Source organism: Carboxylicivirga sp. M1479, assembly GCF_007097485.1.
In the GTDB taxonomy this organism is placed as follows: Bacteria; Bacteroidota; Bacteroidia; order Bacteroidales; family Marinilabiliaceae; genus Carboxylicivirga.
This window is the reverse complement of sequence record NZ_VKDE01000003.1, coordinates 57672-115342: the sequence shown is the minus strand read 5'-3', so window position 1 is coordinate 115342 and position 57671 is coordinate 57672. Positions and strand designations below refer to the sequence as shown.

Sequence of the window (57671 nt, the reverse complement as noted above, 5' to 3'; positions counted from 1 at the left end):
ATCGGATGGTTTGTAGTCATGACATGGTTAATGGCTAAAAACCAGTCCTCATCGTCTGTATCGAACACTTCACTGTATTTCCGATCAATTATCTGCTCACGGTTAAAACCAAAATAACCGAGGTACACATCGTTTACCTCTTTAAAAATATAATCTACAACTTTGAATTCGTCGTATATGGCCTCGTATAAACAAAAAGCCTCATTCATATTATCAAATAAAGACCTGTAACGCTCTTCGCTTTTGTTTAAAGCTTGTAAAGTTTTTTTCTCTTCTGATATATCGGTAAGAATACCACTCATACGAACAGGTTTGCCACTACCATCCCATTGAACCACTTTACCACGCGATTGCACCCAAACGTAATGACCACGTTTGTGTCGTTGCCTATACTCAACATGGAAATTATTTTGAGTATTACTTAAATGCTCTTGTATCGCTTCATTGGCTAGAGCTAAATCATCAGGGTGCAAAAGAACATCCCATGATTTTGCATCCATGGGTCCAAGCTCTTCCAGTGTATATCCAACAATTTCGGCCCATCGTTCATTTAATATTAAACGATCTTTATCGATTTCCCAATCCCAGGTTCCAGCATTGGTTCCCTTCAAAATAAACTCATAACGCTGGCTTATACCTTTTATCCGTCGTTGATTTTCAACATCGTCGGTTATGTCATTAAATACAAGGGCAAAATAATTCTTTTGGGGACTAAATATATTGGCTTCGTAATAACGATTATTGAATGTTGCTTGTCGAACCATACTGATGCCAATTCCGCTTGTTGCCACCTGGCCAACAACATCTAAATATTCCTGGTCAAATGGCTGTGGTGCCTGACAGTAGGACTCTCCTATTAATACATCCCTTGATCTTCCTGCATAACGTTCATAGGCACTATTAATTTCGATATTAACAAAGTCTACCACAACTCCTGCATCATTTGTAATAACTTTGTGTACACTAAAAGCCTCATTCATGTTCTCAAACAAAGCCCTGTAACGGTCTTCACTTTGCACGATCTGCTTATTTTTCAAAAACAGCTCTTCGGTATTAGCCCTCAATTCTTCTTCGGCCGCCAATAACTCATTATTCTTTTCGTGCAACTCCTCATTGGTAGTGCGGTACTCTTCATACAAGGATAGGTTTTCATCTACTTGCTGCTTCAAATCCTGTTCGGCCTTGTAACGTTCTGATAAATCATGGTGGGTACCTATAACTCTATACACCTTACCATCTTCATTACGCATTAAATACGCGCGAGCCAAAATATGAACGTAATGCCCCTTTTTATGAGCCATCCGAAACTCTACTTCGTACTTATCTGCGCTACCTTTAACAAATCGCCCAACCTCATCAAGCGTAGACTTCAAATCATTTTTATGTACCAGTGAGGTAAATGTTTCGAACGTGTTTTCCAACTCATTATCAACATAGCCCAAGATGGCTTTGTATCGTTTTGAAAAAAACACCTCATTATTCTCCAGGTTCCAATCCCAAATACCATCATTGCTACCTTCAATAGCTAAGCGAAAGAACTCTTCTCGCTCAGATAAGTTTTGATGCATTTGCTTTTGTTCTGAAATATCAATTTGTGTTCCCCACAAGCGGGTTAAATAACCATTATGGCGCTCACCAAACATATTATTTAAGAACCAAAGCGCTCTTCCATCTTTGGTTTGTTCAAGTGTTTCGTAGTTAGACCAGTTAAAGTCGCATCGAATAAGCTGTTTTAATAGTTGACTAGCGATGTCTTTACCACCCAATAACTCAGACAATGAATAGCCAATTATCTGTTCAGGAGACTCGTAACCGTATAGTTTTGAAAACGCAGAATTACATTCGGCTAAAAACAGATGTTTATGGAACCATTCTATCTGTTCATCCTCTGGAAGAGATAAAGATAAAGCACGGCGCAACTCCCAACGATGAATTCCCTCGTGGCTTAATTGAATAAAGTTTTGATACCGTTCCTCACTCTCTTCTAAGGCTTCATTCTTATCTGACAACTCCTCTAAGTTAGATCGCAGCTCTTCTTCAACCGAAGCCACTTGACTTTGCCATCTATGCAACTCCTCTTTTTGTCGATCAAGATCCTCATTTATTCGCTTTAGCTCATCTTTTTTGCTCTGTAACTCATCTTTTACTTTAAGCCTTTGTTCCTTCAGCTGTGCAAGAGAGGCATTACTCTTGTTCATCTCATTTTCCAAGCTCTGTTTACTGCTTAATAATGTTGGATAGTTGCCCAAAATGTCGCGTATGAGATATTCCGACTGCAAATCACACTTCTCGATACCCATCCATGGCAAAGGATCAATTTCACTCTTAGATGACCACCTTAGTTTAAGCACCCCATTTTTGGCCACTTGCCCCACATAGGCTTTGCGTGAAAAATGCTGATTCTTTTTTAGCGTTACTCCTCCTCCAGGCGTTTGATAAACCCTTTCAAAACTGTTCTTCTCTATTCGAGTAGAGAAGTCTTTCTGGGATTCACAAATCTGCCTCCAAATATGCACCTGAGCGTAGGCCATAACTATTGGCTCAGAAACCAAACTGTTAGAACCACATTCACCCTGATAGCTTTTTACAAACTGCTCATTCATCTCTCCTTTAAGCCCTTGAAAATATCCCCAACAAGCAAAATGCCCAACGGTCGATGCTCCAATCATCTTAAACTCAGGTTCGGCAATGGATGTTGACATAACAGGTGTGTCATCAGCTGATATACCTTGCTCAGAAAGCTGAGTAAAAAAGGCCTTATTGCTCTCTCCATTTAAGGTGTTAATGATAACATCAGGTTTTACACTTTTAATTTTATCAACAACATTAGAAAAATCGGAACAGTTTAGTGCTTCATAATATTCTCCTGAAACAATGCCTTTCTTTTGCTTTATATATGATTGTATTAATTTGTTGGCAGTGATCGGGTAAACATAGTCTGATCCTATCAAAAAGTAATTGCGCCATTTTTGTTGCCAACACCAATCTAAAGCAGGAATAATTTGTTGGTTTGGTGTACTTCCTGTATAAACTATATTTGGCGATTCTTCAAGTCCCTCGTATTGCATGGGGTACCATAACTGCGCATCATATTTTTCCACAACTTCTTTCAAAGCTTTGCGCGCTTGCGAAGTCCACCCTCCGAAAATAAGCTTTACGCCATGCTCAAGAATTAATTCCTCGGCCTTTTGCCTGTACACCAAGGCATTTGATTCGCCATCTTTAACAATGCATTCAACCTTATGCCCCAACACTCCACTAGCACTATTTATTTCTTTTACAGCCAAGATTGTAGCATCCAACAAAGCATTTTCGCTTTTTGCCAAAGAGCCCGTTAAGGAAAAAATTACTCCAACTTTATATGTGCACATACGTATTCTATTCGACTTAAAATAATAGGTATCGTTCCTATGACTTTGACAATGTTACAAGCGTGCGCGTGCCACTCTTATCTGCTTTGTTTTCGAACGATAAATCTCCTTTGTGTGTTTGTATAATTATTTTTGCCAGGTATAATTCCATGGCATTATTTCGCTCAAACTGGTAATTTTGATTGTTAATTGAATCAAAGAAATGAGACACCTTTTTACCATTAAAAAGGCTTCCATTATCTTCGATAATTAATTTCCAGTAATCCCCATCATCTTCCATTGAAATAATGATCTTTGGTTCTTTTGAATAAGCCAATGATGAGAACAGCAAGGCCTCTATGGCATTACACAGGTATTCAAAATCGACTGTAGAACCAGCTTCATCAGGAAATGGCTTTACAACTACATCAATCTCCTCATCTGGCTTGCTTTGTTTAACCTGCTTCACACACTCTCCAATAACAACCTGCCAGTCAACACGCTGCCACTCCAACTGAGAATCTCCTTTTAATTGTAAGTTAGCTATTTGAAGTGCTGCATATGAATACTTTTCTAAATTAGAAACCGATTGATCGAGTAAGCTAATTACATCGGTAAAAAAAGCATCTTGCGAAAAATTACGTAGTAAGTTTAATGAGCCACATATACCATTCAGTGGCGTTCTAATTTCGTGACTAATGGATTTTAGAAAATCGTTTTTAGATGCATCCAACTGCCTTAACTCTTCATTTGCCTGGCGAAGTTCAAGGGTCTTTTTTTCAACTTCTTGGTTGAGCCACTGATTAACATTGGCCAGTTTTTGTCGCGATTCTTTTAATTCAATATGTGTTGCTAACCTGGCTAATAATTCGTCATGGTTAAAAGGCTTAGTGAGGTAATCAACGCCTCCTACCTGAAAACCCATGGTGATACTTTCAATATCCTCTCTGGCTGTTAAAAAAATGACTGGTATCTCGCTCCATTCTTTGTTACGCTTTATCTGCCGACATGTTTCGTAACCATCCATCTCAGGCATCATTATATCCAACAAAACAGCATCAAACTCATGGTCATTTAACCACGATAAAGCTGCTTTGCCTGAATTAGCCACTTCGATATTGTAGTTGTTTTGCGACAGTAAAGTTGCCAATACTTGTAGATTCTTTGGGTTATCATCTACAATTAAAACGGTGTAATTCTTTTCATTCATGTATCTGATGTTAGTAGCAGTATTGTCTGGTTATTATAATTGCTGAGTTAACTTTTTAAACACAGGAAGAAGCATCGCAATTGCCTCAAAATCAAATGATTTTATAGCAAGGTCTAATTGTATTTGGTAATCGATTAACTTCTTAAGCGGATAATTATCTACAACTTGCTTTAATTTAGAATTAAATTCACTCAAATCTTTTGATGCCTGACGCTTTGACAGAAGATTCCATAGCGGCATTAAATTCTCATCTATGGTTTTTATTAATTCTTGACGATCATCGTCAGACAAGGAAATATCCTCTTCTTTCTCCAAATGAACATCCTGAATTAATGCGTTTGGCTGATCAATAATTTTACTTAACTGCGTATAAAGAGAATTGGCATCAATTGGCTTGGTTACCACTCCTGCAAAGCCTTTATTAATCATATTCTCTATTTCATGATCCAAGGATGCGGCCGTAACTGCTAATACCTTATTAAGATGACAATTATTGCTTTTACCAATTAATTCTAACACATCAAAGCCATTCATATCAGGCATATTAATATCCAAAAGAACAACATCGTATATGTTATGCTCCATTAAATCAACAGCATTGCGTCCTGTGCTAATAGCGGTTGTTTCGATACCGACATCATTCAAGAACAAATCTAATACCTCTTGATTGGATGCTACATCATCAACAACCAATGCCTTTTTCCCCTTATAATTTGGCACTACAACTGGTAGGTCATCACTTTTGTCAATCGAACTTTTATGCTCTATTTTTGGAAGAACAATACTAAAGCTACTACCATGGCCCTCAATGCTTTTCAATGTTATGCTACCATTCATTAACTTTACTAACTTGTGAATGATAGACAAGCCTAAACCAGTACCTTGAATATGCTTATTAATGCTTTTTTCTTCCTGTTCAAACGGGTCGAAAATCGACTTCTGCTTTTCCTTTTTAATACCAACACCTGTGTCCTCAACATTGATATACAATTGCCCAGTATTTTCTTGCTCTGACTTAGTATAACAATAGGATATGTTCACATGCCCCTCGTGTGTATACTTAACAGCATTATTAATCAAATTGAGCAATATCTGTTTTATGCGAATTTCATCTAAAACCAGTCCCGCAGGCATATGTGTAGGATGAATAAGGTTCAATTCGAGGCTTTTTTCGTTGGCACTAAACACAAATGTTTCAGCTATTTCCGAGATCAATTGCTTAAAATCTATCGTCTCGAGCTTCAATACTAGTTTATCAGCCTCAATTTTTGATACATCCAATATATCATTGATTAAGGACATTAAAACCTTACCACTTGTTTTTATTGATTTAAGGTAGTTTTTTGAAACTCCATTGGGCAGGGTTTTATTTAATATTTCAGAAAACCCAAGTATGGCATTCATTGGAGTTCTTATTTCATGAGACATGTTGGCCAGAAAATTTGTTTTAGCATCATCTGCCATTTTTGATTTGTTACGCTCCTGCTCTAATTCCCTCACTAAGGATTTGTAGTCATTTATATTTTGAATTATTCCATAAACACAATTGACTTGACCATTTTCGCTTGAAATAGTACGCAGGTGTATATTTAGCCATATGTATTTTTGATTATGATTGAGAAAACGAAACTCGAACTGTACCTTTTCTTGTTTCTTATTAATCAATTGATGTATCTTAAACTTTGCTACCCCAATATCATTATTGTGAATTCGAGACTCCAACCAGCTTAAGTCTATCTTGGATCCATTTAAATCAAAATCTATTATATTTTTTAGGTAATCGGCAACCTTGTAGGTATAATTGTTTAAATCATACTCGACAAATGCTATTTGACTTGCCGACATAGACATATTTAACTGCTCATTGAGTAGTTTAATCTCCGCCTCGGCCTTTATACGATCACTAATATCAACCCTAACCTCGGCCATGTATAACTTTCCATCGCTTGTCTCATACGGTAAAGCTGTTACCTGGATATTCTTTGCTTCTTCTCCCGGGAGACTATAATAGAAAGTTTTCCGCCTCTTCACAGCGTTCTGCCGCGGACATTCTTCGCACTTTTCGGTTCTATTCCTAAAGTGCTTAAAACACTTCTCACCCCCATGCATAGGCCTTTCTGTATTAAAAACAATATTACCGACATCGTCAATAATGCATAAGTGAGTATTCGTTGCATTAAGAACAAAATTAAGTTGATCGTGTAATCTTTCAGTCTCTAGTTCAAACTCCTTACGTTTGGTAATATCAACTGAGGTACCACATAGCTTGTCAACCTCTCCTTCCGTATCGAATACTGGAAAGTAAGATGCATAAAACCATCTTTTTTTGCCCTTTGAATCACTCAAGCTAAACTCAAAATTATTGGACTCCCCACTTTCAGTTGCTTTTTGCTCCTGCTGTCTCATTTCTGATGCCAGATGAGCAGGCAAAAAGCGCTCTAATCTCTTACCTTTGAATTCTTGTTCAGGAATACCAAAAAAAGTCTCGTAAAATTGATTGGTTAACAACCAATTTCCATTTAAGTCTTTCATAAAAGCAAAAGACTGAATTGAATTAATAAAGGCATTGAGTAATTGCTTATCTGAATGTAGTAGAGCATTCGCTTCCCTAAGCTCTTGTTCTTTATTTTTAAGATCGCTTATGTTAATCATGAAGCCAATTAACTCAATAACTTCACCATTACTATTTGTAATAACACTTACCACATCACGTACCCAAACAATACTTCCATCTTTTTGAACTAAGCGATATTCAAAAAGATGGTCTTCGTTATTAACGCTGCATTCGAAACAGTAATTAAGGGCCCACTCAGCATCTTCTGGATGAATGCAAGCTTTCCAAGACTCTAAATCAGGCCAATCGTCCATTGTAAAGCCCAGCACCTTTTTTGACTGAGCTCCAAGATAAGTGTATTTTCCAGATTTAAAATCCAGGCGCCAAGGCACACCATTCATCGAATCCAGAAGGAATGTCATAACTGGGTCACTCTCCACAAAACTATGCTGATTAATACTTTGGTGTTCAAGAATTAATTCATTTTCAAAGTTTTTGACAGTTGACAGTATCAGACTAAGATCAAGCAAGAGATGTGCATCTTCTTGCTCACTCATAAGAATTAATAAACCCCAACACTGTTTGTCGACCGCAATTGGATAGTAGGCAATTGACTTGGTAAAAGGCAAGTCGACATTAATATTAAAACAAGGCTCTCCCTCTTGCAAAACGGCTGTTTCGCATTTATGCGATTCATAAACAACTTGTAATTCAGCCTTCCAGTTAGCCTCATCACTTGTTTTAGCAATAGTTTGATAAGTGCCTTTGTTGAAACGGACTACAAACAGATGCTTGGCAATTGTTAATTGTTGCAATACCCACAATTGCTTATCCCAATTATTGTTTTTTATTACCGTCATCTTTGTATATCCTTAAAACTTTTATAATTCCACCAGTTTGTTTTTAATGGCAAACATTACTAAACTGGCACTGTTGCGGCAATTGTTTTTCGCTAACAAACTACTTCGATGCCCTTTTACGGTTTGAGCGCTAATGAATAATTTCTCAGCAATCTCGTCATTGGTTAAACCATTGCATATTTCTTTCAGTACTTCTAATTCTCTTTTTGAAATATTATGCTCTTTAATTACACTATTCTGTTCGGGTTTATTAATGTTAGTAATAATCCTTCGCAGTAACTCATTGGAAAAATAACTATCGCCATTTATTACTGTACGTATCGCGTGCTCAATCTCTTTGATACCACTATCTTTTAACAAAAATCCTTTTGCTCCTGCTTCAATCATTTTGTAGTAATATTCATCATCTCCATGCATTGAAAGTGCTACAATTTTTAGATCTGGGTTTTGATGAAGTGCTTTAATGGTGGTTTCAATACCGTTAAGAATTGGCATTGAGATATCCATTAATACTAAATCAATTTCTTGAGCATCCATTTTATCTAAAAACTCTTGTCCGTTAGAAGCTTCTCCTACAATTGTTCCAACATCTTCAAATTCAATCAGGTTTTTTAATCCTTCACGAAAAATTCGATGATCATCTACCAAAAAAATCTTTGCAGTTCCCATAATTTTGTTCGTTACGCTTTAATATTTAAAGTCAATTTGGTACCCTGGTTAATACCTGATTCGATGTTTAACGATCCTCCCAATGAGAGAACACGAGATTGCATATTAACCAAACCGTTACCTTTTATCTCACTTAGTCCTTGCTCTACATTAAAACCAATACCATTGTCTTTGTATGTTACCTGAAGCAAATCTCCGCTCTTATCTATTTGCACACTAACTTCACTTGCCTTTGCATGTTTTATTGTATTATTAACACATTCGCCTACAAGTCGATAAATAGTTACCTCTACTTCGTTATTCAACCTTTCCAATACAGTATTTGAATATAATATATTAATATTGGAAACGGCCTTAATTCTATCAATAAAAGCTTTAAGAGCTGTATTAAGCCCAAAATTCAAGAGAACATTTGGGCTTATGTTATTCGAAATCTCCCTTAAGCTTGCAATTGTTTCCTCCAGAGTTTCTTCAGCTTTTGAAATAATTACTGATTTATCCGCTTTGGAATCTGGTCGGCTAAACCATTGCAAATATAGCTTTGTTGTTGATAACAATGGACCAATACCATCATGTAATTCTTGCGAAAATCGCCTACGTTCCTTTTCTTCGGTTTGTATAATGGATTGCAGTACCTTTTTCTCCATCTCTTTTTGCAAAGAAACATCGTTAAGCCATATCATAAACGACTCCTGTTCATCGTATTGCAACTCAACATGGTTTATCTCGAAATAGTAAATCTCTTTATTAATCGAAAATTCAACGGGCTGTTGCTTATGGCTTTTCGCTTCGCCAATAACTGATAAATAATCATCAAACGTTTTTCTTATTTCTTCAATTAAGCAAAAATGAAATGACTTATTAAGCGATGAATTATTTGAAATGAATTTTTGCCCAGCATTGTTACAGGCCAATAGTCGTCCTTTTTTACAAACGATAAACGTCGGCTCAGTGCGCGATTCATATAATGTTCTAAACTTCTTCTCCTCTTTACTCAGCCTTTGCAGCAACAATTGATAGGCATCGTTTTTCTCCTGTAATGAACTAATTAATTCCTTTTGTTTTGATTCTAAGTTATATTGCTCAATGGCTTTTTCAACGGCTACTATAATACGATGTGGTTCAACAGGTTTAGTAAAAAAGCTATAAACTCCAGCTTTATTAATGGCATTTTCAACAAACTGAGAGTCGCGAAAATTTGTAACGATTAAAAATTTAAGAAATGGAAAATCAACTTTTAGTTCACTAAAACAATCTACGATAGAACCAAAGTACTGCACACTATCGGCTATTACTACTTTTGTTTTATTGCTTTCTATTATTTTTTTAGCTGTTTGATGATTATCAGCAAATTTAAGTATATATAAATCTCTAAATATCAATTCATACAACCTTAAACTATCTGGGTCCTTATCTATAATCAACAAGCTCTCTTTGTTGTCTTCTTTCATCAATTAATCATTGGTTACTTGCCAAGCAAGAATTCTAAAATAAGCAATCGACATAACAACTCAAGTTTTGTCAGCTTTTTTATCAAAAAAATCATCACAAAATGAATCATTTGAAATAATCCATGAAAATACCACCAATTTAATCAAGTCATTTGGGACAGGTAGCGAATAGGTACTTTTGCAGTAAAAACAATACTTTATATTCAGAGCACCAACCCTTTTGTGCTACTGCACTTTCACCTATTAAAGGTTGTTTTTATGTAATTACATTTAGGCAACTTTGCCTGCTTAACTAGCAATGCTTCGAAATACTAAAGTAAAAACTAAAAACCAGAACTTTATCAATTAATACACCATCGACATGAAAAAAATAGTCTTTCTCGCAATTATTTGTTTAATCACATTATTGTCATACAGCTGCAGCTCTAGCAACAGGCTGGCCGCAGTTGAATGTCCGCAAGCCTATTACGGTTCTGGCCTGCGAAATTAATTCTCATAAGAAAAAGGGTCACATCCCGATTCCCCACTTTTACTACATATATTGTGGCCCTTTTTCAACATTATTACTTCATCAGAAACCATTCCTCAAATTGCTTTCCTGCAAACACCAAGTACAGCCATTTATTGTCGTTTAATTTTCATAATCTGAATATCAACTGCAGCTCGGCGTTTTTACCCATACCTTCCTTGTTGAAGTTTTTAAGCGGCAGTTAACACTATTTAAAACCAGAATCGAAACTTATTTGAGCAAAAACAGCACTAAAGGGTCATAAGTCGTTTAGTGTTATTTCCTACTTTTGATGCAATGTAAAAACCGATTGAAAGTAAAAGCCTTAGCATGGACATCAACGACATTTCAAAATTTAAGCAGCTATTCATTAACGAAGCAACAACCCTACTGAATTCTATGGAGGGAATAATTCTGGATTTGGAGAAACATCCAGATAACATGGATTTAATTCAAGAGGTTTTTAGGGTAATGCATACCATAAAAGGCGTTAGTGGCATGTATGGTTTTGATACAATGAATGAGCTTACTCATAGCATTGAAAACATTTATGATTTATTACGAAACGGGGTTCTACAAGTCAACAAAGACATTCTAGACTTAACACTAAAGACTGTTGATCAGTTATTTGCTTTGATTGAAGATAAAGACATGAAAAATGTCAATACAGCCAACAATCAAATAAGCTTACTTAAACAATCAGAAAACATCATCAGTGCATCAAGCGCAGCTGGCGACTTCAAAGCTATAACTACAAAAGATGGCTCTGCACCTGTTGCCACCTACAATATAATTCTTCACACCCCTCAAAATATTCTTGATCGGAAAATCAACATTTTTTATGCAATCAAGGATTTAAGTGAAATAGGCGAAATCCGATCAATAAATCCTTTACCATCGGAATCGGATGATGATGAAAGATGGAGTATTTTTATTGTTGGAGAGATAGATGATGAGTTAATGGAAGATGCATTAATGTTCGTATATGAATATTGCATCATTAGAAAAGTAGCCGATTACGATGTATTTAATGACGAACAGCTAGATTCTGTTAAGGAGAAGCTGAGTGAAAGTGAAGAAGACTCACAGGTGCATGTTGATGAAACAGACATTATAATCAGTGAAGAATCATCAAATAACAGCATAAGCAAATCGCAAAATGCCATCGATTCCATTCGCCAGAATATGAATCGTGTTTATGTTCATTCTGATAAACTCGATCACTTAATGTTTTTGGTTAGTGAACTAATTACAACTAGTTCGCAATTAAACCTCATGACAAACGATAAAATATTCAATCCCATTCGTTCGCAAATTGAGAAGTTGGATAAACTATCGACCAATTTCAGAAATAATGCATTGGAAGTTCGATTAATTCCAATCAGAGATATCACTCCTAAGTTTAATCGCCTGGTTCGCGACATTTCAAATGACTTAGGAAAAGAAGTAGATTTTATAACCGAAGGCATGGAAACCGAGTTGGACAAGAGTACGATTGATATGATTGCCGAGCCACTTGTTCACATGCTAAGAAATGCGCTTGATCACGGCATAGAAACTCCAGAGGAAAGACAAGAAAAAGGAAAGCAAGCAAAAGGAACAATAAAGCTCAAAGCCTACAACTCAGGAAGTAATATTTTTATTGAAGTTTCGGATGACGGTCAAGGACTAGACAAAAATAAACTACTTAAAAAAGCAGTTGAAAGAGGCATCGTCAGCAGTACGGATAAATTATCAGACAATGAGATATACGAATTAATTTGCCATCCGGGATTTTCTACAGCTTCAGAAGTAACTTCTATATCAGGCAGAGGAGTAGGCATGGATGTGGTACGCCAGAAAGTAGCCGAAATGCGTGGTTCTCTTGAAATATCGAGTCAGCTTGAGAAAGGATCCACTTTTACAATAATTCTACAGCAATCTATTTCCATAATGGATACGTTGCTAATAAAATCGGGCTCTATGAATTGCCTTGTGCCCTTAAATGAAATAGAACTATGTTCTCAAATTAGCTGCGACGAATTACAAACACGCTTAAAGCATGGCACCATTAGCTTTGAACAAAGTCTTATACCTTTTATTTCGTTAAGGCATCATTTTGGCTTACTCAACAACGAACCAAACAACTATAAAACTTTAATACTTAACAGAAACGGCGCAAGAATTGCTATTCTGACAGATGAAATTATTGGTCAACATCAGGCGGTACTTAAACCAATGGGTAATTTGGTAAGAGATCATGATGAATTTACAGCTGCCAGCGTTTTAGGTAATGGAGAAATTGCATTCTTAATTGACACTAGTATTTTCAACTATCATACTTGCAATTAAAAACCCATAAAAAAACCTGTAAATCAAACGATTTACAGGTTTTTGCATTGTTTTGAAGGTCTTGATTGTGACCCCGGCGGGAATCGAACCCACATCATAGGAACCGGAATCCTACATTCTATCCGTTGAACTACGGGGCCAATAAGGTGCGCAAAGTTAGAAAATTATTCGTAGGCATCAATCGCAACTAAACAAAACCTCATAGTTCAATGCGATGAGTACCTATCGATACTTACAGCAATCTGGTAAGGAAGCGTACACTTCATCCTTGGCTATAGAACTACCAGCATCATGACCAACGGCAGCAACAGCTTGTTCAATCATCCCTAAATTAATCATCGAATCATCATAAAAAACACTTAACTGCTTTTCTTTAGCACTCCAAATAGCAACATCAACTCCATCAAGCTGTAAGGTGGCTTTTTCAATTCGTTCTTTACACATATCGCAATTACCATTAACCGCAATTATGCTTGGTTGGCCAATTGTTACAACCTGAAAACCCAGCTTCTTAATCGCTGAATTTAACCTTTCATCGGTATTTTTCAAAGACTTATAACTTACTGTGACTAGCTTATTGTCAACATCAACCCGAACATCCTTTACACCTTTCTCGTAAGGAAGCTGCTTCATAATTTTCGCCTCGCAATTTTCGCAAGTAATGGATGCTTTAAAAGTAGTAGTTGTCACCTGATTCTTCTCTTGAGCATTGGTCAAAATGGTAACTAGCAATATGAGCACTAATGTTATTGTTTTCATAATTCACACATTAAATAAGTTAACGATCCAATTTACACTTAATACCTACATAAAACATTCGCCCATACAGGGGCCCCCAAATACGACTCGCATCAAAGCTATCGCCAAAAGGGTTATCGGCATCGATAATAGCATTTTCCTGAGTATAATTAGTTAAGTTTTCGGCTCCAACATAAAAGCTCCAGTTTCTATGGTTTTTAGTAATTTGGGCAATCAGATTGGTGTATTCCTTCGACCTGCTTGCCAAAGGCTCATCATCGAAGTTGGCACCAGGCAAACGTTGGTCGCCATGAAATTGCAGAGTCATATCAAACTGCCATTTATCCATTCGCGTACGATACTGCCCAGACAACATGGCCTTATAGCGACTCACATAAGGCACCTCCTGCAAAGTATTGTTTAAAGTCGCCTGCACATCATTATATCGATAACCAGCTGCTAGCTCAAAACGGGTAAATAATTCGTAAAATGCTTCAAGCTGAAAACTGTTGGCAAATGAGCGACCATCTAAATTGTAAAAGTGTACTTCATTCTGACTTTGATCCAAATCAACAATTAATTGATTCTTAAAGTCAGTACGAAAAAACTCTACAGAAAAAGAAGCATCACGATCATTAATCAAAACATCTTTGGTTAAGCTAATCCCATAATTCCAGGCTTCTTCCTGTATAACATCATCAGCAATAACAAAATTCTTGGAGCTAGCTAAGAATTGTGTATTCTCGCTTAAAACATTAGGTGTTCGATACCCTTTTCCAGCTGAGGCTCGTACAATTGTTTTTTCATTAATTGAATATTTAGTATGAATACGTGGTGTGATAAAATTACCATGCAGCGAACTATAATCATTTCTTAATCCAAACAGAAACGAAAATTGTTGTGATGGAATATAGTTGTATTCAAAAAAGCCACCAGCCACAAATTCCTCAAACCCTACATTTACATCATTAAATAACTCTTTATTATCATCGTAATTAAAGCTAATACCGGCATTGTAAGTATGTTGCGTATTATTTATGTACGATTGAAAAATCAGATTTGTATATAAGTTTAACTGATCAACATCAAGTTGGTTATAGCCATAAAACGAATTGCGCTGAAAATAATTAGCAGAGCTAATCCAACCAATACTTGTTGCCGGCCGATCCAAAACAAAACCTAATTTTGAAAAGGCATTTAAACGTGTAACATCAATTCCAATTCCATATTGTTCTTGTTGGTTTTGTGGTAATTCATGATTGTATTCTAGCTGACCACCCTTTCTGCTTTCATTTATGACTGAAATACCCAATTTAGCAGTCATTTTATCACTCACATAATTCCAACGATTTAGTACATTAATAGTGTTTGAAAGTGGCTTATCCAAAAAACCATCGTTATTCATGTCGAGCTTTCGTGTATTACCACTCCCATGCGCCAAAATATTGGTTGACCATTTCTCGTTGACATTAAAGCTTAAACCTGCATTAGCCTCCACTTTTCCATCCTGATTCCCGTATACATTATAATGCATCTTCTCTTTCCCATCGGGATTCTTATAATGAATATTAATCTGCCCAGTAAGGCTTTCATAGCCATTTTTAACAGCGGATGTTCCTTTGGAAACCTGGATATTTTCCATCCAGGTGCCCGGAATATAACTAAGACCAAAAGCGACTTCACCACCTCGTATAATTGGAATATTCTCCATCATCAGCTGCGAATAACGACCTGAGAGACCTAGCATTTTTATTTGCTTGATACCTGAAACAGCATCGGCATATGACACATCAACTGATGCATTTGTCTCAAAGCTCTCTGATAAATTACAACATGCAAATTTGGATAGCTCTTTATCGGAAATATTAACTGTGAAAATTGGATCTAATTTTGACACACTACTACTTTTTACCCGGTGCTCAACGGTTACTTCATCAAGACTAGCACCCGCTTTTAAAAATATTTGTAAACGTTGCAGCCCTTTTACTTCAACTACCTCTTCGTCAAATCCAACATAACTAAATACCAAGCGATTAGACACTTTAGACTGTTTAATTTTAAATTCACCCTTGGTATCCGTAATTGTTCCCTCGGTAGTTCCTTCCCAATAGACATTTACGCCTACCAAAGGAACTTCTGGACCATGCTCAACAACCTGGCCTTGTATTTTCTGTGCTTGCATGTTAGATGCTCCCCAAAAGGCCACCATAACAACAAACAATTTTGCTATATAACGTTTCATTTCAATGCATTTAATTTATTACACACTCATTTTCAAGTGATCGCACACCAATGCAATCAACCTTTAAAAGGAGACGTACGTCAAATCAAATACACCTGAATTGTAGAAAGAAAAATAGGTAGTGGCAAAGGAGGAGGTTCTTCATCCGATGAGTTCAAGGTTGAACTATCGTATTCCACCGGCAACTTATTATGAGTTATGAGTGACAAGTTTAAACACTCAAGGCACATTTTGTCGGGCAGCACATCGGCATAAACAAACTGAAGCGTTTGTACGTCCAACTTGGCAAACTCCTTCGAATCAGTGCAACAGTCGTCATCACACACATCATGTGCTTGATTAGTTACCGTTGAACTGCAACAGCTTGATACGACAATCTCAGAACAAGTACAGCTCTCTGCTTGTATCAAAAAAGAATAAGATATTTGGTTTTTATGGCTACAATGATGACTGTGCCAACTAAAACCAGCTGTAGTCAATACTACCAAACTAATTAAAGTTAGCGACACAAATAATTTCGCCATATTTTTTATTACACCCAACATCAAAAGCAAAAATAAGAAGACTTCAAGATAATTTCAGTTATTAATTTGTTAATTCTCTTAAAAAAACTCACGTTTTAAGGAATAAATTGAAGTTATCCACAACAAAATCATCAGGATTATTGAGAATTAAACAAAATCATTGCAAATTACCAATTAAACAAATTTCGAAGTACCAAAACCTACAAGCACATTATTTGTTAATAAATAAGTTACAAACCTAGATCTGATTTAATTATGAAAAAACTATTTCACTTAATTCTATTCTTCTTAATAAGCGCAACAGCTTATTCCCAAGTTGATAAAATTACCTTTAATAACGACGATTCTGTTATTGGAGAAATTAAAAGCATGAAAAATGGCGTTTTATCTATTGAAACAGATTACAGTGATGCTGATTTCACCATTGAGTGGAGCGGAATAAAAACCATTATATCTGAGTCTTACTTTCTCATCACTGTTTCCGACGGCAGACGTTTCAATGGTCAAATAGCCACCAATGATAATGGTTTAATAGATATGATTACCGATGATGAAGGCACAATCACCGTATACGCAGATGACATTGTTCATCTCGAATCTGTTGACAAAGGGTTTTGGAGCCAGGTTTATGCATCTATTGATGTTGGTTTTGACATTACAAAGGCCAATAATCTTCGCCAATTAACTTCTCGAAGTAATGTTGGCTATATTGCCGAACGATGGTCTACAGACATGTTTTACAATGGATTAAACTCGGAGCAGGACAGCGTAGCTCCTGTCAAAAGAGACGATGCCGGGATTGATTTCAAGTATTACTTTCAGAGAAAATGGTTTAGTGTAATTTCATCTACCTTTTTATCAAATACAGAACAGAAGTTAGATCTTCGAACTAACGGGAAGCTTGGTATTGGTACCTACCTACTACAAACAAATGCCGTTTATTGGAACCTTTCTACAGGTGCTTCATTTAACATGGAGCAATACGAAGACCCCTCTACCGATCGTGATTCTTGGGAGGGTTATGTCTCAAGCGAGCTTAATATGTTTGACACTGGTGATTTAAGCCTTACTGCTAAAGCTGGAGTCTACCCAAGTATCACCGAAAAAAGTCGTATTCGTACGGACTTTAGTTTTGATGTAAAATATGATCTCCCAAGAGATTTCTATGTTCGCATGGGCGCCACTCTCAATTACGATAATCAACCAGTTGAAGGAGCTTCTGAATCAGATTATATTTTCTCAACAGGTTTTGGCTGGGAACTATAACAACATAAGTATTCAATTACATGCATTTAACACCTTAATACTAGAATGAATATATCCATTCAAAGAATTTGCATAACGCTTTCACTTTTTGCCCTCTTCTCATTTGCTAACGGACAAGAAGCAAAACAAGATAGCACGGAATCTAAAAAGGAAAGAAAAAACCTTCGTTTTAGCATCCTAGGAGGTCCTGGCTACACTCCAGATTTTGGCGCTTTACTAGGAGGAAGCGCTCTATTTACATTTAGCACCAATGCGAGCGACAAAGAATTAAAACGGTCTGTTGTGCCTATTGGTTTTGCTTTCTTATTCGAAGGAGGCGTCACTCTTATAAGCAGGCCTCAATTATTTTTCAATCACGACCGTTTCAGGATATTCGGACAAGTAATATACAAATACACTTTAGACAACTATTACGGCGTTGGGTATGAAACCAACAAAGACAGACCTCGTGGAAAAGAGACAACTGGTTATAGGAACAATGCTTTACAAATTAATCCTATCTTCCTATTTCGGTTTCAGGAATCTAACTTCTTTATTGGTCCCGTCTTAGACATTACTTCCGACAGAATGAATGATGTATCTGAGGGCGTTGCCATGGATGAAAACTACATTGCACAAGGTGGCACCTCAGAAGAGCTTTACTTATTTAACACAGGTCTGGGACTCAACCTGTCATACGACACCAGAGATGTTCCGGCCAATGCGTATAGTGGATTATTGTTTGACTTTAAATTAACCCATTATGCCACCTACTTTGGTGGTGATATGAACTACTCAAATATTTCATTGGAATATCGACAATTCACCACCTTAGATTGGATTGGCAAACGAAAATCTCTTGGATGGATGATTCAAAGCAAAAACTCGTTTGGCGATGTCGCTCTATCGCGTATACCATTTGTTGGCTCCCCTTTTGATTTGCGCGGGTACTACTTAGGTCAATATCGCGATGAATCGGTGCATTTAGCCATGGGCGAATACCGCAATATGTTTAATTCAAACCGTACAGACTTAATGGGAAAGCTTATTAATCGTCTTGGTTTCGCCACATGGGCTGGAGTGGGTTTTATGGGCCCCGAGCCATTCGACATAGAAGGTGTTCTTCCTAATTTTGGTGCTGGTTTGCGTATTGAAGTTCAACCTCGCATGAATTTTAGGATTGATGTGGGACATAACCCTATCAATAAAAACACCTTGGTCTACTTTAACATGACAGAAGCATTTTAAATAAAAAAAGCCGAAAGAAATAAATCTTTCGGCTTTTTTAGTAGCGGGGGCCCGACTCGAACGGACGACCTTTGGGTTATGAGCCCAACGAGCTACCAACTGCTCCACCCCGCAATATATCTTAATTGCGTTACAATATTTCAAGAAAAAAAATAAGCCGAAAAGATTGGTGCTTTTCGACTTATAGTAGCGGGGGCCCGACTCGAACGGACGACCTTTGGGTTATGAGCCCAACGAGCTACCAACTGCTCCACCCCGCAATATATCTTGTAACACATTTGTTATCTGTCTCAATTGCGGATGCAAATATAGAGTCTTTTAACTTACTATGCAAACATTTTATTCAACTGCAACCACAATATTTCCACCATTTAGACTTAATGCACAGATAAACAGAACCAAGTACTATAAATAAAAAACAGTTTTATCCGTTGATAAAACTGTTTTTTCAATAACCTAAACCCAAATCTATGAAAAAAATCTACTGTAATGATAATATCAACATACATGCCAAAAATTGGTCACAGCTCCTTTTTAAATCTTTTTAATACCTGTGTTAAAACTTGCAAAAGCACTTTGCTGATAAAATAAAAAAACCGGCTCTACTCGTTAGTAAAGCCGGCTTTTCAATAACCTAAACCCAAATCTATGAAAAAAATCTGTTTGGTATAAAGCAATAGCTATACCACAAAATCGTTTCATTTTTTAAAAAAATTAAAAAAGTTTTAAAAGATGTACGAAATAGAAGTACTTACCATTGTTACACATGCAAGCAATGCTTACTTTTGCATGTTATTTAAAAAGCAGGTATGAGCGAGGTTAAAAAAACAGAATTAGGACAACTGGGTGAATTTGGATTAATCCAACACTTAACGGAAAACATAAAGCTAAAACACGACTCCACCCTTAAAGGCGTAGGAGACGATGCGGCGGTTTTAGATTTCAATAACAAAAAAACAGTTGTAACCACTGACCTTTTGCTAGAAGGGATACATTTCGATTTAACTTACACTCCTTTAAAGCACTTAGGATATAAAGCAGTGGTTGTTAATGTTAGTGATGTATATGCCATGAACGCCACCCCAAAACAAATCACCGTATCACTAGGCTTAAGCGCCAAAATGTCGGTTGAAGCATTAGATGAGCTGTACGAAGGCATTTACGCTGCCTGTGATTATTACAATGTAGACTTAGTTGGTGGCGACACAACTTCCTCACTTACAGGCCTAACAATAAGCGTTACCGCATTGGGCGAAGCTGAAGAATCAAAACTTGCTTACAGAAGTGGGGCTAAACCCAATGATCTTATTTGCGTTTCGGGCGATTTAGGCGGAGCCTACATGGGCTTGCAACTTCTCGAACGAGAAAAACAGGTACATGCTAACAATCCTGATTTACAACCCGACTTAAGCGGCTATGATTATATCTTAAGCCGACAATTAAAACCTGAAGCAAGAAAGGAGGTTGTTCAATTTCTAGATAAACTGAATGTAATTCCTACATCGATGATTGACATATCCGATGGCCTTTCAAGCGAACTACTCCACATTTGTTCGCAATCAAAAACCGGATGTCGTTTATACGAGAATAAAATTCCCATTGATCCTACAACGTCAATGTTGGCAGAGGAAATGAACATCAATCCGATAGTTACTGCTCTCAATGGCGGCGAAGACTACGAATTACTTTTTACCATTAGTCAGGATGATTACGAAAAGTTCAAAGAGGCTGGCGACATCAACATCTATATTGTTGGCCACATTACCGACGAAAGCAAAGGAGCTTACCTGGTCACCAACGCCGATCAGGAGGTAGAATTACAAGCACAAGGCTGGAATCCGATAAAAAAGTAAATATATATCAAAGAAACTATTGAATAGCTGATGTGAAAGTTTTTGCATCAGCTATTTCCTTTATATCTTTATAGCATAACCTAATTCAAATGTACGAATATATAAGTGGCAAAGTTGCCGAATCAAGTCCCGCTCATGTTGTAATCGATGTCAATGGCATAGGTTACCTTTTACACATTTCTCTTAATACCTTTACGCGCTTGGAAGGTAAGCAAGAAGCGCAGCTTTTTATTCATGAAAACATTCGTGAAGATGCATTTTCCTTGTTTGGATTTGCCGACCCCTCGGAAAGAGATCTGTTCCGCCACCTCATTTCGGTATCAGGTATAGGGGCTAACACTGCACGAATGATGCTTTCATCCTTATCACCAGAAGAATTGCGAGGCGCCATTTTAACCGACAATGTGAATGTGATCAAAGGAGTGAAAGGCATTGGAGCAAAAACTGCTCAACGGGTAATTGTTGACCTAAAAGACAAACTTGGCAAAGAGCCTGTCGATCAGAAAATATTCGCCACACAAGACAATACTATACGCGATGAAGCGTTATCTGCATTAGTAATGTTAGGATTTGCTAAAGCAAGTGCTCAAAAGGCGGTTGACAAGTTAACAAAGCAATCACCCGATCTTAAAGTAGAGGAATTGATCAAGCAAGCCCTTAAAATCATGTAATTCATTATATTACATTGCATCTTTGAAAAAAAGACTACAATATACCGTTGCCCTATTCGTATTTACCATTTCTCTAGTAATTGGTGGAACCTCATTGTCACATGGAAATATTAGTAATTATTCTAATATTGAGTTCCAGCAACCCGATTCAATCAACACAACAGAGCCTGTTAATTTAAAATATCAAATTAACGATCCAAGCGGCTACCCTCAATTGGAAGAGGAAGAGCAGCGCGGCATCAACCTAAACGACCCAGGCAATCTTGATTATAAAGCTGAATACGATTACCAAACAGGCAATGTGACCATTTATCGAAAAATGGGCAATGTAGATGTTCGTCTTCCATATTCTATGCCACTGGATGAGTACCTCGATTATGATACACGTAAATCAGTCTTGTCCTACTGGCGACAAAAGCAGCAGGAGGAAGCACAACAATACGGCGATAACTCCACGTTTAACAAATTATGGAATAACATTGGCGGCGAAGCCTTTGAGGGCATATTCGGTAGTAACGCTATCAATGTGCGTCTTCAGGGAATGGCCGAATTACGAATAGGCATACAGCGTACAAAAATTGATAACCCTACTTTACAGGAGCGCCTCAGAAAAACAACCACTTTTGATTTCCAGGAAAAAATACAAATGAATTTAAGTGGAAGCATTGGCGAGAAACTTAAATTGGGTGTCAACTACAACACTGAAGCAACCTTTGATTTCGAAAACCAAGTAAATCTGGAGTACGAAGGTGGAGAAGATGATATTTTAAAGAAAGTTGAAGCCGGTAATGTTACACTTCCTTTACCGGGAACATTAATAACTGGTAGTCAAAGCCTTTTTGGACTTAAAACTGAAATGCAATTTGGCAAACTAACGGTTACCAGTATTTTTTCGCAACAGAAAGGCGAAACATCCGTGATGAATATTGAAGGTGGTGCCGAAACGCAAGAGTTTGAAATTCATGCCGATCAATACGATCGCAACAGACACTTCTTTTTAAGTACGTTCTTTAGGGAAAAATACAATTCCGCACTAGAGCGCTTACCACTCATTAACAGCGCTGTTAACATTACACGGGTTGAAGTATGGGTAACCAATAACCGCAGCGATGTTAAAGAATCTCGTAACATTGTTGGCTTTGTGGATTTGGGAGAAAACCTCCAGAACACCCATAACACGGGCTTATGGGGAGGACGTTCAGGCTTATCACCACGAAATGATGCGAATAACTTATATGCGGAGATGAACTCTACCTACGATGCTGTTCGTGACATTAACCAGGTTACCGCCACATTAGATCCATTACGCAACAATGATTTTTACAATGCCATTGATTACGAAAAGCTTGAAAATGCTCGTAAACTTTCCGACACAGAATACTCCATCCAATCAAAACTGGGGTATATATCTTTAAACACCTCATTAAATGCCGATGAAGTTTTGTGCATTGCCTATGAGTACACCTATAACGGTCAATCTTTCAAGGTGGGTGAATTTTCCAATACGCAAAATGAAGCCGACAAAACACTCTATCTAAAACTACTAAAACCAACGAACTTATCACCCGGAGAAATTACGGTTTCAGGCATTAGTAAAAAGAATCCAACCTGGGACCTTATGATGAAGAACATTTATGCGATTAATGCCTATCAGGTAAACCGCGATGACTTTATTATGAATGTTACTTACACCAACGACAGCACAGGAGGCGACATCAATTATCTTCCTGAAGGGCCTGATGGTGTAATGGGGCAACTATTCATCAAATTGATGAATTTGGATAATTTAAATTCCAATAACGACTACCAACCAGATGGTATCTTTGACTTTGTTGATAACCTAACGATCAAACCAGATAACGGCCGTATCATCTTCCCTGTACTGGAGCCTTTTGGTAGTAATATGAAAGAACAACTTGGTGGCAACATGGCTGATGATGCATTGGTCAATAAGTACGTCTTCCAATCACTATACGACAGTACGCAAATTCTCGCTGAGCAAGATGCATCGCGGAATAAATACAAATTAAAAGGACGTTATAAATCCAGTTCTGGTTCAGAAATATCACTGAATGCCATGAACATTCCTCAAGGTTCTGTTATTGTAACTGCTGGTGGAATTAAATTAGTTGAAAACCAGGACTACACGGTTGATTACACTTTGGGACGCGTTAGAATCATTAATCAGGGTATTTTATCATCAGGCACACCAATACAGGTTTCTCTCGAAAACCAATCGCTGTTTGCCATGCAAACAAAAACATTAATGGGCACCCACCTCGATTATCAATTCAATGATAATTTTAATGTTGGTGGTACTTTAATGCATTTACGAGAAAGGCCTTTAACACAAAAAGTAAACATTGGCGACGAACCAATTGCCAATACTATTTGGGGCTTAAATACCTCGTTTTACACCGAATCAATGGGCATAACAGAACTCATTGATAAATTACCATTGGTAGAAACGAAAGAAATGTCGAGTGTTACATTCGAAGGTGAGTTTGCACAACTTATACCTGGGCATCCGAAAGTAATCGACGAATCAGGAACTTCATACATTGACGATTTTGAAGGTACACGCATACCATATGATATGCGAAATTGGTTGGCATGGCAATTGGCCAGTACACCACAAGGACAGGAAGATATTTTTAAAGAAGCTAGCCTGATCGATGATTTAAGATATGGTATCAACCGAGCTCGTTTTGCCTGGTATCAAATCGACCCATTATTTATAAGAACTAGTAACAACACACCTGGGCATATCAAAAATGATGATGACGAGCGTTTAAATCACTTGGTCCGACAGGTGTACGAAAACGAAATTTTTCCAAACAGAGAAGCACCTTATGGCCAGCCAACGAATCTACCGGTTTTAAACATTGCCTTTTATCCAGATGAAAGAGGTCCCTATAACTTCGATGCCCTTGCAACTGAATTTTCTTCAGGTATTAATTATGATGGCAGCTTAAAAGATCCTGAAACGCGTTGGGGTGGTATGATGCGCCAAGTTGATGTGAATGATTTTGAAGCTGCGAATATCGAGTACATCGAATTCTGGATGATGGATCCATATGTGTACGACGAAAACTTAGACGAAAATGATGGGTCCATATTTTTCAACCTCGGTAATATCTCAGAAGATATCTTAAGAGATTCACGTAAATCATTTGAGAATGGACTACCTGGACCTAATGAACCGTTTGATGTCGATTCCACCCAATGGGGTTACGTATCTCGTAAACAAAACCTAATTAATGGTTTTAGTAACGATCCGGCCACCATTTTAGCACAAGATGTCGGTTTAAACGGCATGAACTCTGCCAACGAAAGACATTTCTATCGTAAAGAATATGCGTTTCTTGATATTATTGAAACCATGGCTGGTAGTGGCGACCTCGCTCAAGAAGCTTTAGATTTTTTAATGAGTGACCCGGCATCCGATGACTTTCTATATTTCTTAGGAGGCAAACATGACGAAAACGAAGCAGGTATCCTCGATCGTTACAAATTATTCAATAACCCCGAGGCGAACTCTCTCCCATCCGAATTCGAAGAAGATGGTACAAAAAGAGCATCGAAAGTACAGCCTGACATGGAGGACATTAACAATGATAATACTTTAAGTGAAAACGAGAGCTATTTCCAATACGAAGTACCGATCTCGAAAAAAACAATGAGTATCGCACAAAATCCATACATCGTTGATAGTCGAAAAGCTATTGACAACCCAAATAGTGTAGAAGATAACGATGGAGTAAAAGCGGATTGGTTCCTTTTCCGAATCCCTATACAACAGCCAACAGAGACAGTTGGATCAATACGCGATTTAAGAAGTGTACGCTTCATGCGTATGTTTATGAGGGGGTTTAAAGATACCACTGTACTAAGGATGGCTACCTTAGATTTAATCAAAGGCGATTGGAGAAAATTCAATGAGTCATTATACGAAGATGGCCCTGGTAATGCCAATACCGAATTTGAAGTATCGGTTGTAAATATTGAGGAAAGCTCTCAAAAAACACCTGTTAACTACGTATTGCCTCCAGGTATTGACAGAGTGATTGACCCGGCCAATCCTCAGCTTAGAGAATTGAATGAGCAGTCACTTTTATTAAAAGTAAAAGATTTGGCAGGTGGTGATGCCCGCGCTGTTTATAAAAACGTTAGCATTGATATCCGCCAATACCAACGGATGAAAATGTTCATTCACGCCGAAGATGTTGATGATTTGGGATTGCAGGACAATGAAATGATGGCCTTTGTTCGTGTTGGTAGCGATTACAATGACAACTACTACGAATACGAGATACCACTTAAATTAACGGACCCAGGAACATATAATAACGACTTAATAGACGATCGCTATATGGTATGGCCCGAAGAGAATGAGATGAACATTCCTCTTGAACTATTTCAAACAGTTAAGCTACGACGTAACGACGAAAAACGTGTGGAAGGCTCAGAAGTTGCTTTTAATAAGCCATACATTATGCCCGACCCTTCGACACCAACCAACTTTGTGGCGGTAAAAGGTAATCCAAACCTGAGCAACATCAGAACCATTACCATGGGTATTCGTACCCGAGGCTCCCAAAGCAAATCAGTTGAAGTTTGGATGAACGAATTGCGTCTGACTGACTTTAACGAAGAAGGTGGTTGGGCAGCCAATGCCCGCATGACGGTGAAAATGGCCGACCTCGGAAATATTTCTGTTGCTGGTAAAAAAAGTACGGTTGGTTGGGGTAGCATCGATCAAAATGTACAAGAACGTAGCCAGGAAGATTTCTTCCAATACGACATCGCAACTAATTTGGAATTGGGTAAACTACTGGGGCCTGAGTCTGCATTGAGCGTGCCATTTTACTTTGGATATTCCAAGTCAGTGGCAAGCCCTAAATACTATCCTTTAGATCCCGACATACCTCTAGAAGTGGCGCTGGATAATGCCCAATCTGAGGCGGCCCGAGATTCAATAAAAGACATGTCGCAAAATGTTATTAAACGTAAGAGTGTCAATTTCACCAATGTAAAACTAAAACCTTCAAAAGATAAGGTCCAGTTCTACAGCCCGTCTAACTTATCGGCAACGTACTCGTACAATGAAACATCGAAGCATGATGTGGATACCGACCATGCTACCGATAAAAATTACCGCGGTATTTTAGCTTACAACTACAATACCAGGCCCAAGGCTGTTGAGCCATTTAAAAAAGCGATTAAGAGTAATTCTCTAGCCTTGGTGCGCGATTTCAATTTCTATTATCTACCCAACCAAATTTCATACAGGTGGGAGTTTGACCGTCAGTACCGCGAAACACAATTACGAAACAATACTGGCTCGCCTATTAGTCCTGAGCTCACGGTTTCAAAGGATTTTGACTGGAACCGCTTTTTTGACATGCGCTACAACCTGACAAAATCATTAAAACTTAATTTTAAGGCGATAACCAACGCTCGAATTGACGAGCCAGAGGGTGCTGTTAATAAAGATTATGACCGCGATACTTATTATGAATGGCGCGATGAAGTTTGGCGCAACATTCAAAGCATGGGACGTACAACAACTTACCAGCACAACTTTGATGTGAGCTATACCATTCCTATTAATAAATTGCCTTTGCTAGATTTCACTTCGGCTAATATTCAATACAGAGGCATGTACCAATGGGAGGCACAACCCTTATTAGAAAGGGATTCGGAAGCACCCGACTGGGGCAATACCATTCGCAATTCGAATGTTATACAAACCAATGGTCAGCTGAACATGACCACCTTATATAAAAAAGTACCTTACTTAAATGAGTTAGATAAAAAATATCGCTCATCTCGTAGAAGAAGTACTTCGTCTAATAAAGATGGGAAAAGAACGGTTCGATTTAATAAGGCCAATATGAAGTTGGAAAAGGATCAATTGATCGAAATCAATCACAAACTTAAAACTACAGAAACATCCGTCCGAATTTTTGACGCTAGCGGTAAGCCAGTAAGAGGTGAGATCAGTACCATCAATAAAAATAAAGTAGGATTTATTCCAGAGAAAACGGTCGAAAGTGCAAGAATCATGGTGACGGGAACCGTCACTGAAAATAATTCAGCGCTACAAAAAGTCGTTGACTATTCTGCCTTATTATTGACTTCACTAAAAAACACAAGCGTTTCATACTCTCAACAAAACGGAACGATTATGCCAGGTTACACCCAGGAATCAAACTTCATGGGAACATCACCAGGCTTTACGGCACCAGGTGTCCCATTTATTTTAGGCTGGCAGAATCGCGACTTTGCAGTAGAGGCAGCTAATAACGGTTGGCTTACAACTGACACAACAATGGTTAATCCATATGTAATGACCCATGGGGAAGACTTTTCCTTAAAGTTCACCTTAGAGCCGATAAGAGGTTTAAGAATTGATGTTAATGCCGAAAGAAGCTATGAACGTAACATTAACGAATACTACATTGGAGGAAGCTCCACTGCAACAGGAGCAACAGCTAACGGACGCTTCTCGATGAGTTTTAATGCATTCAGGACCGCCTTTGACAAACCAGAAAGAACAGGTGCCTTAGCCTCATCTACCTTTGATGAGTTTATAAATAACCGACAAATTATAGCCAACAGAATTGGTGAAACGGATGAAAATAGTCAGGATGTATTGATACCAGCTTTCTTAGCTGCTTATTCGGGCAAAAGTGCTAACTCTATTTTTACAGAGCAATTCCCGGCCCTATCGCAGATTCAACCCAATTGGAGATTAACCTACGATGGCCTTTCTCGAATAAATGCATTTAAGAAAGTTATTAAATCGTTTGATTTAACACATGCCTATCGATCAACCTATAATATGGGAGCCTACATCTCCAGAACACCTGAGCAGGCCGATGGTCCAATACTTGAATATGATATAAATGCCATTACTGTTTCTGAACAGTTTAATCCACTTATTGGTGTTAATATCACTTGGAATAATTCAATTACAACTCGTGCGGAGATAAAAAAAGCCAGAACACTGAGTTTAAGTATGGGTAATAATCAAGTAATTGAAAATTACAACGATGAAATTGTAATTGGTTTCGGTTACAGGTTTGATAAAATGAATCTTATTTTTGGCAAGGGGAGCAGCCAAAAATCTGTCAGCAATGATTTAAATATTCGAGCCGATTTCTCTATCCAAGATAACATTAGCTTTGTTAGAAAAATTCAAGAAGAATACAATCAGTTAACGGCTGGTCAAAAAATTACTAAGGTTAAATTCACTGCTGACTATGCGCTAAGCGATCGTTTTAATATGCAGTTATTTTACGACACTAACATTAACACACCATACGTCTCATTATCATATCCTATTACCAACTCTAACTTTGGGGTTAGTTTCCGATTCTCATTGGCTCAATAAAGAGGCTATTTTAACCACATGATCCAAACAAACAGGAATACTTTCCTTTTGTTCACATTTTTATTTATGATTTTTATTAGGATTTGAGAACGATCAAAAATCACTGTACGCTGTTTTACTGATAGTTAACAACACGCCACCTTTCCTCTTTTTATAGTAGCAATAAAAATGTCATAGAATTATTTTAATAAATTCTTTACATTTGAATCATCATAAATAAAAAAAATCGTTCAATCATGAATGTACCTGAAAATCTAAAGTATACAAAGGACCACGAATGGGTTCTAATTGATGGTGATGTAGCAACCATTGGTATTACAGAATTTGCTCAAGGAGAGTTGGGCGATATCGTTTTTGTTGAAATTGAAACAGAAGACGAAGAACTTGACTTTGAAGAGGTATTTGGTACAATTGAGGCTGTTAAAACAGTTTCTGACCTATACATGCCAATTTCTGGAAAAGTTATAGAAGTAAACCCTGAATTAGAAGATCAACCTGACTTGGTGAACAAAGAGCCATTTGCAGGCGGTTGGATGATTAAGGTACAAATTGCTGATACTGCTGAGTTAGATAACTTACTTACAGCTGAGCAATACAAAGAAGTTATTGGTTAATCATCTTAACCAACAAACATATTAAAAGCGGCCTTAGGGTCGCTTTTTTTTATATTAGTTGCTCTTCAAATTTCTTTCGCAAACCAGTTAAATTGATGCCTGCCAACTGTTTCTGCAATACATCTACTTTTTCAATATGCTTAGCTACAAATGCCTGATGAGCTGAACTCCGAATACTAAAAGGCCGATGTTCGGCTGCCTTCAGTAACTTGCGAAGTTTTTGTAATGCACTTTGCCCAAAATCATCATACTGCGATGCTATAAACTTAGCCCTGATATATTCTATCGCTTTATCGGATGGATGCAACATATCATCACTAAAAAAACGATAATCGCGTAAGTCATCGAGCAAAAGCTCATAAGCTGGAAAGTAAGAAACATGAGTGAATAAGCGCCCTAACTCTTCAATAGCCAACAATAGCGTAGCTTTGCTTAACTGATTACCATGCGCCCCATCTTTCCAGTGTCTAACCGGGCTTACAGTAAAAATAACTTTCTGGTTTGGATACTGAGTTCTCAAATCAATAATCAACTCCTTGTAAACTTTTACAATTTGATCAACACTCAAAGGGTATCGTTTAAAATCTTTACTCGGATACTTATGGCAATTTGAAACAACCATACTCCTCTTCTCATGTTCAAATACGTATGCTGTACCGAAAGTAATAATTAGGAAATCGGTTTTTGTCAGATGATTTTGACTTTCCTGAAAGGCTTTGTTGACAGTGCTTAAAAAGTCTTGTTGGTTATCACGATTAAAACTGCTATGATGAAAAAAAGTATGGTATTGACCATCTTTACGTAGTACATCATCGAGCGTAAAAACATTATTATCTAACAAACGCCTGAGGGAATTAGCAATAGAAATAGGATTATATAAGACTCCAAACGGATTAACACATGCATTTATATAGTTAGCACTAAAATAGCGTCCTATATTCGTTGCAAAACAACTTCCTACAAATAATAGATTCGAATCATAACTTATTGGATTACGCGTAAAATCCACATCTATTTCTGTTCTAAAATCATTCATGACATTCTGTTTACATTTTCGAAATTAAGAAAAGTATAGACACAAAAAAAACCGTTTAACAGTTGCTAAACGGTTTTGTTTATAACATTTTCGATAACTTACATTACCAATTTATATCCTTTACCGTGTACGTTAATTATTTCTACACTTGGCTCATCCTTTAAGTGCTTGCGCAATTTAGTAATGTATACATCCATGCTTCGTGCATTAAAATAATTATCATCCACCCAAATCGTTTTTAAGGCAAAATTACGTTCCAATACTTTGTTAGCATTGGTACAAAGTAATTTTAATAATTCCGATTCCTTAGTGGTCAATTTAATGGTATTGTCACCTTCAATAAGCTGCTGCTTTTGGGTATCAAATTTATACTTACCTAATTGATAAAATTCCTGTGCAGCATTTCCTCCTTTGGTACGGCGCAATATTGCTTCAATACGAAACAATAGCTCTTCCATACTAAATGGTTTAGTCAAATAATCGTCTGCCCCAATTTTAAAACCTTGGAAAATATCCTCTTTTAAGGATTTTGCCGTTAAAAATACAATTGGCACTTCAGTATTAACCATTCTAATATCCTTGGCCAAGGAAAAACCATCCTTTTTAGGCATCATCACATCCAATATACAGATGTCATACTTATTTGCCATAAAGGCTTTGTAGCCTTCTTCACCATCAGGCATTAGATCGGTCTTAAGTCCTTTTGCTTCTAAATATTCGCGAAGCAACATTCCAAGGTTCTCGTCATCTTCGGTTAAGAGGATTTTATATTCTTTTTCCATTCTTTTGTGTTTTTTAGAGGTAGGAAAATATCAAATTTTGTACCAACTTCCATTTCGCTCTCAACAGAAATTTGTCCACCATGATCATCAATGATCTTTTTAACGTAGGCAAGCCCTAAGCCAAAGCCTTTTACGTTATGAACATTACCTGTTGGTACGCGATAAAATTTTTCAAAAATACGTTTTAGGTTATCCTTTGATATACCCATTCCGTTATCTTTAACAGATATTACTATACCATTGTTCTTATTCCATGTTTTGACGTAAAGAACAGGAGCCCCTTTCCTGTATTTAACGGCATTGTCAAGCAAGTTATAAATAACATTTGTAAAATGCACTTCATCAACGGTAATTATGCTATTTTTTGCTTCCAGTCGCTCAATAATCTTGCCTTGTTGATTTTCAACCTTAATTCGAAAGTTGTTTGTTACATGATGAATTAAATCATTCACATCTAACTTCTTTAGCTTAAGGCCAGCCTTGCCTTTTTCAAAGATAGCCATTTGCAGCACTTTTTCAACTTGAAAACTCAAACGTTTACTTTCATCCTGAATAACGCCCGATATGTGCTGTAATGTTTTGGGTGTTTTCGCTACCGAGCCATCCTTTAACATTTGTGATGCTAATGAGATGGTTGAGATCGGTGTTTTAAACTCATGGGTCATGTTATTAATAAAATCATTTTTTATCTGATCCAATCGCTTCTGACGTACAATAATGATGATGGTAACAATTGAAAGTAAAATAACGATTAAGGTAAAAGCTGCGGATGGCACCACAAGTCCCATCGACTCTAAAATTGGGTTTGGCTTTTCGGTAAAATGCAGGTTTAAATAGTTAGCCTGCTGGTGAAAATCATTTGGAAATAAACGTTTATGATACAAATGAGACGCTTCCTCTTCATTGTAGCTTGCCGTTTGAAATACTGTTTCGCCCTTTGAATTGATAATAGCAAATTCATGTGGATAGTAAATTCCTTTTTCTTCAAGAAATTCGAATATATATTGCTCCACACGCATATTCTCAATACGACGTTCTATGGGTACATCTTCCAGAAGAGATTTAATTAAGGCTTCTCTCTTTTGATCTGCCTTCTGTCGAATATCATTCTGAATAGATTGCATGGCACCGGTAAATGGGTCGGTGCGTTCAAAGCCGCGTATGGATGCAGCCCCCTGAAAAGCCGCGAATAATGAGTCTTGCATATATGCAGATGCGGTATAGTAACCGGCATCAACATTGATATTAAACTCAAACTTCATCTCCTGACTGCTTGCAACCACAGACTCATTGTCTTTATTACCGAAGTACTTGGAATCGTGACGAAGATTGGCAGGCACCTTGTTATTGGTTGTATTCAGTCGTTTTTTACTGTCGTACATCGATATCTCATCTCTTTCGAGGCGAGTTATTACTTCATCAAGTGCTAAACGAACGGACTGATCAAACTGCTCTTCTTCAATCTTAGAAGCATTTAATATCCACATGGCTTGAATGTAGGTTATTCCTACAAGTGAAATAGCCATAATTATAGTAAGTCCAAGAATGAATTTTTTACTCATACGAGCAAAATTAGCAGCCTAAAAGGATTAATTGTGCCAATTAACATTAATTAACTACTCTTTTTACTAAGACTATGCTAATAAACTGCTTACCTATCGATCTGCGAGAACTTCTAATGCTTTACGGGCAGCATTTTGCTGAGCTTCTTTTTTAGACATGCCTTCACCTTGACCTATCTCCATTTCGTCAACCGAAGCTTTGGCAATAAAACTGGCTGCTTCCCCATCTGCGACATGCTTTTCTTCGGTAATAAAATAAACACTTTGCTTATGTTTCTGTCCCCACTCAATCAACAATGATTTGTAGTTGCTATCTTTTTTAGCAACCTGTTTGATATCGACATATTGATTGATAATTTGCTCAACAATAAACTGCTCACACACCTTATACCCTTGATCAAGGTATATGGCACCAATTAAAGCCTCTAGAGCATCACCTAAAATACTGGTTTGTGTAATGTCGATTTTAGATTGTACACTAATCCACTTACCCAAGTCCATTTTAAGGGCAATTGTGTTTAACAAGGTACGATTAACAATGCGGGAGCGCATTTTTGTAAGAAAGCCTTCATTTTTACCAGGGAAACGCTGATAGAGAACATCAGCCACTATGGCTCCTAACATGGCATCTCCAAGAAATTCCAGTCGTTCGTTATTCACGAATCGACCATCCTCACCTTTAATCATGGATGACTTATGAATAAAGGCTTGTTTGTAGATACTTATATCAACAGGACGAATGCCCGTTGCCTGACGTATAAAACTATAAAACTTTTCCCTCCGAAGAGAGAAAAGTTTTATAATGTGCAAAAGCGGCTTAATCACAGCTTTTTTACAATGCTTTAAATACCACAGATGCATTGTGACCACCAAATCCAAATGTATTGGATAAAGCCACTTTTACTGGACGTTCCTGTGCCTTATCAAAGGTGAAATTGAGCTCATTGTCAATTTCAGGATCATCTTCAAAGTGATTAATTGTTGGAGGTACAATACCATTCTTAATGGCTAGGATACATGCCATAGACTCTATAGCCCCGGCTGCTCCAAGCAGGTGTCCAGTCATGGATTTGGTTGAACTAATGTTCAGCTTAAAGGCATGATCACCAAAAACCTCTTTAATGGCTTTTGTTTCTGCAATATCACCCAATGGAGTTGATGTACCGTGTACATTGATATAATCAACTTCAGTCGGATCAATATTATTATCCTTTAAAGCGTTTGCCATAACTCGTTTTGCTCCTAATCCCTCTGGATGTGGAGCAGTTAAGTGATGTGCGTCGGCCGTCATGCCAGCACCTACTATTTCACAGTAGATTTTAGCACCACGTGCTTTAGCGTGCTCATATTCTTCAAGAATTAATGAAACACCGCCTTCTCCCATCACAAAACCATCACGCCCCTTATCAAAAGGACGGGATGCAGTTGTTGGATCGTCATTACGAGTTGACAAAGCCTGCATAGCATTAAATCCACCAACACCGGCTTCATTAATAGCAGCCTCTGAACCACCAGTTACAAATGCGTTTGCTTTACCAAGACGAATAAGGTTATACGCCTCACCAATTGCGTTGGTTGACGAAGCACAAGCCGAAACAGTACCGAAATTTGGACCTCTAAAACCATGTTTCATAGAAATATGGCCTGGGCAAATATCAGCAATCATTTTCGGAATGAAAAAAGGACTCAAACGTGGTGTTCCGTCCCCTTTTGCAAAATCAGTTGCTTCATCTAAAAACGTTTTGATACCTCCGATGCCTGTTCCCCATATAACACCAACCTCGTTGGCGTCAATGTCTTCTGAACCAAGATTTGCATCAGCAATAGCCTGATCAGCGGCAATTATCCCGTATTGTGCGTAAATATCTAATTTACGTACTTCTTTACGATCAAAATACTCTTTGGCATCGTAGTTTTTAACCTCGCACGCAAAACGCGTTTTGAACTTAGCGGCGTCAAATTGAGCTATAGGTGCAGCACCGCTTACTCCGTTAACCAGGTTAGTCCATGTTTCATCAACAGACCTCCCTAGCGGGGTAATGGCTCCTAGCCCCGTAACAACTACTCTTTTTAACTCCATAACTACTTTTAACGTATCCTACTCTTTCTTACTTTGCGTTTTCTTCGATGTAAGTGATAGCAGCACCTACTGTACCGATATTCTCTGCTTGATCATCTGGAATAGCAATGTTGAATTCTTTTTCGAATTCCATAATTAATTCTACAGTGTCAAGTGAATCAGCTCCTAAGTCATTAGTGAAGCTTGCTTCTGGAGTAACTTCAGTCTCGTCAACTCCTAATTTGTCTACGATAATTGCTTTTACTCTTGATGCAACGTCTGACATAGCTCTTGTTTTTTTTAAATTAATACTAATAAAATGTTCTTAAACAACTTTGCAAAGAAATACATTTGTCTATAATTATTCAAACTTCGTGTAAAGAAAATGACATTTCATGGTCGTTTTTACCTACTTTTGTCATAGATTTTTACTTTTTTCACATCTCGCAAACACAAGTAAATGAAAAAGATAGTTCTATTTGCATCCGGTTCAGGATCAAATGTAGAAAACATTGTTAATTTTTTCCAAAAAAACTCATCGGTCGAAATTACGGCCGTTTTCACAAATAACCCAAAAGCCTTTGTTATAGAACGTTGCGCAAAACTCAACATAAGATGCCAAGTTTTCAGTCGAAAAGACTTCAGAGAAAATTTAAGCGTTTTAGAAGAATTAAAAGCAATTAAGCCTGATTTAATCGTTTTGGCCGGCTTCCTTTGGCTTATTCCTGCTGAGTATGTTCAGGCTTTCCCTAATAAAATTATTAACATCCATCCGGCACTTTTACCAAAATATGGTGGAAAAGGCATGTATGGTCAACATGTTCATGAAGCAGTAGTTGACAATCAAGAAAGTGAATCGGGCATCACTATACACTACGTTAATGAGCATTATGATGAGGGAAACATCATTCGACAAGAAAAATGCTTAGTTAGCAATTCTGATACGGCAGATGATGTGGCAACCAAAGTGCACGCACTGGAATACGAATACTTCCCTATCGCAATTAAGGATCTTCTAGAATTATAATCCCGTTTAATAACCCGAGTTCGACATAAAATTTAATGCTCAGATCGCTTATAAATATTGAGTTTCAAGGACTATTTGTGAAGGCATAGCGGGCTATGCCGAACGAATATGACGCAGAAAATCGATGTTTATAAGTGGATACATTAATCTTTTCATTAAATAATCGATCTACTGCTCTAAATTTTAATCGAACTCGGGTTAATAATCAAAATGTACCTTTAGAGCATACCATTTCGAAAGCCATGTTGGTTATGTTACGATAATCTACCTACGCATTATGAATATAATAAATGGTATAAAGCAAAAAAAAGGAGCTGCACAGCTCCTTTTTCGTTGATGTTATCGCAAAAATAACTATTAATTCAAATCTGTTTTTGGCAATTGCAATGAATCCAATTGTACTTTCAATGGTTTGATAAAGCTATTAAAAGCCTCCATATTCTCTTCGTGAACAGGGTTAACTGGTGGTGCATCTATTTTTAATGGGTCAACTGGCTTGCCATTTTTAAACACCCTAAAATCCAAATGTGGTCCAGTTGATAAACCAGTAGATCCAACATAACCGATTAACTGACCTTGTTTAACATGTGTCCCCTTTGAAATACCTTTTGCAAATCCATGTAAATGCATGTAAACAGTGGTGTAAACACTATTATGCTTGATCTTAATATAGTTCCCTCCTCCTCGCTTTTGATAAGCACGTGCAATGACACGTCCATCACCCAAAGCATAAACAGGTGTTCCGGTTGCAGCGGCATAATCTACTCCATGATGCGGGCGCCTTATCTTCAATACCGGATGAAGTCGACTATGAGAAAAGCGACTACTGACACGCGAGAACTTTAACGGTGCTTTTAAAAACGCCTTCCGTAAGCTTTGACCGTTCTCATCAAAAAAGTGAGCCACACTATCTTCTGCATAGTAAAAAGCATAATAATCGCGTCCACGATGATGAAACAAAGCAGAATGAATTTGCCCAACACCAATACTAACACTGTCTACATATAATTCATCGTAGTACACTTTGAAATTATCACCCTTCTCAATACCGAAAAAATCAACTGTCCAGGCGAAAATCTCTGACAACTCATTCGCGAGCAAAGGGTTAATATTACTATCCTTCATCGCATTCCACAAGGATGAAGTGATGACACCTGTGGCAGTTTTTAATTCATGGCGTGTTTCTTTTACATCGCGATATACATGAACAGAATCAGACAAGGTCACTACCACGTAATCTGTATTGTCAATAGCATACACAAAGTGATTCAATTGCTTGGTGGTATCATTGCTATGAAACAATGTATAGCGGTTTCCTTTTTTGATCTTTCGCACATCAAAAACAGGGTTTATCTTCTCTACAATGGTATTAATGGTTGGATAATCAACCCCAGCCTTTAAGAAAATATCGGCAAGAAATTGATTCCTTTTCACATTATTCTCTTCAATTAAAAACGAATCAACCGGCAAACCATACAAAAGTTCTGGCTCTGGAATTTCAATCACAGCCAGTGAATCAAGCGTTTCATCGGTAATGGGTGATATCGGATGATTATAGCGCTGAACGGCTATATAAACAGCTGGAATTAATAGTAATACAACAACTATTGCAATAATTATTTTCTTTTTGTTCATCAGAATCTGTTTTGAAGAGCATGCAAGTTAGCAATACACCTCCTAATCTTAAAATAAGAAATGAAATTATATTTTAATTTTATCGAAGCCCTGACCATAAACACCCATAACCGTTCCTACGGTAATAAAGGCTTCCGGGTCAATCTGTTTCACTACCTTAAATATTTCTTGTGTTTCGTTCTTTCGAGCAATAACCATTAAAACCTGACGATCTTCTCCTGAATATCCGCCCTTACCATGAAGAATGGTCAAGCCTCTTTCTGCATCGAAAATAACAGATTTACGTAACTCCTCAGGTTTGCTTGAGATAATAAAAAACTGCACTGTTTGCTTGTTACCCGATATAACCATATCAACGGTATACGCCAAAACAGCCATGGTAACAAAACCATAAACCACCATTTCAATTGAAGACGTTTGAACTAGGAAAAATGATGACGATATAATAATGGCATCCATACCAAGTAGTAGACGCCCAAGGCTAATATTCTTATACTTATTAATGATCATGGCAATGATATCAACACCTCCTGTACTACCGCCATTCACAAAAACAATTCCGGCGCCTAAACCGCCTAATATACCTCCAATAATGGCGTTCATCATCACTTCAGAAACCACCGGCTCTTCAAACAAGGGAAGCATCACGGATAACAATCCAGCGAAAACCAAGACACAATAGATGGTTTTAATCCCAAAGGAAGCACCCAAAATACGCATGGCCAATAAAATCAACCCAATGTTGATAATTAAGGAAGTAATACCAACATTCCACCCTGTCATAAGAAAGATAATTGTGGCAATACCCGTTAAACCACCGCCCACAATTTTAGCGGGAATCAAAAATGCTGTCCACCCTAATGTGCCAATTGCTAAACCAATGGTTAGCATGACATAACTCCTAAGCTCTTTAAATAGAGCTGTCTTACTTTGCATTATTCAATAATTTAGTGTGTAATCTGTTATAGAAAAGCCTGACGATATCAGATAAAGTCAGGCTTTAGTATCTAATTTGTTGCTGATCAATTAGCCAACAACAATGTTTATAATCTTTTTAGGGACAATAATGACCTTACGAACCGTTTTACCATCCAACCACTTGGCCGATGATTCGTGTTGCATAATGGCCTCCTCAATGGCCTTATTATCCATATCAGCTGGCAAATCAACCTTAAAGCGCATTTTACCATTAAATGAAACAGGATAAGTCACAGTTGACTCCACTAGGTAGCTTTCATTTAAAACTGGCCATTTCGCATCGCAAACGGTACTCGTATTACCCAAGGCATACCATAACTCCTCTGACATGTGTGGTGCAAAAGGCGCTAAAAGTGTTAATAAGGGCTCTAAAATCTCACGCTTATTGCACTTTAAATCATTTAGATCATTCACACAAATCATAAATGCACTAACACAAGTATTGAATGAGAAGCGCTCAACATCTTCGCCAATCTTCTTAATGGTGCGATGCAGTACTTTCAACTCATCAGGTGTGGCTTTCTCGTCAGATACCACAAAGGCATCATCTTTATAAAACAAACGCCATGTTTTACGTAAAAACTTATGAACACCATCAATTCCATTGGTATCCCATGGTTTTGATTGTTCTAATGGCCCTAAGAACATCTCGTATAAACGCAAGGTATCAGCACCGTAATCAGCAATAATTGTATCTGGATTTACCACGTTATACATCGACTTGGACATTTTTTCAACCGCCCAACCGCAAACGTATTTTCCATCTTCAAGAATAAACTCAGCATTGGCATAATCAGGGCTCCACTTTTTGAAAGCCTCCATGTCCAACTCATCGTTACGAACAATGTTAACATCCACATGAATGGCCTGTACATCGTACTCTTTACGAAGATTATATGAAACGTAGGTATTCGTTCCTTTTTTGCGATACACAAAGTTAGAACGTCCCTGTATCATCCCTTGGTTAATCAATTTCTTGTAAGGCTCATCTTTAATGACTTTGCCCATATCAAACAAGAACTTATTCCAGAAACGAGAATAGATTAAGTGACCAGTTGCATGCTCGGTTCCTCCAATATACAAATCAACATCTTGCCAGTACTCATTGGCTTCTTTACCTACCAAGGCCTCTTTATTTTGAGGATCCATGTAACGTAAATAGTAAGCTGATGAACCAGCAAATCCAGGCATGGTATTCAACTCTAATGGATAACCATTTTCTGTTTCCCATCCTTTGGCTCGACCCAATGGTGGCTCACCCTGCTCCGTTGGTAAATATTTATCAACCTCAGGTAAAGTCAAGGGTAATTTAGACTCATCCAACATGTATGGCATGTCGTCTTTATAATACACGGGGAATGGCTCACCCCAATAACGCTGACGGCTAAAAATAGCATCGCGCAAACGGTAATTCACCTTTACAGCACCTATGTTTTTCTCCGCAATATATTCTTTTGTTTTAGCAATGGCTGCTTTCACATCCAATCCATCCAAAATACCTGAATTCACCATTGTACCTTCTTTCGAATCAATGGAGTCTTCCCAAGTTGCTGGATCTGTAGCCTCAGCACCAGTTGGTATCACTACCTGGCGGATAGGCAAATTAAAATGTTTTGCAAAGGCAAAATCACGCGTATCGTGCGCAGGCACGGCCATGATAGCCCCTGTTCCGTATCCAGCTAAAACGTAATCACTAATCCATATAGGAATTTCCTCGTTGGTTAAGGGATTAATTGCATAGGAACCAGAGAATACTCCACTTACCCTTTTCACCTCGGTCAATCGCTCACGCTCGGTACGCTTGTTAGTTTCTACAATGTAGGCATCAACGGCAGCACGTTGCTCAGGCGTTGTTAGTTGATCTACCAACTCACTTTCAGGTGCCAGTACCATAAAAGTCACGCCATAAACAGTATCGGCACGAGTCGTGAAAATTTCCATTTCAACATCAGACTCCTTGGCCTTAAATGTCATTTCAGCACCTTCAGAACGCCCAATCCAGTTACGTTGTATCTCTTTTAACGAATCGCTCCAATCTACATTATCCAATCCAGATAATAAACGCTCGGCGTAAGCCGACACACGTAAAGACCACTGACGCATCACTTTTTGCTCCACGGGATGACCACCTCGCACGGATAATCCTTCCTTCACCTCATCATTGGCTAAAACAGTGCCTAATGCAGGACACCAATTTACCATGGTATCGGCCAGGTAAGCTAAGCGATAGTTCAATAATATCTCTTGCTGTTCTTTTTCGCCCTTGGCCTTCCACTCTTCATCAGTAAACTCAAGCACTTCGCCACAGGCCAAATCCAATCCATTGGTGCCTGTTGCGTTGAATGCCTCAACCAGCTCAGTTACCGGACGAGCTTTTTTTGCCTGATTGCAGTAGTAATGATTAAACATTTGAATAAATGCCCACTGTGTCCAATGGTAATAATCAGGATCACATGTTTTTACCTCACGATCCCAATCGTAACTAAATCCAATTTTATCGAGTTGCTCACGGTATCTTGTAAGGTTGTTTTCAGTAGTGATAGCCGGGTGTTGACCTGTTTGAATAGCATACTGTTCAGCCGGTAAGCCATAGGCATCGTAACCCATTGGATGCAAAACGTTAAAACCATTTAAACGCTTGTATCGACTATAGATATCAGAAGCAATATATCCGAGTGGGTGACCTACGTGCAAACCTGCTCCCGATGGATAAGGAAACATATCTAAAACATAGTACTTCGGACGGCTATTATCGACCTCTACTTTGTAAACTTTGTTATCGCTCCAGCTCTTTTGCCACTTTTGCTCTAACTCCTTAAAATTATATTCCATGATATTTAGTTGACTTAATGCGACTTGCACATAATTCTTTTTCCATAATAATTTCCCGCAGATAACGCAGACTCTCGCAGAATTACGTCCAATCTTAAGGATACTTTATTCAAAGTGCGAAATTAGTAAAACTTATTAAAATGATGAGGGATACAAGATTGGGAAATGAATGATTTAGGACTTTTTAATATGCGACAGAAGAATCATTAAAAAAAAGAGACAAATATCCTCGGTAAAGGTAAAAATTACGGATGTCATCCGTATTGATCATTGCTTTTCAAATTCTTAAGAAGACTTATAAAGAAAAATTAAAAGCTGTCTACTACCTCAATTGTAATTTATAGGTCACTAGTGTTTCAAAATCAGCAATTATGTGCAGATAACCGCTTTTACGATCCTCAACAGGAATCGTCAGAACTAATTTTTCATCAACACGCTCACCGTTCACTTCTTCCATATATATCTGATCATTGAATCGGTAGCTAAAAGTATTGAGTAGTTCATCTGTAATGATTTCAATTTTTATAATCCCTCCTTTTACCTTGCTAATAATCCCTTTTTTGGGCGAATTAATCTTCATGCCTTTCGACAAATAGGCACTTGTTACCAAAGGAATATTCACAAACTGGCTTTCGCGATAACGATTCAATATCCACTTGGTATCATTGGGGTAATGGTTGAGGAAGAAAAGCTCAGGTTTGGTTTTGTAATAAACGGGATTAAACTTAGGCACAAACTCCTGAAAACGCGGATGCACATATCCAGCTGCCCAGGTAACATCCAATAAGTACCAAACGCCTCCCAACTTTACCGCATTCCAGGCATGATCAGCGTAACCTAACTTCTGTCCTATTTCCTCTGGTTTGGTTTTAGAGTAACCCGACACAATCTTGCTTTCAATACCACACTCTAAACACAAAACACGAAATAACTCGGAGTAGCCCTGGCACACTCCCTTTCCATCCTGAATAGTGGCTTCGGCCAACATTTCATGAATAGACCGTTCAATTCGTTTACGCTCCTCTTCGGTTCGGTATGAATAGGAAATTGTTTTGGGATGACTGGAAAAATAAGAGTCGGTATCGTATTGTATATTGAGCGCTATCCAGGTAAATATTGCTGCTGCTCGTGACTCTTCGGTGTCAAAATCATTTTGTATTTGCTGAGCTAAAGACTCATAATGATCATACGCCACAGGGTATGTCCTAATCTTATCAATAATACTTTGTTCAATTTGCGCGGTAGCCACAAATGCAAGTATTGTTAATCCGAATAAAAACGAGAGCTTTTTCATATAATTTAGTTAATTTGAAACAAAGCACTATTTGTGCCCCATCAATTTAACTGCTAAAAGTATGGAATGCAAGCCTCAATTTGATCAAGTCCCTTTTTACGCAAACGGCGTACACCTAAATCACCAATAAACGGAAAGCTGTGAATCAACAACTTCTGATCTTCTACTTTTATAACATAAGCCAAACCCCATGAAGTGAAAGTCGGCTGTTGAAAACACTTTATAAACTGATTCTCGACGTCGAGCCTGCTAACAACAAAATGTTCATCTATTCGCGCCACAAAACGCTCTATACCGCCATCAACTCCCTCATGACTTATCTCTTTTAGTTCTGTCGATCCAAACTTGGGAATACTATTACTTTCCGACTCAATAAATTGCGCCACTGGCTTACATGTACTCCAGGCCAATGAATAGAAAAGACCATAAAAAACAATAAATACCAGTGAAGCAGCAAGAACCGTTTCTCCCAGATAGAATAACTTATCGCCATACAAGGCATAAGCAGCTTTTACTAATATATGAGATAATGCGAACGCAGCAGCTGCTCGGAATGCTAAATTTCGTAATATTTTCTTCATATGATTATAATTTGCTTTCATTTGACAAATGGAGTTCTTAAGTAAATTAATCATGCTCCCGTATAAAAAACCAGAAGCAATAAAACGGGGAACAACTACCTCTATTAATACTAATTCTGTTCTTGCTCCTTATCTCGCTTTATCAAATTGTAAATGGTCGACTTACCAATATCAAGCTTAGCTGCCACTTTCAGTACATTGTTATTATACTTTTTCAAAAAATGATAAATAATAGATTCGTTATACTCCTTAAGGGTCATTTCACGACCAAACATCTCCATTTCGCCTTGGGTTGAGCTGAATACAATATGCTCTTCATCAATCAAATTATCATTGGTAAGAACAGCAGCCAATTCAATAATGGCTTTTAATTCGCGCACGTTACCTGGAAAGTTGTAGGATAAGAGTTTTTTCTTGGCTCGCGAGGTTACCTCTATCTTCTTCAAACCATTTTCTTTACAAAAGCTTTTCAAAAAGAAAGCACTCAGCAACAGCACATCTTTATTTCTATCTTTCAGTGCAGGCAAGTGAATTGGCAATCCCAGCAAACGATAGTACAGATCTTCCCGAAAATTACCCTTGCGCGATTCCTCAGCCAAATCTTTGTTAGTAGCTGTTATTATTCTCGTATTAATCTTAATCACCGCATTACCCCCTACTCGCGTAATCTCACGCTCCTGCAGCACCCTCAACAACTTAACCTGTAGATTAAAATCCATTTCCCCTATCTCATCGAGAAAAACAGTGCCACCGTCAGCCTCTTCAAACTTTCCTTTCTTGGTATTGATGGCGCCAGTAAAAGCACCTTTCTCATGTCCGAATAATTCACTTTCAATAAGCTCACGTGGGATAGCTCCCATATTTACAGCAATAAAAGGTTTATCTTTTCGAGGAGAATTATAATGCACCGTTTTTGCAATCAGCTCTTTTCCCGTACCTGTTTCGCCATATACCGACACATTAATATTGGGTACATTAACCGCTTTATCAATTAAAGCGTAAACAGCTTTTATGGCAGGACTGTCGCCAATGATGGCATTTTTATAATCGTATTTATTACCAATTACCGTCTTAAGTTGTGTAATCTCGTTCTTTAAGGACTTTTGCGTTCTGATGTTATTAATCGCATGCAGCAAGCGGTCCTTGATATTTTCATCTTTGGTAATGTAGTCATAAGCGCCCTCTTTCAGCAACTGTACAGCTGTTGAAATATCGTCCTGTCCTGAAATGATAATCACATCTATTTCAGGATTAAAGCGCTTAATTTTCTTTAGAATTTCATTACCCGTAAAGTCTGGCAAACCCAAATCAAGCGTTACCACATCAGGATTATCTCCCAGGTTTTTTATGAAATCTTTACCATTAAAAAAGGTGGAAACTTCATAATCAGGATTAAGCTTAAGCGTATGCTCAATAAGCTTATTAAAAACCCGATCATCTTCAATAATATTAATTCTCATAGTTGGTTGGCATTACAGTATATTAGCCTAAAAAGATGCTCTTTTAATTGCTAATTGGTAAATTTAAAAATAGTTTTTGCTCGTAGAGGCAATTTTTGATGATTAATGAAATATTTTTGTCAAATAGCAGTTTAGTTAGTTAAAACGCTAATACTTATACAAAAGCTATTATTTTTGATAAATCAAAGGTGCCTCTTTGCATAAATTGTGATCAAAGAGATTAATCCTAAGGACCTAAAGCCGATACAAATACATGATTTTTAGAAAAATCAGCATCATACTTATTCTTTTTTCCATTTGGGGATGTAGCACTAAAAAGAATACCTGGTTGAGCCGCAACTACCACGACTTAACAGCCTATTATAATGTTTATTTTAACGGCAGGGAGGCATTCAAAACAGGCGATCAGGCCATTATTGATGGCTATGAAAACGATTATTCAAATATCCTGCCTGTTTTTGAATCATCAGATCCCGATGCAGCAAGCGTGGCCAGCGGCGATATGGACAGAGCCATTGAGAAAGGACAAAAACTCATTAAAAAACACTCGATAACGGCTAAACCTAAAAAGCGTTCGCGAAACAATGCCTATGCAGCCGAATTTTACAGCAAAAAGGAATTTAACAAATGGGTAGATAATGCCTATGTATTAATTGGTAAAGCACAAATTTACAAGCACGAACAGTCGCTTGGCATCAGAACCTTGCAAAAAGTAGTGCGCGACTTTCCTGACACAGAATCGTTTTACGAAGCACTTATTTGGCAGGCACGAGCCTATACGGACAAAGGCGATTACATCGGAGCACAGGCAGCACTTGAAAGCTATGACCTGGGGGGCAATGCTCCTCTTGAGTTTTATGCCGACTACATGTCAACATATGCCAACCTGCTATTAGCGCAGGAAAAGTATGTCGATGCCATTCCTTACTTAAACAATGCCGTTTTAAACCATAAAAGCAAGCAAAAGCGCTTGCGCTATTCCTATATACTTGGTCAACTTTACCTACAAAACGATCAACGACAAAAAGCAGCCGAGTCGTTTGCCTATGTTGCCAAAGCCAGTACCGACTACGAAATGACATTTAACGCCAAGGTTAATCAGGCATCAATTATTTATGCCAATGCCGATATTGCGGTTGTCAAAAAGGAATTAAACAAACTACGCAAGGACAAAAAGAACACTGAGTACCTCGATCGCATTTACTATGCTTTTGGTAGAGTGGCTCAACAAGAGAATGACGAAGCAGAAGCATTAAGCAATTATAGAAAATCGATTAATGCCAGCGTTGATAATGCGAACCAAAAAGGATTGTCTTACCGCGAAGCTGGTGAAATCTATTATTCCAACATGGACTTTGCGAATGCCTACTTCTACTACGACAGCGCTCTAACTGTTATCAACCAGGATTATGAGGAGATTGAAGAGCTGAAAGAACGCCATTATGGTTTAAGTGGTTTAATCGATCACTTGCTTACCGTTGAACGCGAGGATAGTTTGCAACGCCTAGCCGACATGAGTCAACCCGTGTTATATGCCTACCTCGATGATTTGATTGCCGAGCAAGAGGCTGAGCAAAAACGCTTGCAAAAAATGCAGGAAGAAGAAAGTATGAGTGATGCTTTTTTCTACCAAAATAATAATACATCAAACAACATGGGTCAAACGGGTAAGTGGTATTTCTACAACCAGAACTCAATGGGCATGGGTAAAATGGAGTTTGAAAAGCGTTGGGGCAAAAGAAAGCAAGAGGATAACTGGCGAAGAAAGGACAAAAGTAAAATTGCCGAAGAAGAAGAAAATGATGAGGATCAACTTTCAATGCCAGATGATCCGTTTGGCGGACAAAACACTAATAATCCCACACAGGAACAAAGCAGTGAAGATGGAGAAAGCCAAAACGCAAATGAAAGTTTTACGGTACAAACTCGTGAACAGCTATTGGCCGACATTCCTTTATCCGATTCAGACAGGCAAGCATCTGACGATAAAATAGAAGCAGCTTTATTGGAGCTTGGCTTGGTATTTATGGATCGCCTACAAAACTACGACAAAGCCATTGAGTCCTTAGAAGAACTCATAGCTCGATATCCCGAATCGTCATCGCGTGATGAAGCCTTAATTGCCCTCTACAATGCTTATCGTTTAAACAATGACGAAGCTGGCATGTTGGCCACCAAAGAAAAGATTGAGAATGAATTTCCTGACCATCGCTTTGTGGCCTATCTGAACGATCCGGACTTTCTGAAGAAGATACTGGATAAAAAAGAGCAGGAATCTAAAAGCTATGAAGCCACTTATGAGGCCTTTTTGTTTGGTCGTTTCAATGAGGTCATCAGCAAAAGTAATTTGGCCATCTCCAACACCAATGAAGACAGCCAGCTAACCAACAAGTACCTTTTACTACGAGGATTATCCTATGGTAAAAATGGGCAAGTTGAGCCTTTCAAAACGGACCTCACAACCATCATCAACAATGATAAAGAAAGTGATGAAGCTCAATTGGCACAAGAGTTATTAAAGCACATCGAAGAAGGTAAAACGCCTGTGCAAGGCACTTTATTTGCTGCAACACCAGGACAAATTGGTTCACAAGTTAGTGATGACCTAGATGTTGATTCATTAAAACAGCAGGCCGATTTTGTATATGTTGAGAAAGAACCTTACCAGGTAGTTGTAATGGGCATTAAAGAAGCTAACCTAAACAGGGCCATTTACCATGTAGCCGACTATAACTTCTCTCGCTATTTATTGCACGATTTTGAAATACAAGAGCAGCGACTACTGAACGGCTCTTCAATTGTTGTAATTGATGGCTTTAGCAATCGGGTTGAGGTAATGGACTATTTCTATGGATTACGCGAAAATCCACAATTCTTCGGCTTTGACAAAATAAACGACAACATCGTTGTTTTATCTGAAAGCAACCATAATAAGTTCTACTTATCAGGCTTGGTTAAGGATTACATCCAATTCTTCAACAAGTATTATTTGCAATACGCCAACAGGCAAGAACTTGAAAAAGTAATGCGCAAAGCAGAGCCTCAAGAACAAGATTCGACTCCTGTACAAGAAGAAAGCAGCAGTGAAAAAACGGTTATAGAAAACAAAGCGGAAAAAGAAACTTCTACAATTAACCCACCCAATGAAGTAGAGGTAGGAAATGCCGAAGCAAATAAGAGCGTGGGCGAAACAGAAGCGTCTGCTGCCGCTACAACAACTGTAAACGCCACTAACAAGCAAAAAGAAATTATTGAAAAAGAACAAGTCACAGAGGAAGAACCGGTAAAAGAAGAGCCAAAATCGATCTACTCAGTTTCGAAAAACGAATCGCATGAAGTGCTTGTTGTTATTCGCAAAACACGAATTGACTACAATAAACTACAAAAGAGTTTTGCTGCACACACACGAAATAATTTTGGAGCCGACCAGAAAGTTACCTTGCTTGATTTGGGTAGCTCATATCGCATGATTAAAATTAGTGGTTTTGCCAATGCCGATGAAGCTAATGCCTATATTAAAAGCATTGACAAATACCCTTATTTAACACGTGATATCGCGCGAAAAGAGCATTATATTTGGTCTATCTCTAGCAGCAACTATAAAAAAATGACAGAATTGATCGATATTGAAGGTTACGACTCTTTCTTCAAAACAAACTATTAGTAGCTTTGAGAATGGTGCGGTTTTTGACACTGTGCCCTAACATACATTTTTAAAACAGCCATCATATGAGTGAGAGCGGAATCAAAATTCTTTGGGTAGATGATGAGATTGAACACCTGAAAGCGCACATCTTGTTTTTAAAAGAAAAGGGTTACGACCTTGACACAGCCACCAATGGTTATGACGCACTCGAGATGGTTGAAAAATCGTTTTACGACCTCATCTTTTTAGACGAAAACATGCCTGGCATAACTGGTCTGGAAACTCTAGGAAAGCTCAAAGAGTTACGCTCAGAGCTGCCAGTTATCATGATCACCAAAAGTGAAGAAGAGGATATTATGGATCAGGCAATTGGCAATCAAATAGCCGACTACTTAATTAAGCCTGTTAATCCAAGGCAAATATTACTCTCCATAAAAAAGCACCTCAATAAAAGAGATTTAGTTACTAAAACCACTACTTCGGGCTACCAAAGTCAGTTTGGTCAAATAGCCTTGCAAATTAACGATTCATTCACGCACAACGACTGGAGCGAAGTATACAAAAAACTTATCTACTGGGAACTGGAATTGGAACAAGGCGATGGCACTATGGATGAAGTGCTGAGCATGCAAAAAAACGAGGCCACTCAAACATTTACTAAGTTTATAAAGCGCAACTACTTATCGTGGTTGAATGAGCCAGATGAAGCACCATTGATGTCGCATAACCTGGTAAAAGAAAAAGTTTTACCTCATCTAAACAAGCAACAAAAAGTATTCTTTATTGTCATTGACAACTTTCGCTATGACCAATGGGAAGTATTGAAAAAAGTTATATCCGACGATTATTTAGTTGAAGATGACAGCCCCTATTACAGCATATTACCAACAGCTACCCAGTATGCCCGCAACTCTATATTTGCAGGTCTTCTTCCGTCACAAATAAAAGAATATTACCCACAGTACTGGGTTGATGACGATAGTGAAGAGGGTAAAAATAAATACGAGAGTGAATTACTAGGCACTTTATTGGAGCGTTTTCGCATGAAGAATTCCTACGCCTATCGAAAAATAACAGATAGCGATGCAGGCAAAAACCTACTGGATGATCTTCACAAACTACTGAAAAACGATTTAAATGCCATTGTTTTTAATTTTGTTGACATGTTGTCGCACGCTCGTACCGAAGTAAAAATGATAAAAGAACTGGCTCGTGACGAAGCAGCTTATCGTTCATTAACGCAGTCGTGGTACATGCATTCGCCACTTCGTGAGTTACTGCATCGCCTGAAAGAGGAAGACGTAAAAATTGTATTAACAACTGACCATGGCACAACACGGGTTCAAAACCCTGTTAAAGTTATTGGCGACAGAGCAGTCAACACCAACCTACGATACAAGCAAGGTAAAAACCTATCCTATAAATCAAAGGAGGTATACGAAATACTCAATCCCAGCGAGGGGCATTTACCACGATACAATGTATCCACAGCCTATATTTTTGCTTGCAATAACGATTTCTTTGCCTATCCCAACAACTACAACCATTATGTAGGATATTACCGAGATACGTTTCAGCACGGAGGCATTTCTCTCGAAGAAATTATTATTCCATGCGCTACCTTAAGTGGTAAAAAGTAGCTTCAAATATTTCTCAAGCAAATTTACATTATAAAAAAAGAGACACCTTTCGATGTCTCTTTTTCTTTGGTTACATACTTGGCAGATATTAACCACATTTTGAAGAACCACAGCTTTGACAAATCAAACATCCCTCCTGGTAGATTAATTCATCTGATCCACAGTTTTCACAATTTCCTCTTTTAGCTTTTGTTCCATCTGGAATATACTTCTTAAGAGCACGTTCAACACCATTTTTCCACGTATTAATCGACTCACTATCCAACTGAAGACCAGCCACCAAATCAATAATACCCTCAATTGGCATTTGATGACGCAATACACCTGATATCAACTTGGCATAATTCCAATACTCCTTATCAAACTTATGCGAAAGCCCTTCAATAGTTGTTTTATAACCACGCTTGTTAGTGAATTGGAAATCGTAACGCGATGTACCATCCTCTTCTCTATTCTTGATGATCTTACCTGTTTGTACCGATTTAGGTAATAATATACCATCTTCATCATCTGACAAACCTGTAAATATTTCGTATGGAATACCATCAATCAATCCTACAAAGGCAATCCATTTCTCTTTATTATTCTGAAAACGTACCACATCGGCATCCAGCTCTAATGGTCTTTTCTTAGGGAAACCTGTTTCTTTTGTTTCCTCTTTCTTATCGTTGGCAATTAACACACCAGCACGACTTCCATCACGATAAACAGTCACTCCTTTACAGCCACTTCTCCAAGCCTCTACATACAGCTTACCTACAAGCTCCTCAGTGGCATCAGCTGGCAAGTTAATGGTCACACTAATTGAGTGATCTACCCATTTCTGCACACCACCCTGCATACGTACTTTATTCATCCAGTCCACATCGTTAGATGTAGCGCCATAATAAGGCGACTTGGTTACTAACTCGTCCAATTCTTCCTGCGAGTAATTTTTTGAAGTATCATATCCATTCGCCTCCATCCATGTTACAAACTTATGGTGGAAAACAGTATACTCTTCCCAGCTATCTCCTACTTCATCAACGAAATCAACACGCGTTTCTGAGTCATTAGGATTCACTTTACGACGACGCTTATAAACTGGCAAGAACACTGGTTCAATACCCGAAGTTGTTTGTGTCATCAAACTGGTAGTACCAGTAGGCGCAATTGTTAAGGCCGCAATGTTACGACGACCATACTTTTTCATATTGGCCTCTAACTCAGGATCAGCATCAAACAAACGTTTAACAAACGGATTGTTTACCTCTTTTTGAGCATCGTATATTGGGAAAGCACCACGATCTTTTGCCATTTCTACTGACGAAGCATAAGCAGCCAGTGCTAAATTTTTATGAACTTCAATCGAAAAATCAACAGCAACATCGCTACCATATTGTAAATCAAGCGCTGCTAACATATCACCTTCAGCAGTAATACCAACACCTGTACGACGTCCTTCATCGGCCTTTTGGCGGATATTTTCCCATAACTCGCGCTCCACACGTTTAACAACAGCACTCTCAGGATCTGACTTGATTTTATTCAGGATACCATCAATCTTTTCCAATTCCAGATCAATAATATCATCCATAATACGCTGTGCATAACCAACATGCTCACGGAATAATTTGAAATTAAATTTCGCCTTTTCAGTAAATGGATTCTCTACATATGAATAGAGATTTAAAGCGATTAAACGACAACTATCATAGGGGCACAATGGAATTTCCCCACATGGATTAGTTGACACAGTACGATAACCTAAATCAGCATAACAATCTGGCACCGACTCTTTAATAATTGTATCCCAGAATAGGATACCTGGCTCAGCCGACTTCCATGCATTATGAACAATCTTTGACCAAAGAGCCGTTGCATCAATATCTTTTTTGTACTTAGGATCTTTTGCATGAACAGGATAATGCTGTGTGTATTTTTCCCCATCAACAACAGCCTGCATAAAATCATCGTCAATTTTAACCGACACATTGGCACCTGTTACTTTACCCTGCTCCATTTTAGCATCGATAAAAGACTCCGAATCGGGGTGCTTAATCGATACGCTTAACATTAAAGCACCACGACGACCATCCTGAGCTACTTCGCGTGTTGAATTGCTAAAACGCTCCATAAACGGCACTACGCCTGTTGATGTAAGCGCTGAATTCTTCACTGGCGATCCTTTCGGGCGAATGTGTGATAAATCATGACCTACTCCACCACGACGTTTCATTAACTGAACCTGCTCCTGATCAACCTTCATGATCCCACCGTATGAGTCCGATGGTCCATCATCTCCAATTACAAAACAATTGGATAAAGAAGCAATTTGGTTATTATTACCAATGCCCGACATTGGACCTCCCTGCGGTACGATGTATTTAAAATTCTTTAATAGATCATACAGCTTCGTCACTGTCATTGGGTTCGGATACTTCTCTTCTATGCGTGCAATCTCACGAGCCAATCGCCAATGCATTTCATCAGGATTAGACTCATAAATATTACCATCTGAATCTTTCAAAGCATATTTATTAACCCACACGCGTGCGGCCAACTCATCTCCTTGAAAATACTCAAGCGATGCTTTAAAAGCTTCATCATTAGTAAATGTTTTACTCACATTTTCGGTTTTTTGGTCAATTTCTTTAACAGCCATTTGCTCACAAAAATTTAAGACGTTGATAAAATGGTATTTAGTGTTTTTATATTCCCTCTTTTATATGACTGCAAGGTAGGAAAGCCATCAATCGCGAACAACTTTAGTTTTCAACAATCACAAAAAGTTGTCCAAAACTTTTGGTCACGCTCCTCACTATCATTCCATTAGAATTTTTACAAATTCAAAAAGTTGTCCAAAACTATATTTTTTATCAACACAACAATAAAAACCACCATACACTATTGCATTTTACAAAACCCTTGAAGTTGCTGCATTATTAATGTTTTAAAACCCAAAGAACAGTAAATCCCGCTCTTAAAATCACACGCAAAATCCATAATTTGGAATCTTATCAACAACTTGTTAAAAGAGAAAAAATAAAAAAGCCGATGATCAATGAGCATCGGCTTAAGAAATATTATTTCCCTTTAATATCAACACTAACTAAGCAAATACCTCCGTCATTATTTGCTTGGTAGCACCACACATTTTATCAACATAAGCTTTAGATTTATCCGAAGTACTCTTTAGATATGTTGCATCTGAAAAAAGCTGATTGGCTAATTCGTTAAATTCACCAGCACTTTTGATTGAGAAGCCGCCTCGCAAATCAATTAAGTCACGCGCCTCTTTAAACTTTCGAAAATTAGGCCCGAACAAAACTGGCATTCCATAGGTAGCCGCTTCTAAAGTATTGTGTATTCCAACTCCAAAACCACCACCTATATAGGCCACTTGTCCGTATTTATAGATAGATGATAACATACCAATCGTATCCACAATTAAAACACGGGCATGAACAAGGTCATTTTCAGTACATGTATACTTTTGATAAGGTACTTTCAGCTTTGCTTCTATTTGTTGAATATGTTCTTTGTGAATTTCATGCGGAGCAATAATTAACTTCACTTGCTCATTTGTCTGCAAGTAATCAATCAATATATCTTCATCTGCCGCCCAGGTACTGCCAGCCACAATCACCTGCTGACTATCCCCTACAAAATTCTCAACAACATCGAAATTCTTTGACTCCAAGGCAATGTTGCGCACCCTATCAAAGCGCGTATCTCCAGAGACAACATAATTATTAAAGCCTATTCCACTCAATAATTCTCCAGATACCTCATCTTGCACATAAAACTTTGTAAATGCCTTTAGCACATTCCTAAACCAAGCTCCATATCCCTTAAAGAAACCCTGCTCTTTCCTAAAGATCATTGAAACTCCGTACACAGGAATACTTAGCTTTGACAATTCACTTAAGAAATGATGCCAAAATTCGTATTTAATAAAGAATACCTTTTCTGGCCGTATGGCCTCCACAAACTTTCTAGCATTCTTTTTTGTATCAGCCGGCATATACAACACATGATCGGCCAAATCAAAGTTCTTTCTCACCTCATAGCCCGATGGCGAAAAGAAAGTCAAGACCACCTTATATTGCGGATGATCTGCTTTAATCTTTTCAATAATCGGTCTTCCCTGCTCAAACTCTCCCAGGCTAGCGGCATGCACCCACACCACAGGACCATCCAACTTCAGTGTCTTCAAGCGTTGAAGCGATTCTCTTCTTCCTTCTTTAAGCAGCCTCGCCTTAGCATTAAAAGGCGCAACTATATTTATCAAACAAGAATACAGCGCTATGCCAATATTGTACAAGAATGTCATGTTTTAATTATTTTGAACAAAGATAAAGGATGATTTAGGATATATGATGATCGATTTAAGATTTATAAAGTCTGAGTTAATCAGAAAATATACGACAAAGCTAAAGGAACCAATTACACAACTACAAAACACAACAAAGCCCGTCAACTTACGCTAACAGGCTTTGGAAATATATCTTCAGATAAAACTTATCCGCGAATGGCTTTTACACCTGGTAATTCTTTTCCTTCTAAGAATTCAAGAGAAGCACCACCTCCAGTAGAGATATGGCTCATTTTATCGGCCAAACCACTTTGATTAACAGCAGCAACAGAGTCTCCACCACCAATAATAGAAACAGCCGATGAATCAGCTACAGCCTGACAAACGCCAAATGTTCCTTTTGAGAAGTTAGGCATTTCGAAACATCCCATAGGACCATTCCAAACAACTGTTTTAGCACCTGCTATTTCAGCAGAATAAGCAGCTGTTGTTTTAGGACCAACATCTAAAGCCATACGACCTTCAGGAATATCACATCCTACTTCCATTATATCAGCGTCATCAGCAAATTTATCAGCTGCTAAGTTATCAACTGGTAACATGAAGTTAACGCCATTTTTCTCAGCATCAACCAAAATCTGTTTCGCAGTATCAACTAAATCTTCCTCAACAAGTGAGTTACCCACATTATATCCTTGAGCTTTTAAGAATGTGTAAGCCATACCACCACCGATTAAGATTGTATCAACCTTAGTGATTAACGACTTTAACACTTCTAACTTACCAGACACCTTGGCTCCACCAACAATTGCAACAAATGGCTTTTCAGCATTAGCAACAGTATCGCCCAGGAATTTAATTTCCTTATCCAATAAGTAACCTGCCATTTTCTCATCCATAAACTGAGCAATAATGGTAGTAGAGGCATGGGCACGGTGAGCTGTACCAAAGGCATCGTTTACATATACATCAGCCAATTCAGCTAATTTCTTAGCGAAACCTTCATCCCCCTTAGTTTCTTCATTATGGAAACGTAGGTTCTCAAGTAATAAAACCTCACCACCCTTAAGGCCTGAAGCCATTGCTTTCACATCATCACCAATACAATCTGGTGCCATTTTCACATCAACACCTAAGGTAGCTGATAGGTGAGCTACAATGTGCTTTAAAGAAAACTCTTCTTTAGCTTCGCCTTTTGGACGACCTAAATGAGACATTAGAATAACAGCACCTCCGTCGGCTAATACCTTTTTAATAGTAGGTACTGCAGCACGAATACGTGTATCATCAGTAATTTCAAATTTATCATTCAAAGGCACGTTAAAGTCCACGCGGATGATGGCCTTTTTTCCTGCGAAGTTGTAACTGTCAATTGCAGCCATTGTGTAGTGATTTTAATAATTCAACAATGAGCGCAAAGATAAAAAATTAATAGCGGTATTGTGATAAAAATCAGTTTTTCAATTGCGATTTATAATTCTTTAACTAAGAAAAGTAATGATTAAAAAGTCAGTAGATGAAAAGCCACTTACAACAACCAATAATCATCAATTGACACATCTTTACCAACAGCTAAAAACCAGCCATTCAATAGATCCTGACGATTATATTGCATAGGCTGTTTTGTCGCCCAATCGTATAGCTGACCACCAGCAGCCTCAACAACAGCCTGCCCCGCTGCTGTATCCCATTCCATTGTTGGTCCAAGGCGCGGATACAAATGGGCCGAACCCTCAGCTACCAAACACATTTTCAAAGAACTGCCTCGTGACACCAGTTCAACTTCGCCTACCTTCTTCTTTAAAGCACTTATGTACTTCTCTGTCTCTGCCGAAAAATGACTAACACTGGCTACAACCGTACACACATCAGGTTGCCGAAGTGGCAATTGTTTAGGTACTAGCTCTTCCATCAAGGCATCCATATGTTTATTGATCCAATCGTCTGATAAATCTACTTTATAAGCACCTGATTCATCGCCCCAATACAAACAGCCTAAATAAGGCGCAAATACCACGCCCATTACAGGCTTTTGCCCATCGACCAAAGCTATGTTAACCGTGAATTCTCCACTACGCTTTATAAACTCCTTGGTTCCATCCAGTGGATCAACGATCCATAACTTGTTCCAAGTTTTTCGATCCTCAAAATCAATTTCATCGCCTTCTTCACTCAATATATCGATACCCGTAGACAATAAGGCAGATTCAATTACCTGATGACTCTTTAAATCCGCTTCCGTCAAAGGAGAGTCGTCACTTTTTAATCGCACTCCAAAATCATCGGAATTGAAAACATGCAATATTTCCTTACCTGCTATCAATGATGCTTTAATCGCTATTTGTAAAAGTTGCTTCATCTGTATAGGTTTATCGTCATTTGCCAGTTGGAACTCTCAAAATAAATTTCATCATCCCCTTATGTGTCAAATTGGATGATCAAATTTACATGGTCGTTTCATCTCTGAATTATTTTGAATGAGGACTGAGGACTGAGGGCCATATTTCTTAGGTCAATATTTTGCAACACTAACAAACCAGGGTTAGCACCCGCTCGGAGAACACCCCACTCGGCTTGCTCAAGCAACTGAGCCGCTTGAAAAGTATGCTTTAACAAATAGTGCCCCAGAGTATACTCACTTGAAGATGCTGTTGACAATTGCTTTAATATCTCCCAAGGCTTTAGGTATTCTTCACTTGACAGTAATTCTGATTCTTGCTGCAAACGCAAAACCCCATTTACAATGACTAATTTAGACAAACTTTTACTCGCACGACCAATTGAGGCAACAAAGCCAGGGATTAATATTCCAGGGTAATATTCCAGGCTTGGCTCTTCTTTAAAATCATCGCCTTTTTCAACGACTGAAGCAATACGCCCATCACAATCAAGGCTTATGATGGGACGTTTTCCAAAAGAACCATCCGAACGCAAATAATAATGAGCACTAACTTTTCGCATTAATCAATCATCAATTCCTCTGCCCTTAAAGTAGGGATAAAAGTCAACTTCACATCTTCAACAGACACGGTGGAGTATTTACTTGTATCGTGATCAAATAAATACCCTTTGAGTTCAATCAAGGACTTGGCCTGGCCAATTTGATGACTCAAATTACCATTAACACGCTTAAACGACTTATGAATTTGATAGGAAACCGTATCAATGGTACTATCGGCATAACAGGCCAATAATTTTATTTGAGCACTATCCAAAAAACCACCTTCTTTAAAGGTGTAACCAGCATACAAACGAATAATACCACCTTTTAAAGAATCAACCTTAACATGAAAAGGAATTCGGTTATCCAATGAATCATTCGCTTCAAAGGGCAGGTTAAACTTGGTAGAATCCTCCCAAAGACTCATCCTACCA

General features: G+C 38.0%; 36 protein-coding genes and 3 tRNA genes (2 of these 39 cut by a window edge). 10 read left to right on the top strand and 29 right to left on the bottom strand.

Annotation, left to right across the window (positions count from 1 at the left end):
• The 5 genes in view from FNN09_RS03380 to FNN09_RS03360 are tightly spaced (at most 37 nt apart) and all read right to left on the bottom strand, a layout consistent with a single transcriptional unit that may run on beyond the window.
• Positions 1-3371 carry the 5' portion of a transporter substrate-binding protein gene (locus FNN09_RS03380; RefSeq protein WP_143300073.1) on the bottom strand. It extends 2005 nt beyond the left edge of the window, so 3371 of the gene's 5376 nt are visible here — the first part of the coding sequence; its start codon is at positions 3369-3371; the stop codon falls past the left edge of the window.
• Positions 3372-3408: 37 nt separating this feature from the next.
• Positions 3409-4560 carry a hybrid sensor histidine kinase/response regulator gene (locus FNN09_RS03375; RefSeq protein WP_143300072.1) on the bottom strand — a complete coding sequence of 384 codons (1152 nt, stop codon included), beginning with the start codon at positions 4558-4560 and terminating at the stop codon, positions 3409-3411.
• Between the two features lie 33 nt (positions 4561-4593).
• The gene (locus FNN09_RS03370; protein WP_143300071.1) at positions 4594-7974 is read right to left on the bottom strand and encodes a PAS domain-containing protein; all 3381 of its coding nucleotides are present in this window, start codon (positions 7972-7974) and stop codon (positions 4594-4596) included.
• 21 nt (positions 7975-7995) lie between these two features.
• Complete coding sequence (locus FNN09_RS03365; RefSeq protein ID WP_143300070.1) at positions 7996-8643, bottom strand: response regulator transcription factor; 648 nt, start codon at positions 8641-8643, stop codon at positions 7996-7998.
• Between the two features lie 11 nt (positions 8644-8654).
• Positions 8655-10094, bottom strand: a complete 1440-nt coding sequence (locus FNN09_RS03360) for an ATP-binding protein (RefSeq protein WP_143300069.1) — start codon at positions 10092-10094, stop codon at positions 8655-8657.
• 838 nt (positions 10095-10932) lie between these two features.
• Here FNN09_RS03360 and FNN09_RS03355 point away from each other — a divergent pair.
• Positions 10933-12933, top strand: coding sequence for a chemotaxis protein CheA (locus FNN09_RS03355; protein ID WP_143300068.1), 2001 nt, complete (start codon positions 10933-10935; stop codon positions 12931-12933).
• Positions 12934-13001: 68 nt separating this feature from the next.
• Here the strand turns inward: FNN09_RS03355 and FNN09_RS03350 are convergent.
• The 4 genes from FNN09_RS03350 to FNN09_RS03335 form a co-directional block, all read right to left on the bottom strand.
• Positions 13002-13073: transfer RNA gene (locus FNN09_RS03350), tRNA-Arg, on the bottom strand.
• Positions 13074-13155: 82 nt separating this feature from the next.
• Entirely contained in the window at positions 13156-13692 is a 537-nt protein-coding gene (locus FNN09_RS03345) for a heavy-metal-associated domain-containing protein (protein ID WP_143300067.1), read from the bottom strand.
• 19 nt (positions 13693-13711) lie between these two features.
• Positions 13712-15913 carry a TonB-dependent receptor gene (locus tag FNN09_RS03340; RefSeq protein WP_143300066.1) on the bottom strand — a complete coding sequence of 734 codons (2202 nt, stop codon included), beginning with the start codon at positions 15911-15913 and terminating at the stop codon, positions 13712-13714.
• 80 nt (positions 15914-15993) lie between these two features.
• Positions 15994-16437 (bottom strand): hypothetical protein, encoded by a 444-nt coding sequence (locus FNN09_RS03335; protein WP_143300065.1) that lies wholly within the window; start codon positions 16435-16437, stop codon positions 15994-15996.
• A 255-nt stretch (positions 16438-16692) separates the two neighbouring features.
• Between FNN09_RS03335 and FNN09_RS03330 the strand changes: the two genes are divergently transcribed.
• Both FNN09_RS03330 and FNN09_RS03325 read left to right on the top strand, forming a co-directional pair.
• Positions 16693-17703: a DUF481 domain-containing protein gene (locus FNN09_RS03330; RefSeq protein WP_143300064.1), complete on the top strand. Its 1011-nt coding sequence runs from the start codon at positions 16693-16695 to the stop codon at positions 17701-17703.
• A gap of 45 nt (positions 17704-17748) precedes the next feature.
• Entirely contained in the window at positions 17749-18930 is a 1182-nt protein-coding gene (locus FNN09_RS03325; protein WP_143300063.1) for a BamA/TamA family outer membrane protein, read from the top strand.
• 41 nt (positions 18931-18971) lie between these two features.
• Here FNN09_RS03325 and FNN09_RS03320 read toward each other — a convergent pair.
• A tRNA-Met gene (locus FNN09_RS03320) sits at positions 18972-19044 on the bottom strand.
• A 73-nt stretch (positions 19045-19117) separates the two neighbouring features.
• A tRNA-Met gene (locus FNN09_RS03315) sits at positions 19118-19190 on the bottom strand.
• Positions 19191-19739: 549 nt separating this feature from the next.
• On the opposite strand from FNN09_RS03315, the gene thiL reads away from it, so the two are divergent.
• The 4 genes from thiL to gcvH all read left to right on the top strand — a co-directional run bounded on the left by thiL (position 19740) and on the right by gcvH (position 29467).
• Positions 19740-20783, top strand: a complete 1044-nt coding sequence (gene thiL / locus FNN09_RS03310) for a thiamine-phosphate kinase (RefSeq protein WP_143300062.1) — start codon at positions 19740-19742, stop codon at positions 20781-20783.
• A gap of 89 nt (positions 20784-20872) precedes the next feature.
• Entirely contained in the window at positions 20873-21454 is a 582-nt protein-coding gene (gene ruvA / locus FNN09_RS03305; protein WP_143300061.1) for a Holliday junction branch migration protein RuvA, read from the top strand.
• Between the two features lie 22 nt (positions 21455-21476).
• Positions 21477-28853, top strand: coding sequence for a cell surface protein SprA (gene sprA / locus FNN09_RS03300; RefSeq protein WP_185968836.1), 7377 nt, complete (start codon positions 21477-21479; stop codon positions 28851-28853).
• 236 nt (positions 28854-29089) lie between these two features.
• Entirely contained in the window at positions 29090-29467 is a 378-nt protein-coding gene (gene gcvH, locus FNN09_RS03295; RefSeq protein WP_143300059.1) for a glycine cleavage system protein GcvH, read from the top strand.
• A gap of 49 nt (positions 29468-29516) precedes the next feature.
• On the opposite strand, the gene FNN09_RS03290 is transcribed toward gcvH, so the two are convergent.
• The 6 genes from FNN09_RS03290 to FNN09_RS03265 all read right to left on the bottom strand — a co-directional run bounded on the left by FNN09_RS03290 (position 29517) and on the right by FNN09_RS03265 (position 35192).
• The gene (locus FNN09_RS03290; protein WP_143300058.1) at positions 29517-30503 is read right to left on the bottom strand and encodes a GSCFA domain-containing protein; all 987 of its coding nucleotides are present in this window, start codon (positions 30501-30503) and stop codon (positions 29517-29519) included.
• A gap of 98 nt (positions 30504-30601) precedes the next feature.
• Positions 30602-31285: a response regulator transcription factor gene (locus tag FNN09_RS03285; RefSeq protein ID WP_143300057.1), complete on the bottom strand. Its 684-nt coding sequence runs from the start codon at positions 31283-31285 to the stop codon at positions 30602-30604.
• A complete protein-coding gene (locus FNN09_RS03280) occupies positions 31258-32847 on the bottom strand; it encodes a sensor histidine kinase KdpD (RefSeq protein ID WP_143300056.1) in 1590 nt (529 codons plus the stop codon). Before FNN09_RS03280 ends, FNN09_RS03285 begins: the two co-directional genes overlap by 28 nt.
• Before the next feature lie 93 nt (positions 32848-32940).
• Positions 32941-33657, bottom strand: a complete 717-nt coding sequence (rnc, locus tag FNN09_RS03275) for a ribonuclease III (protein WP_255433991.1) — start codon at positions 33655-33657, stop codon at positions 32941-32943.
• A 22-nt stretch (positions 33658-33679) separates the two neighbouring features.
• A complete protein-coding gene (fabF, locus tag FNN09_RS03270; RefSeq protein WP_143300054.1) occupies positions 33680-34927 on the bottom strand; it encodes a beta-ketoacyl-ACP synthase II in 1248 nt (415 codons plus the stop codon).
• Positions 34928-34955: 28 nt separating this feature from the next.
• Positions 34956-35192: an acyl carrier protein gene (locus FNN09_RS03265; protein WP_143300053.1), complete on the bottom strand. Its 237-nt coding sequence runs from the start codon at positions 35190-35192 to the stop codon at positions 34956-34958.
• Between the two features lie 174 nt (positions 35193-35366).
• On the opposite strand from FNN09_RS03265, the gene purN reads away from it, so the two are divergent.
• Complete coding sequence (purN, locus tag FNN09_RS03260) at positions 35367-35933, top strand: phosphoribosylglycinamide formyltransferase (RefSeq protein ID WP_143300052.1); 567 nt, start codon at positions 35367-35369, stop codon at positions 35931-35933.
• Positions 35934-36290: 357 nt separating this feature from the next.
• Here the strand turns inward: purN and FNN09_RS03255 are convergent, their stop codons facing one another.
• From FNN09_RS03255 to FNN09_RS03230, 6 genes are all read right to left on the bottom strand, one after another.
• Complete coding sequence (locus FNN09_RS03255; RefSeq protein WP_143300051.1) at positions 36291-37568, bottom strand: peptidoglycan DD-metalloendopeptidase family protein; 1278 nt, start codon at positions 37566-37568, stop codon at positions 36291-36293.
• 66 nt (positions 37569-37634) lie between these two features.
• Positions 37635-38504, bottom strand: coding sequence for a YitT family protein (locus tag FNN09_RS03250; RefSeq protein ID WP_143300050.1), 870 nt, complete (start codon positions 38502-38504; stop codon positions 37635-37637).
• A 90-nt stretch (positions 38505-38594) separates the two neighbouring features.
• Positions 38595-41378: a leucine--tRNA ligase gene (leuS, locus tag FNN09_RS03245; protein ID WP_143300049.1), complete on the bottom strand. Its 2784-nt coding sequence runs from the start codon at positions 41376-41378 to the stop codon at positions 38595-38597.
• 322 nt (positions 41379-41700) lie between these two features.
• A complete protein-coding gene (locus FNN09_RS03240) occupies positions 41701-42672 on the bottom strand; it encodes a transglutaminase domain-containing protein (protein ID WP_143300048.1) in 972 nt (323 codons plus the stop codon).
• Positions 42673-42725: 53 nt separating this feature from the next.
• Positions 42726-43253: a hypothetical protein gene (locus tag FNN09_RS03235; RefSeq protein ID WP_143300047.1), complete on the bottom strand. Its 528-nt coding sequence runs from the start codon at positions 43251-43253 to the stop codon at positions 42726-42728.
• Between the two features lie 110 nt (positions 43254-43363).
• Positions 43364-44713 carry a sigma-54 dependent transcriptional regulator gene (locus tag FNN09_RS03230; RefSeq protein ID WP_143300046.1) on the bottom strand — a complete coding sequence of 450 codons (1350 nt, stop codon included), beginning with the start codon at positions 44711-44713 and terminating at the stop codon, positions 43364-43366.
• Between the two features lie 253 nt (positions 44714-44966).
• On the opposite strand from FNN09_RS03230, the gene FNN09_RS03225 reads away from it, so the two are divergent.
• Together FNN09_RS03225 and FNN09_RS03220 are read left to right on the top strand one after the other, a co-directional pair.
• Positions 44967-48377, top strand: a complete 3411-nt coding sequence (locus FNN09_RS03225) for a tetratricopeptide repeat protein (protein WP_143300045.1) — start codon at positions 44967-44969, stop codon at positions 48375-48377.
• A 65-nt stretch (positions 48378-48442) separates the two neighbouring features.
• On the top strand, positions 48443-49999 hold the full coding sequence (locus FNN09_RS03220; protein ID WP_143300044.1) for a bifunctional response regulator/alkaline phosphatase family protein: 1557 nt from the start codon (positions 48443-48445) through the stop codon (positions 49997-49999).
• A gap of 88 nt (positions 50000-50087) precedes the next feature.
• Here FNN09_RS03220 and FNN09_RS03215 read toward each other — a convergent pair whose 3' ends face one another.
• The 6 genes from FNN09_RS03215 to FNN09_RS03190 form a co-directional block, all read right to left on the bottom strand.
• On the bottom strand, positions 50088-52643 hold the full coding sequence (locus FNN09_RS03215; RefSeq protein WP_143300043.1) for an adenosylcobalamin-dependent ribonucleoside-diphosphate reductase: 2556 nt from the start codon (positions 52641-52643) through the stop codon (positions 50088-50090).
• A gap of 447 nt (positions 52644-53090) precedes the next feature.
• Positions 53091-54314 carry a 3-deoxy-D-manno-octulosonic acid transferase gene (locus FNN09_RS03210; RefSeq protein WP_143300042.1) on the bottom strand — a complete coding sequence of 408 codons (1224 nt, stop codon included), beginning with the start codon at positions 54312-54314 and terminating at the stop codon, positions 53091-53093.
• A 188-nt stretch (positions 54315-54502) separates the two neighbouring features.
• Positions 54503-55678, bottom strand: coding sequence for a phosphoglycerate kinase (pgk, locus tag FNN09_RS03205; protein WP_143300041.1), 1176 nt, complete (start codon positions 55676-55678; stop codon positions 54503-54505).
• Positions 55679-55824: 146 nt separating this feature from the next.
• Positions 55825-56655 carry a 3'(2'),5'-bisphosphate nucleotidase CysQ gene (cysQ, locus tag FNN09_RS03200; RefSeq protein WP_143300040.1) on the bottom strand — a complete coding sequence of 277 codons (831 nt, stop codon included), beginning with the start codon at positions 56653-56655 and terminating at the stop codon, positions 55825-55827.
• Between the two features lie 98 nt (positions 56656-56753).
• Positions 56754-57257 carry a hypothetical protein gene (locus FNN09_RS03195; RefSeq protein ID WP_143300039.1) on the bottom strand — a complete coding sequence of 168 codons (504 nt, stop codon included), beginning with the start codon at positions 57255-57257 and terminating at the stop codon, positions 56754-56756.
• Positions 57257-57671, bottom strand: partial view of a DUF4296 domain-containing protein gene (locus FNN09_RS03190; protein ID WP_185968835.1) — the 3' portion only. The gene runs 395 nt beyond the window's last position; 415 of the gene's 810 nt are visible here — the last part of the coding sequence; its start codon lies beyond the right edge, outside the window — the gene reads right to left on this strand; the stop codon is at positions 57257-57259. Before FNN09_RS03190 ends, FNN09_RS03195 begins: the two co-directional genes overlap by 1 nt.

Excerpts from the sequence above, each read along its gene's own strand:
- FNN09_RS03335 (WP_143300065.1), bottom strand. The coding sequence starts at position 16,437 with ATGGCGAAATTATTTGTGTCGCTAACTTTAATTAGTTTGGTAGTATTG.
- FNN09_RS03225 (WP_143300045.1), top strand. The coding sequence starts at position 44,967 with ATGATTTTTAGAAAAATCAGCATCATACTTATTCTTTTTTCCATTTGG.
- FNN09_RS03210 (WP_143300042.1), bottom strand. The coding sequence starts at position 54,314 with ATGACATTCTTGTACAATATTGGCATAGCGCTGTATTCTTGTTTGATA.
- FNN09_RS03370 (WP_143300071.1), bottom strand. The coding sequence starts at position 7,974 with ATGACGGTAATAAAAAACAATAATTGGGATAAGCAATTGTGGGTATTG.
- FNN09_RS03355 (WP_143300068.1), top strand. The coding sequence starts at position 10,933 with ATGGACATCAACGACATTTCAAAATTTAAGCAGCTATTCATTAACGAA.
- FNN09_RS03255 (WP_143300051.1), bottom strand. The coding sequence starts at position 37,568 with ATGAACAAAAAGAAAATAATTATTGCAATAGTTGTTGTATTACTATTA.
- FNN09_RS03290 (WP_143300058.1), bottom strand. The coding sequence starts at position 30,503 with ATGAATGATTTTAGAACAGAAATAGATGTGGATTTTACGCGTAATCCA.
- FNN09_RS03285 (WP_143300057.1), bottom strand. The coding sequence starts at position 31,285 with ATGGAAAAAGAATATAAAATCCTCTTAACCGAAGATGACGAGAACCTT.
- ruvA (WP_143300061.1), top strand. The coding sequence starts at position 20,873 with ATGTACGAATATATAAGTGGCAAAGTTGCCGAATCAAGTCCCGCTCAT.
- FNN09_RS03235 (WP_143300047.1), bottom strand. The coding sequence starts at position 43,253 with ATGAAGAAAATATTACGAAATTTAGCATTCCGAGCAGCTGCTGCGTTC.
- FNN09_RS03195 (WP_143300039.1), bottom strand. The coding sequence starts at position 57,257 with ATGCGAAAAGTTAGTGCTCATTATTATTTGCGTTCGGATGGTTCTTTT.
- FNN09_RS03345 (WP_143300067.1), bottom strand. The coding sequence starts at position 13,692 with ATGAAAACAATAACATTAGTGCTCATATTGCTAGTTACCATTTTGACC.
- leuS (WP_143300049.1), bottom strand. The coding sequence starts at position 41,378 with ATGGAATATAATTTTAAGGAGTTAGAGCAAAAGTGGCAAAAGAGCTGG.
- FNN09_RS03220 (WP_143300044.1), top strand. The coding sequence starts at position 48,443 with ATGAGTGAGAGCGGAATCAAAATTCTTTGGGTAGATGATGAGATTGAA.
- gcvH (WP_143300059.1), top strand. The coding sequence starts at position 29,090 with ATGAATGTACCTGAAAATCTAAAGTATACAAAGGACCACGAATGGGTT.
- FNN09_RS03280 (WP_143300056.1), bottom strand. The coding sequence starts at position 32,847 with ATGAGTAAAAAATTCATTCTTGGACTTACTATAATTATGGCTATTTCA.
- FNN09_RS03325 (WP_143300063.1), top strand. The coding sequence starts at position 17,749 with ATGAATATATCCATTCAAAGAATTTGCATAACGCTTTCACTTTTTGCC.
- thiL (WP_143300062.1), top strand. The coding sequence starts at position 19,740 with ATGAGCGAGGTTAAAAAAACAGAATTAGGACAACTGGGTGAATTTGGA.
- FNN09_RS03265 (WP_143300053.1), bottom strand. The coding sequence starts at position 35,192 with ATGTCAGACGTTGCATCAAGAGTAAAAGCAATTATCGTAGACAAATTA.
- FNN09_RS03360 (WP_143300069.1), bottom strand. The coding sequence starts at position 10,094 with ATGAAAGAAGACAACAAAGAGAGCTTGTTGATTATAGATAAGGACCCA.
- cysQ (WP_143300040.1), bottom strand. The coding sequence starts at position 56,655 with ATGAAGCAACTTTTACAAATAGCGATTAAAGCATCATTGATAGCAGGT.
- FNN09_RS03340 (WP_143300066.1), bottom strand. The coding sequence starts at position 15,913 with ATGAAACGTTATATAGCAAAATTGTTTGTTGTTATGGTGGCCTTTTGG.
- pgk (WP_143300041.1), bottom strand. The coding sequence starts at position 55,678 with ATGGCTGCAATTGACAGTTACAACTTCGCAGGAAAAAAGGCCATCATC.
- FNN09_RS03215 (WP_143300043.1), bottom strand. The coding sequence starts at position 52,643 with ATGGCTGTTAAAGAAATTGACCAAAAAACCGAAAATGTGAGTAAAACA.
- FNN09_RS03250 (WP_143300050.1), bottom strand. The coding sequence starts at position 38,504 with ATGCAAAGTAAGACAGCTCTATTTAAAGAGCTTAGGAGTTATGTCATG.
- FNN09_RS03375 (WP_143300072.1), bottom strand. The coding sequence starts at position 4,560 with ATGAATGAAAAGAATTACACCGTTTTAATTGTAGATGATAACCCAAAG.
- FNN09_RS03230 (WP_143300046.1), bottom strand. The coding sequence starts at position 44,713 with ATGAGAATTAATATTATTGAAGATGATCGGGTTTTTAATAAGCTTATT.
- FNN09_RS03365 (WP_143300070.1), bottom strand. The coding sequence starts at position 8,643 with ATGGGAACTGCAAAGATTTTTTTGGTAGATGATCATCGAATTTTTCGT.
- purN (WP_143300052.1), top strand. The coding sequence starts at position 35,367 with ATGAAAAAGATAGTTCTATTTGCATCCGGTTCAGGATCAAATGTAGAA.
- fabF (WP_143300054.1), bottom strand. The coding sequence starts at position 34,927 with ATGGAGTTAAAAAGAGTAGTTGTTACGGGGCTAGGAGCCATTACCCCG.
- FNN09_RS03240 (WP_143300048.1), bottom strand. The coding sequence starts at position 42,672 with ATGAAAAAGCTCTCGTTTTTATTCGGATTAACAATACTTGCATTTGTG.
- FNN09_RS03330 (WP_143300064.1), top strand. The coding sequence starts at position 16,693 with ATGAAAAAACTATTTCACTTAATTCTATTCTTCTTAATAAGCGCAACA.